The sequence below is a fragment of the Paraburkholderia sp. RL17-337-BIB-A genome, from assembly GCF_046025895.1.
Taxonomy (GTDB): Bacteria; Pseudomonadota; Gammaproteobacteria; order Burkholderiales; family Burkholderiaceae; genus Paraburkholderia; species Paraburkholderia fungorum_C.
Genome location: NZ_JARESY010000001.1, coordinates 2,528,919 through 2,586,589, shown reverse-complemented (window position 1 = coordinate 2,586,589; position 57,671 = coordinate 2,528,919). Strand labels below are relative to the sequence as shown.

The window sequence follows — 57,671 nt, the reverse complement described above, 5'->3', positions numbered from 1 at the left end:
AAAATCACGCCGAATACGCGTGCGCTCGTGGTTATCAACCCGAACAATCCTACTGGCGCGCTGTACTCGGACGAACTGCTGCTCGGCCTGATCGAGATCGCCCGCCAGCACGGCCTCGTGATCTTCGCCGACGAGGTCTACGACAAGATCGTCTACGACGGCAAGAAGCACACGTCGATGGCCGCGCTCTCCGAAGACGTGCTCACCGTCACGTTCAACAGCCTCTCGAAGAGCTACCGTTCGTGCGGCTACCGCGCCGGCTGGATGTTCATTTCGGGCCTGACCGGCGAGAACCGCCGCAATGCCAAAGACTACTTCGAAGGGCTCGGCATTCTGGCCTCGATGCGCCTGTGCCCGAACGTGCCCGGCCAGTACGCGATCCAGACCGCGCTCGGCGGCTATCAAAGCATCAACGACCTGATCGTGCCGAGCGGGCGCCTGTACAAACAGCGCGAACTCGCGTATGACATGCTGACGGCCATCCCCGGCGTGAGCTGCGTGAAGCCGGAGGCGGCGCTGTACATGTTCCCGCGCCTCGATCCGAAGGTTTATCCGATCCAGGACGACCAGCAGTTCATCCTCGACCTTCTGCTGGAAGAGCGCGTGCTGCTGGTTCAAGGCACCGGTTTCAACTGGAAGACGCCGGATCACTTCCGCGTCGTGTTCCTGCCGAACGTGGACGACCTCGCGGATTCGATCAACCGGATCGCGCGTTTCCTCGACGGCTACCGCAAACGCCACACGGCTTGAGTTGGACGGCGCGCCTCGCGCGCGCCGCTGCCAGCCCCCAGTTTCCTTTTAATCATTTACTCGAAAACACACGCTGCATGGAACCGATCAAAGTTGGACTGCTGGGCTTCGGCACGGTAGGCAGCGGCACCTTCACGGTACTGCGCCGCAACCAGGAAGAAATCAAACGTCGCGCGGGCCGCGGCATCGAGATTGCGCGTATTGCCGTGCGCAACCCCGCCAAGGCGACCGCGGCGCTCGGGAGTGCTGCCGGCACCGTGGCGCTGACCGATGACTTCAACGCGGTGGTGGACGATCCGTCGATCGATATCGTGGCCGAAATGATCGGCGGCACGGGCGTGGCGCGCGACCTCGTGCTGCGCGCGATCAAAAACCGCAAGCATGTGGTCACCGCCAACAAGGCGCTGCTCGCGGTGCACGGCACGGAGATTTTCGAAGCGGCGCGCGCCAACGGCGTGATGGTGTCGTTCGAAGCAGCGGTGGCGGGCGGCATTCCGATCATCAAGGCGCTGCGCGAAGGACTCACGGCCAATCGCATCCAGTACATCGCCGGCATCATCAACGGCACGACGAACTACATCCTGTCGGAGATGCGCGACCGTGGGCTCGACTTCGCGACCGCGTTGAAAGCCGCGCAGGAACTGGGTTACGCCGAAGCCGATCCGACCTTCGACATCGAAGGCGTGGACGCCGCGCACAAGGCGACGATCATGAGCGCGATCGCGTTCGGCGTGCCGGTGCAGTTCGACAAGGCGTATGTCGAAGGCATCAGCAAGCTCGCGGCGATCGACATCAAATACGCCGAGGAACTCGGCTACCGCATCAAGCTGCTCGGTATTGCGCGCCGCACGGATAAGGGCATCGAACTGCGCGTGCATCCCACGCTGATTCCTGAGAAGCGCCTGCTGGCGAACGTGGAAGGTGCGATGAACGCAGTCGTCGTGCATGGCGACGCCGTGGGCACCACGCTGTACTACGGCAAGGGCGCGGGCGCTGAGCCGACGGCGTCCGCGGTGGTGGCCGACCTGGTCGACGTGACGCGTCTGCATACCGCGGATCCGGAGCATCGCGTGCCGCATCTGGCGTTCCAGCCGGACAGCCTGTCGAGCACGCCGATCCTGCCGATCGACGAAGTGACGAGCGGCTACTACCTGCGTCTGCGCGTGGCGGACGTCACGGGCGTGCTGGCCGACATCACGCGCATTCTGGCGGATACGGGCATCTCGATCGACGCACTGCTGCAGAAGGAATCGGAGCAGGTCGACGCGAACGGCAAGGGCGAAACCGACATCATCCTGATTACGCACGAAACGGTTGAGAAGAACGTCAATGCCGCGATCAAAACGATCGAAGCGCTGAAGACCGTTGTCTCGCAAGTCACGAAGTTGCGCATGGAAGCGCTGAACTAGGCCGAACTATGAACTATCTCTCTACGCGCGGCGCCGGAGCCGGCGAGCGCCATACGTTTTCCGACATTCTGCTGGGCGGTCTTGCGAAAGATGGCGGCCTGTACTTGCCGGCGGAATATCCGCGCGTCACGGCTGACGAGTTGACGCGCTGGCGCACGCTGCCGTACGCGGACCTCGCGTTCGAAATCCTGTCGAAATTCAGCGACGACATTCCCGCCGAAGATCTGCGCGCGCTGACGCGCAAGACCTACACGGCCGAGACGTATTGCAATGTGCGTGACGACGAAGGCGCCGCGCAGATCACGCCGTTGAAGACGCTTGGCGTCGAGCACGGCACAACGTTGTCGCTGCTGGAGCTGTCGAACGGCCCGACGCTCGCATTCAAGGACATGGCGATGCAGTTGATCGGCAACCTGTTCGAATACGCGCTGGCGAGGCACGGCGAAACCCTGAACATTCTCGGCGCGACTTCCGGCGACACCGGCAGCGCGGCTGAATACGCGATGCGCGGCAAAAAGGGCATCAGCGTGTTCATGCTCTCGCCGCACAAGAAGATGAGCGCGTTCCAGACCGCGCAGATGTATAGCCTGCAGGACCCGAACATCTTCAACATCGCGATCGAGGGCGTGTTCGACGACGCTCAGGACATCGTCAAGGCGGTCTCGAACGATCACGCGTTCAAGGCGAAGTACAAGATCGGCACGGTCAACTCGATCAACTGGGCACGCGTCGTGGCGCAGGTCGTGTACTACTTCAAGGGCTACTTTGCCGCGACGAAGTCGAACGACGAGCGTGTGTCATTCACGGTGCCGTCGGGCAATTTCGGCAATGTGTGCGCGGGTCACATCGCGCGGATGATGGGTTTGCCGATTGAGAAGCTGGTGGTGGCGACGAACGAGAACGACGTGCTCGACGAGTTCTTCCGCACGGGCATTTACCGTGTGCGCAAGTCGGCAGAGACGTATCACACGACCAGCCCGAGCATGGACATTTCGAAGGCTTCGAACTTCGAGCGTTTCGTATTCGATCTGTTGGATCGCGACCCGGCGCGCGTATTGCAACTGTTCCGCGACGTTGAGGAGAAGGGCGGATTCGACCTTGCGGCGAGCGGCGATTTTGCGCGCGTGAAGGCGTTCGGTTTCGTCTCGGGGCGCAGCAGCCACGAGGACCGCGTGGACGCGATCCGCGACGTCTTTGAGCGTTACGACACGATGATCGACACGCACACGGCAGACGGCCTGAAGGTGGCACGCGAGCATTTGCAAGCGGGCATCCCGATGATCGTGCTGGAGACGGCGCAACCGATCAAGTTTGGCGAAACGATCCGCGAAGCGCTGCTACGCGAACCGGAGCGCCCAGCCGCGTTTTCGGGTCTGGAATCACTGCCGCAGCGATTCGAAGTATTGCCGGCAGACGTGCAGCGCGTGAAGGACTACATCGTCGCGAATACGGGCGAGTAAAACGGCGAGTATGGAGCGCGACAGAGTCGCACTCCATACAACCAGCGCGCCGGTTTCAGGAAATACCGCGACGGCGCGCGCAGCGCCGCTGGAAGAATGACTGCTGTGTCACTCACGCGGAGTGTGCGAGAACACAGATTCCAGATGCACCACTACCGCGACTGCGCGGGGGACCCGCTTAAAAGTTAGCGGTTTGAGCTGCTTTCTTTTGCCTACTTTTCTTTGCAGCAGGCAAAGAAAAGTAGGTGCCGCCCCGCACAGGGGCAACGCTAATAGACCAATAACAAAGCAAGGAAAGGCCAACACCGTAAGCAAACAGAAAAAGACCAACTACTACAGGCACGCAAAAAATTACCACCGCCGAAGGCAAAACCCCCGCCCCCCACCGCCCATCATCATCGCCCGCTACAATATTCCTTTAAAACCTGCGGCTCCGAGACTAAAGATGTCCACCCCAACGCCCCGCGCTCCGATGCTCACCACCGCTGAAGCCATGGCGACGTTACTGAGCGCAGCGCACCCGATCAACGGCACTGAATCGATCCCCACACTAGACGCGCTGAATCGCGTGCTATCGGCAGACGTCATTTCCCCGCTGGACGTCCCCCCAATGAACACCAGTTCAATGGACGGCTACGCGATCCGCACCGCGGACCTAACAGCGCAAGGCAACCGCAGTCTGCCAATTTCCCAACGCATCCCAGCCGGCCACGCGCCGGAGCCGTTAAAACCAGGCACGGCAGCCCGTATCTTCACAGGCGCCACAGTGCCGCCGGGCGCCGACGCGATCGTGATGCAGGAGCAAACCGAAACCGCCGGCAACGAAGTCACAATCCTGCACAGCCCGACCCCGGGCGAATGGATCACAGCCCAAGGCGCCGACATCCGCAGCGGCGCGACCATTCTTCCAGCGGGCACGCGCCTGACACCGCAAGCCTTGGGGCTCGCCGCCTCAGTCGGCTGCGCCGAGCTCGAAGTGCGCCACCGCGTAAAAGTCGCCGTGTTCTTCACCGGCGACGAACTGACCATGCCAGGCGAGCCGCTGAAACCCGGCGCGATCTACAACTCGAACCGTTTCACGCTGCGCGGGCTGCTGGAGAAACTGGGCTGCGAGGTCACCGATTACGGCATCGTCCCCGATAAACTCGACGCTACCCGCGCAACGCTGCGCGAAGCCGCGCAAGCACACGATCTGATCCTGACCTGCGGCGGCGTCTCGGTCGGCGAGGAAGATCACGTCAAGCCGGCAGTCGAGGCGGAAGGGCGCCTGTCGATGTGGCAGATCGCGATGAAACCCGGCAAGCCACTCGCGTTCGGCGCAGTGCGCCGTGCCGCGCAGCAAACCGACGCCGCCGGGGAAGCAGCGGGTGAAACCTTCTTCATCGGCCTGCCGGGCAACCCGGTCTCCAGCTTCGCGACCTTTTTGCTGTTCGTGCGCCCGTTTGTCCTGCTTCTGGCCGGCATGCAGACGGTCGCACCGCGCGCACTGTCGCTGCGAGCGGATTTCACGCAGAGCAAGGCCGACCGCCGCAACGAATTCCTGCGCGCACGGATCAATCCGGCCGGTGGCCTCGATCTGTTTCCGAATCAGAGTTCGGCCGTGCTGACTTCGACCGTATGGGGCGACGGCCTGATCGACAATCCGCCGAACCACGCGATCAGCGCCGGCGAGACCGTGCGCTTCATCCCCTTTTCCGAATTGCTGAACTGAGGCCGGCAACAGCCGGTGGCTTCCCGATGAAGATTCAACTCCGATACTTTGCAAGCGTTCGTGAAGCGCTCGAAACAGCCGACGAAACGGTCGACGTGCCCGACGGCATCGCCACCGTCGGCGACGTGCGCGCCTGGTTGCGCGTGCGCGGCGGCACCTGGGCCGACACCCTCGCCGACGGCCGCGCGCTGCGCATGGCCTGCAATCACGTCATGACCGACGCCGGTACCCGTATCACCGAAGGCTGCGAAGTCGCGTTCTTTCCGCCCGTCACCGGCGGCTGAGAGACGCCGGATAGTCGCTAAACACCACCTTGAGTCTCGCCAAACACGTCGAGTCTCGCCAAGCCGCACAGGAGCCAGAGATGCCCGTTCGCGTCCAGACGGAAGACTTCGACCTCACCGCCGAGGTCGCCGCGTTGCGCGCGCGCAATCCGAAGATCGGCGCAGTGGCCTGTTTTGTGGGCACTGTGCGCGATCTGAACGACGGCAGCGCCGTCGAAACCATGGAGCTCGAACACTACCCGGGCATGACGGAGAAATCGCTGGAGGCGATCGTCGTGAGCGCGCGTGAGCGTTGGTCGGGAATCGAGGTGCTGATCGTGCATCGGGTCGGCAAGCTTTATCCACTCGACCAGATCGTGCTCGTGGCGACCACCGCTGCTCATCGGGGCGACGCCTTTGCGTCGTGCGAGTTCGTGATGGACTATCTGAAGACCCAGGCGCCGTTCTGGAAGAAAGAGAAGACCGAAGAAGGCGAGCGCTGGGTCGATGCACGTGTCGCGGACGACGCGGCGCTGGCCCGTTGGGGTATCGAATCGGGGAATCGGGCAGAGGATTAGCGCGCGTGCTTTGACGCCTCTAAAGCAAGCCCGTCACTCGCCCCGCGCTTTCCCGACGATCCGTGTTGGAAACGGCTCGCCACGCGCTCGCGCGGCGTCGTGTGAACCATCATCCTCGCGCGGATACCGCTTCGGTGCGACGCGCGCCAGCAAGGCCTGCTGCTCCGCCGGAATCTTGTAATCCCAGCCAAAGCGGCTCAACTGCAAACTTTGCGCGATCCGCAGCGCCGGTTCCATGAAGCGGACCGCCGCGGCCGGCTCGTAGCGCGACTCCACCGTATCCAGAAACAGATAGAGCCAGCGGCTGAAATGCTGCGGCTCGACGCCCTCGAGGGGCTGATGCGCCTGCTGCACATTGCCGCGGTATTGCTTCGCGCCGAGCACGAGGCTGCCCCAGAACGTGCACATCTTGGGCAAGTGGTCGTCCCAACGGCCCGCCAGCGTCGCGTCGAACACGGGGCCCAGCAGCGGATCGGCCCGCACACGGTCGTAAAAGCCGTAGACGAGCTCGCGAATATTCGCCTCAGTAGGCTCGGCGGCGCGCTCGACAACTGGTGCGGCAGGGAAAGACGGATTCATGCAAGTTCCAGGTAGTGCGGTTAATTCATCAGGAATCGCGCCCACAGCGCGAGCGACAGTCAGAAACGACCTCAAACTGTGTCCAAACGAAAGGAAGTAGGCCGCGAATACCCTGCTTTTCGTAAGAATGGCCTAAGGGGGAAACGTTACCATTGCTGCCGAAAGACAAACAGCGACTGTCAGCGCAGAATAAGAAAACATGCGTAACGCCTGCATCTTAGGGCGAAGCGACAGCCCCCGGCAACCTTTGCATCGACGCGGTTATCCCCGGATCGCGGCTTGCGCTCATCGTGACACCTGCACTCATGAGACTGACCGACTATACGGATTACGCACTACGTGTTCTCTTGTACCTTGCCGTCCGTGGCGAGGGCTTATCGACCATCCAGGACATCTCGGACGCGTACGGCATATCCAAGAATCATTTGATGAAGGTGGTGCAGCAACTCGGCGAACTCGGCTGGGTCGAGACCGTACGCGGGCGCAACGGCGGCCTGCGGCTCGTCGAACAAACCAACGCATTGACCGTGGGCGAGATCGTGCGGGCTACGGAAAGCGACTTTGCGCTGGTCGGCTGCTTCCCGGATCAGCAGGGTGAGCGCCGGGCCTGTGTCATTACCTCGCACTGCCGTCTGCGCGGCGCACTCGAGGCGGCGCGCAATGCGTTCCTCGCAGAACTTGATCGCCATACGATCCGCGAGGTTGCGGGGCCGCATGGCCCGCTGGCTGCGTTGCTCGGTTTAAGCACCGTCATCCCGATCATGCCTGCCGACGACGGCGCTGCGCCGCTTACCTAAAAGCGGCCAGCAATTTTCGCGCGTCAAATGTTAAATAGTTGTTGTCAGCTGCAAAAAAGCGCTTGAAACCTGCGTAAAACGCCTCATTTTGGTGGTAATCGAAATTGGAGGTCTCTTGATGAGAATCGACAAACTTACCACTAAATTCCAGGAAGCACTGGCCGACGCGCAGAGTCTGGCTGTCGGTCATGACAATCAATACATCGAACCGGTTCATGTCCTGTCGGCGCTCGTCGCCCAGCAGGACGGCGCGGCGCGTTCGCTGCTCTCGCGCGCGGGCGTTCATGTCCAGGCGTTGCAAACGGCCCTGAACGATGCCATGACGCGCCTGCCGCAAGTGCAGGGCACCGACGGCAACGTGCAGATCGGCCGCGAACTGACCGGCTTGTTGAACCAGGCCGACAAGGAAGCCCAGAAACTCAACGACACGTTCATCGCGAGCGAGATGTTCCTGCTCGCGGTCGCCGACGATAAGGGCGAGGCCGGCCGTCTCGCGCGCCAGCACGGGCTGTCGCGCAAGTCGCTGGAAAGCGCGATCGTGGCGGTGCGAGGCGGTTCGCAAGTGCATAGCCAGGACGCCGAAAGCCAGCGCGAAGCGCTGAAGAAATACACCGTCGATCTGACCGAGCGCGCGCGGGCGGGCAAGCTCGACCCCGTGATCGGCCGTGATGACGAAATCCGCCGTTCCATTCAGATCCTGCAGCGCCGCACCAAGAACAATCCGGTGCTGATCGGCGAGCCGGGCGTGGGTAAGACGGCGATCGTCGAAGGCCTTGCGCAGCGTATCGTCAACGGTGAAGTGCCGGAAACGCTTAAGGGCAAACGCGTGTTGTCGCTGGACATGGCGGCGTTGCTGGCGGGCGCCAAGTATCGCGGCGAATTCGAAGAACGCCTGAAGGCCGTACTGAGCGACATCGCGAAAGACGAAGGCCAGACCATCGTCTTCATTGATGAAATTCATACCATGGTCGGCGCGGGCAAGGCAGAAGGCGCCATGGACGCGGGCAATATGCTCAAGCCGGCGCTTTCGCGTGGCGAACTGCATTGCGTCGGTGCCACCACGCTCGACGAATATCGCAAGTACATCGAAAAGGACGCCGCGCTCGAACGCCGCTTCCAGAAGGTGCTGGTCGACGAGCCGTCGGTGGAAGCCACCATCGCGATCCTGCGCGGTTTGCAGGAGAAGTACGAACTGCATCACGGCGTCGATATCACCGACCCGGCGATTGTCGCCGCGGCCGAACTGTCGCATCGCTACATCACGGATCGCTTCCTGCCGGACAAGGCGATCGATCTGATCGACGAAGCCGCTTCGAAGATCAAGATGGAAATCGACTCGAAGCCGGAAGAGATGGATCGGCTCGACCGTCGTTTGATCCAGTTGAAGATCGAGCGCGAAGCCGTCAAGAAGGAAAAAGATGAAGCATCGCAAAAGCGTCTGCAACTGATCGAAGAAGAAATCGAGCGGCTAAATCGTGAATATTCGGACCTCGAAGAAATCTGGACCGCGGAAAAAGCGGCGGTGCAGGGCAGCGCGCAGTTGAAGGAAGAGATCGAAAAAACGCGTGCGGAAATCACACGCTTGCAGCGTGAAGGCAAGCTCGAGAAAGTCGCCGAGTTGCAGTACGGCAAGCTGCCGGGTCTCGAGGCGCAGTTGAAGGAAGTGACCCAGGCCGAGGCGAAAGAGCAGAGCAGCCCGACCCGGCGGCGTCTATTGCGCACCCAGGTGGGCGCGGAGGAAATCGCGGAAGTCGTCTCGCGCTCCACTGGTATTCCGGTGTCGCGCATGATGCAGGGCGAGCGCGAAAAGCTGCTGCAGATCGAAGAAAAGCTGCACGCCCGCGTGGTCGGTCAGGACGAAGCGATCAGCGCGGTGGCCGATGCGATCCGCCGTTCGCGCGCGGGTCTGTCCGATCCGAATCGCCCATATGGCTCGTTCCTGTTCCTCGGGCCGACCGGTGTGGGCAAGACCGAGCTGTGCAAGGCGCTGGCTTCGTTCCTGTTCGACTCGGAAGATCATCTGATCCGCATCGACATGAGCGAATTCATGGAGAAGCATAGCGTCGCGCGTTTGATCGGCGCGCCGCCGGGCTATGTCGGTTATGAAGAAGGCGGCTACCTGACCGAAGCCGTGCGCCGCAAGCCGTACAGCGTGATCCTGCTCGACGAAATCGAGAAGGCGCATCCGGACGTGTTCAACGTGCTGCTGCAAGTGCTCGACGACGGCCGCATGACCGACGGCCAGGGTCGTACCGTGGACTTTAAAAACACGGTGATCGTGATGACGTCGAACCTCGGTTCGCAGGTGATCCAGGCGATGGTCGGCGAGCCGCAGGAAGCGGTGAAGGACGCGGTCTGGGAAGAAGTGAAGCTGCACTTCCGGCCCGAGTTCCTGAACCGGATCGACGACGTGGTGGTGTTCCATGCGCTCGACCGTTCGAACATCCAGTCGATCGCGCGGATTCAATTGCAGCGTCTGCATGAGCGGCTTGCCAAGCTCGACATGCAACTGCTGGTGTCGGACGAGGCGCTCGAGCACGTCGGCAAGGTCGGCTACGATCCGCTGTTCGGTGCGCGGCCGTTGAAGCGGGCCATCCAGCAGGAGATCGAGAACCCGGTCGCCAAGCTGATTCTGGCCGGCAAGTTCGGTCCGAAGGACGTGATTCCGGTCGAAGTGGAAGACGGCAAGCTGGTGTTCGACCGCGTCGTGCATTAAGTGCATTAAGCGGAAAGCGTTCGGCGCAGCAGGGAGCGGCGGATTTCACGCCGTTCCCGCCGATGTTAAAAAGCGGCAACGAAGGTGACTTCGTTGCCGCTTTTTTTCACCTGCTATTGCCTGCTATAAGGCGGTGCCGGGTGACGCGCCTGCTGAGACTTATGCGTTGCCCTTGCCGAACAGCGCCGACAGGCCGCCGAGCGCGCCCAGCACGGTCGTCGCATTCAGTTTGCCCTCGGCGGGGACTTCGCCTTCGGGCGTCGCCGCGTTGACGACATGGGGCAGGATCTGCGACAGCAGACCGGTGACCTGGTCCGGTTGCACGCCGGCCTTGGCGGCGAGGTTGGTGACGGTCTCCGAGCCGAGCACACTGTGCAGCGCATCGGCTGCGATGGGCTGGTTCTCGCCGTTGCTGACCCACGACGTCACGACGTCGCCGAGGCCCTTTTCCTTGAAGCGGTCGATCAGGCCGTTCAAACCGCCCGGCTGGCTGTTGACGAACTCCAGTGCGGCTGAAACGAGGGCTGCTTGCTGGCCGCCGCCTTCCGGCGATTTGCCAATCAGGGAACCGATAGTGTCGAGTAGGCTCATGACGGTCTCTCTTGAATGCCGACCCGTGTTCGACGAGTCGGCGGGGTGAAAACGCCGCGCGGTTGCGCGGCGCCGGTGGGAGGAAAGCGGGCGGTAGCGGGGCGCAGCTTAGGTGCTGATCACGCGTGCATCACACGTGACCGGCACTGCCACCATGCTACCGGCGCGCTACCTGATTTACGCGCCGCCAGAGGCCGCCGCAGCCGATGCAGCCTTGCTCTTCTTCGCCTTCTTCGATGCCTTGGTGCCGGATGCGTCAGCCGGCGCGCTGGCTGCGGCCGCCGTGGCCGGTGCCGAAGCCGCCGCGGCGTCGGCCTTGCTCTTCTTCTTCGACTTCGATGCCTTGGCGCCGGATGCTTCAGCAGGCGTCGCGGGTGCGGGTGTCGCGGCCGCGGTAGTCGCCGCAGGAGCGGCCGCCGGGGCCGCCTTGGTGCTAGTGGTGCTGCTGGACTTCGCGGCCGCTTTGGCGCCCGTAGGCGGCGTGGACGAGCCATTGATCGTCAGGCCGGCCGCTTCGAGATTGGTCACGGATTTGGTGCCAATGCCTTTGACGCGAGTAGCGAGATCATCGGCATTCTTGAACGGGCCGTTCTTGGTGCGTTCGTCGATGATCGCTTTTGCATGGACCGGGCCGATACCCTTGACCGACTCGAGCGCCGCCTGATCGGCGGAATTCACTTCGACGGCCGCCGCGAATCCGGCCGACAGCGACAAAGCCAAAGCAACGCAAAGCATTAAAAGCTTCTTCAGCATGGCAAGCACTCCATTGAGGGCAAAAAAAGTTAGCCGCTAAGGGACGACTCGGACGACTCGGGACGACGCATCCTGTCAGCATTCGCTGCGCTTAAGCATAGGACAAATTGCGCGCCCTTATTTGCGAACGCGGACGATTTATACCGATCGATTCATGACAAGTAAATCAGGGCTGACAATATTTGAAGCTTTTGCCTGGCGATTAAGCCGTTATGAGTTTATCCATCAACGCGACTCACCATAAATAATGACAACGCCGACAAATGACAGCATTGCCCGCTTGACTTAGAGTGCACTCGAAGTCCTAACCTGAGTTCCGTCATGTCGAAAATGTCAAAAGCACTCACCATCGGCGAGGTCGCCGGGACGATCGGCGTCTCGACCCATACGCTGCGTTATTACGAACAGGCCGGCCTGATTCGGGCGGTCGGGCGTACGCAGGCGGGGCATCGCCTGTATTCGCCGGCCGATCTCGACTGGCTGCAGTTCGTGATGCGTCTGAAGGCGACCGGTATGCCGATCGCCGGGATGCAGGCGTTCGCGGCGCTGCGGGCTGAAGGTGAACCGACGATGGGAGAGCGCCGCGACATGCTGGTGGCGCATCGGGATGCGGTTTTGTCGCGGATCGCCGAGTTGCAAAGCAATCTCGGCGCGATCATCGACAAGATCGCTTACTACGAAGCTGCCGGGCGGCGATCCGTTGGACGGCAACCCGCTGGACAACAACCTGCTGGGCAGCAACCTGCTGGGCAACAACCCGCTGAACTGCAACCCGCTGGACCCGCGGCCGCAGCGCGGAAGCGTGCCACCAGTGATCCGACACGACAGATCGACGAAACCCAATCGCTTTCGCATTCGGAAAAGGACTCACCATGGAACACGCACAAAACGATCGCTACGCCCAAGGCTGGAACAAACTGAAGGAAATCGACGGTTCGACCGGCGAACAGGTGATCGCCGCGCTGTCGCCGATCGCGCCGGATTTCGGACGCCTGCTGATCGAATTTGGTTTCGGTGATATTTACAGCCGGCCGCAACTCGATCTGCGCGCGCGAGAGATCGCGACGATTGCCTCACTGGCGACGCTTGGTTGCGCGCAACCGCAACTGAAGGTGCATATCGAGGCCGCGTTGAACGTCGGCTGCACGCGCGAGGAAATCGTCGAGGTGTTCATGCAGATGGCACTTTACGCGGGCTTCCCTGCGGCGCTGAACGCGCTGTTCGCCGCGCAGGAGATTTTCGAGCGGCGTGATCGGGCGTTGAAGGAGGCGCAGGCATCGGAGGAGCCGCAAGCGGCTTGAAATAACGGGGTAGGTGGCGGCCGCGTGCGCAGCCGTTTTATTCTTGACGGAAGTGCAACTAACGGTCTGCGACTACCGTCCACTTAACCAATGCGTCCGCGGCACGCCTGAAAACCGGTTTTTCACGAACGAGCCATGCTCCGGAGGGTTTGTGCGCCGATTCCTTCTGGCTCAACGAGTCCAGCGAGCCTGATAAGCCCGCAAGTCCAGACAGTCCAAGCAGCCCAGACAGCCCAAGTAGCCCGACTAGCCCAAGCCGCCGAACCAGCGGAAACAGCCCAAGCAGCCCAAGCAGCCCAAGCAGCCCAACGAAGTCCCACCTCGCCCGCAGTTCCCGCTCCATCAAACCGCCGAATCCGCCCCAACCACGGCCTCGGCGCGCAAATACCGCTTGCTCACACCGCGCCAGTACAACAGCAACCCGATGCCGGCAATTGCCAGGCTGGCCGTATTCGCGACCCAGAAGCCACGCGCGCCGGTCAGCCATTCCGGCGTGGTACCAGAGACATTGAAGCCGAGCAGATACCCGCCGCCGAGTCCCACGCCCCACAGCGCAACCGCATAGATAACAGTCGGCACGACCGCTACCTTGTACGCGCGCAGTACGAACGCGGTAGTGATCTGCAACGCATCGAACAGGTGATAGCACACGACGATCAGCACCAACGGCATAGCCGCCGCCGCGACTTGCGCATTCGGCGTATAGCCTTCAATCACGTACGGCCGCAGCACCAGCATGATCGCGCCATAACAGCAGGCGATCGCCACGGCCATCATGATGCCGTGCCGCGACAGCGTGCGCGCCGCTTCCGGGCGATGCGCGCCGAGCGCCTGGGCGACCAGCGTCGACGAAGCGATCCCGATCGACAGCGGCGTCATATAGAGCACCGCGCCGATGTTGCCGGCGATCTGGTGCCCGGCGAGCGTCGTCGTGCCGAAGCGCGCAATGAAGAGCGCCATGAACGTGTACGAGGTCACTTCGATCAGGTACGACAGACCCATCGGAATGCCTAGCCGCAACTGCGCCGCCTGCCGGCGCCAGACCGGCCAGCAGAAGTGCGCAAAGATCGCGAACGGCTTGAACACGTAGACGCGCGTCAACAGCAGCATCCCCACCACGGCCAGCGCCCAGTTGATCGCGGTGCTGGCGAGCGCGCAACCAGGCCCGCCGAGCGCCGGCACGCCGAATCCACCGAAGATGAACCACGTGTTGAGCGGAAACTTGAGCAGCAGCGCGCCGATCTGCAGGATCATCACGAGCCGCGGTTTGCCGACCGCATTGGTGATCGAACTGTAGACGCGAAAGGCGAGGCCGGCCGGCAAGCCGAACGCCAGAATCCGCAGGTAGGCGAGCGTGCGCTCATGCAGCGCTTCGGGCACCCGTGCCAACTGCAACACGGGCCCCGGAAAGTAGAGAATCAGAAAGCCGATCACGGTCAGCGCGAGCGCGAGCCATAACGCCTGGCGCACTTCTTCGCCGATCTCGGTGTAGCGGCGCGCGCCGTAGAGTTGCGCGGTGATGGGTTGCAGCGCGGTCAGGATACCGGTCAGACCAATGTAGACGGAAATATAGATCGACGAGCCGAGGCCGAGCGCGGCGAGATCGACGGCCGAATAGCGGCCGACCATCGCCGTGTCGATCACGCCGAACGCGATGATCGCCAGTTGGCCGATCAGCACGGGCCATGCGAGCCCGGCGATTTTCCGTACGTCGGCGAACATGGTCAGTCCGGCTTCTTGTGCCAGTTGCGGCGTTTGACGACCGGCGGCTTCGGACGGTCGATCCGCACGTACAGGCGGAAGCGTTCGTCGCGGTCGGCCACGCGGCGGCCTTCCCACACCAGCTTCCAGATGAAGTCCGACATCGCGCTCGGATCGCCGAAGTCCTGGGTGTCCTGACGCAGGATCACATCGCAATCCTGGTTGAACGAAAAATGCATGTCGCCGAAATAGGCGAAAGTCGCGATCTGCGCGTTACCGAGGCGAACCGGCGAGATGCAGGTGTAGTCGTCTGGCAGATGGCTGGCGATCTGTTCGGCGACGTCCTTATAGGTGCGGCTGTAGTTGACGACCGGCAGCCAAAGCGTCATCAGCAGGACCCACATCAGCGTCGTGCCGGCGCTCGAGAGCACCACGCTGCGCCACAGGACTTTCGGATGACGGGCCAGGCGCCATCGCACCAGCACGAACCAGCAGATCGTCACGGCGACCGCGCACACGAACGACAGGACCTTGAACTGCGGCGCAAATCCGGGGGCGAGACGCGCGAGATTGCGGGCGAGCGGATACGGGAAACCGGTCAGTCCGGCGATGTACACCAGCCAGACGAAGCTGCCGAGAATCGTGAAGCTCAGCAGCGCGAACCAGTCGATCGCATTGATCGCACCGCGTTTGAGCGTGGGCAGCGCGAAGGCGGCCAGCACCGCGAGCGGCGGCAGCAACAGCATGTAAAGCCGGTTCGACTGATGGCTCTGCAACACCACCAGCACCAGCAGCGGACCGATCACCGAGAGCGGGATCGCCACGTGCGGCGCGCGCCGCAGGCCAGACCAGCTGAACCATGCCCAGAGCGCCAGCGGCCAGGCCGGCCACGTGAAGAGCGGCAGATTCTTGAGCGCGTAGGCGGCCACCGAGCCGGGCGGCCCAGCGAACGCCGACAGGCTGACGTGCACCCATTGGTTCAGATACCAGACGGCGTCATCGGGAAAGGCAGCGAGCGCGGCGATCGGCCACGCGATCGACAGCACGAGCGCCACCGGCAAACCGGCCAGCAGCAGCCAGCGCGAACGCGCCTCCCGCACGATCAGCGCCATCGCCAGGGTACCGAGCAACAGCGCGCCGACCAGCACCGGGCTGCTGGCGAGCGCGACGAGGCCGAGCGCCAGGCCCCAGATCAGCGCGCCTTGAATCGGCTTGTCGATCATCCGCACGAGCCCATAGACGAGCATGGCGATGCCGAAGAATTGCGCCAGCTGCGGCGTGGTTTCGTGGCCGCGTTCGGCAAGGCCGAAGCAGGCGAGCAGGATCAGCAGGGCGCCGTCGGCGAGGGTACGGCCGTAGTCGCGCGGCTCCGGCTCTCCGCCGAACGCGTATTTGAACGGCTGCACTTCGGCGCGCCGGCCGAGCAGGTAGGCCGCATACCAGACGAACGCACAGGCCGCGCAAAACAGCAGGCCGGTAAACACGCGTGACGCGTTGCTCGCGTCGACCCACGGCGCAAGCGCGCGGATCGCGCTGGCGCCGAGCCAATAGCCGAGCGGGCCGTCTTCCGTCATGTACTTGCCGACCAGATTCGGCAGCAGCCAGTCGTGCGCGGTGCCGTTGGCCATCGTCCACATGACGCCGAAGCCGGCTGCGTCCTCGTTCTTCCACGGATCACGGCCGAACAGGCCGAAGAAGGCGTAGACGATACAGATGGTCAGCAGCAGCCAGCGCGGCAGCGCACTGGTCGCGGAGGCAGTGAGGCGAACGACAGGTCTCATGCGGTGTGTGGATATTGGATAAGCGGTGCAGCCGGGACCGGACGGAAGGTCCGGCGGGAATGGCCAATTTGGAGCATCCGGCATTGTAGTCGTGCCGTGCTATGCGCGTCACGGCCAGTAGCGGCTCGCAACGTGATTGGGATGCCTGTAGCACGGCGCCACAACGGACCACAGTGTGCGTGGAAGCGTCCCGCGTGAGGAAACGAAGAAGCGGCGACAAAAAGGCTGAGACAAAAGGCGGCGACAAAAAAGGGCAGCTCGCGCTGCCCTTTTTTGCTGCTTCGTTGCTGGCCAGAGCCGGCGACGAGGCGGGTATTACTTCGCTGCTGCCTTGCCGGTAGCGCGCGTGCCGAACTTCTTGTTGAACTTCTCGACGCGGCCTGCCGTGTCCATGATCTTTTGTTGGCCGGTGTAGAACGGATGCGATTCCGACGACACTTCGATCTTGGCGAGCGGGTAGGTCTTGCCGTTGAATTCGGCGGTTTCACGCGTCTGGATGGTCGAGCGCGTCACAAACTTGAAGTCGATCGACATGTCGACGAACAGGACTTCGCGGTAATCCGGGTGAATGCCTTCTTTCATGGTCTTTCCTTTAATCTGGCGGTAGCCAACCCGCGTGCAGCCGCTATGAATGCGGACAGCATCTAGGCGCGAGCCACTTGCCTATGGTCGAAAAATGGCGATTATGCCAGAAAATCAGTCGCTTGACGACCTTTCTGCCGTCTATTTGACGGCACCTTGCATCGTTTCTGCCGTCTGGGGTGCCGGCACTTTATGCGTTTTCGCCGGCGTTGCGACGGCAGCTCCACCGGGCTGCGGTCCTGTTGTGCATCCAGCACGGCAGACGTCAGGCCCCAGCGAACGTCAACCCCCAGCGAACGTCAACCCCAGCGAACGTCAACCCCCAGCGAACGTCAACCCCACCCGCGCCGGATCCTGGCGGTAATAGCGCGCCAGCAATCGGTATAGCTCGGGATACTCCGCCTCGAACGCCTGTGGCTGGACGAACAATGCTTCGCTGCAAACGGCAAAAAATTCCGACGGATGGTCCGCCGCGTACGGGTCGATCAGCGAATCGCGCTCGAAGCGGGCCCAGCGCCTGTCCGGCACCGCATCCACTTTGGCGCAGAAGTGGTCGTAGGCATGATCGAAGACGTCGGCCCATGCCTGTGAGTCGAGCGGTGCATGCCAGCGGCGCATGAGCGGCGGATGTCCGTCCGCCTCGCCGTTCAGCATGTCGATCTTGTGCGCGAATTCATGAATGACGACGTTATAGGCGTCCGTGCCGCCGGTCATCTGCGCGTCTTCCCACGACAACACGACCGGGCCGCCTTCCCACGCTTCGCCGCTTGCGTCCTGCTCGACCTCGTGCACCACGCCGTCTTCGTCCTCGACCGTCTTGCGGATCACGAATTCGCCCGGATAGACGATCACGCCGACCCAGCCGCGATACAGGTCGAGGCTCAGGTTCAGCACCGGCAAACACGCTTGCGCGGTGATCGCCACGGTCATCGCGTCGGTCAGCTCGAGGTCGTGCGCGGTTGAAAATTCCTTTTGCGCGATGAAGAGGCTGGTCAGCTCGCGCAGGCGCACGAGATCCGGCGCCTCGAGGTAGGCGAGGAACGGCAGGCCGTCGAGTGCGGCTTGCCAAAGGGCGTCGTCGATCGCGTAGTCGCGCAGCGCGCGGTCGCGGCGGCGCGTGCCGAACCATTGAGTGAGTTTCGAGAGCATGGCCTGATGAAACCCTTAGTCGATCTGTTTTTGCCACGCGGCGAAGATGCCGCCGCATATTGCAATGCCGAGCAGGAAGGCGAAACCATCCAGCGAGGTCAGGAAGCTTGCCTGCTGCGCGACCGTGTGGCTGATTTCCACTATCGCAAGCGAATGCGCCTCGGAAGGCGAGCGGCCGGTGGTGCTGAAGCCGCTCGTCAGCGCCGCGAGCGAATTCTGGAACATCGGATTGTACGGATTCACAAACTCCGCGAGGCGCGCTTGATGCAGCGCCTGCCGATGCTGTTCCACGATGATCACCGAAGCCGTCGCGAACGAGATCGTCAGTTGCCGGACGATGTTTTTCAGCCGGTAGCCGTGCGTGAATTCCTCGATGGCGAAGATTCTAAACGTCAGATTGGCGACCGGCAGCACGATGAACAGCAACAGCAAGCCGCGCAGCAGCATCGGCACGATCAGCGCGGCTTCGCCCACGCCCGGCGACATGCGCGACATCCACGCCGCGGCGAACGCGGCCACTGCGAAGCCTGGCACGATGATCCACTTCTTGCGCGGCAGAAGCTTTGCGTAACGCAGGTAGACGAACAGCGCGCTCGCCGAAATCAGTGACGTCACACCGACCAGTTGCCCGGTATTCTCGACCGGATAGCCGAGGCCGCTCTCGAGAAAGCGCGACGTCAGATAGCTGAATACGGTCGAGATGTAGTAGTAGAACATGTACAGCACGAGCCCGACCTGAAAGACTTTTTCGCGCAGCGCATGCAGGCGCACCAGCGGCGCCGGATGATGCCATTGCTGGTACGCGAACCAGCCGAGCGCGACGATGCCGGTGACCGTCAGCAGAATCAGCCCTGGCGATGCGCTGAACAGCTGAAACCGGACTTGTTGCATCACGATCTGCAGCGCGCCTTGCGCGAACGCGAAGATCAGATAAGGCCAGAAGTGCGCCGCGCCGCGTTCTTCCGGCAGGCGGTTGCCTGTCTCGGGCAGCGCAAGCAGCGCAAGGATCGCAAACAGCACACCGGCGGGCGCGGTGCAGGCGAACAGCGCACGCCAGTCGAAGTGCGCGACCAGTTGACCGCCGATCAGCGGCGCAAGCGCACTGCTTAGAACGATCAGCACCAGGAAAGCGCGGGTTGCCGCGGGCCGTTGCTGCGGCGTGAATCTCATCTGGATCAGGATGCGGCAGGTGCCCATCATGGGGCCGATGAAGTAGCCCTGAAAGCCGCGCGCGAATGCGAGTTCGATCGACGACTCGCACAATGTGGCGGCGATCGCCCCTGCTGAATAGAGCAGCATGCAGCCGGCCACGTAGCGCCGGTAACCGAAGCGCTCGACCCACCATTGCTGCTGCAGGATGCCGAGCACGGCCGCGACCGCATAGGCGCTCGATGCCCACACCAGTTCGTCGGGCGACGCGTTGATGCCGCCCGCGATATGGCTGGTGAAAAACGAGAAGATCGAGTTGTCGAAATAGTCGAGGCCGGTGACGACGGCCAGCACCCAGGGGAAAAAATCGCCGCGCAATTTCTCGACGCCGAACAACGGTACGCGCGATGAGGTTGCGCTCATGTGGGCTCGCCCGGCTTTTTCGCGCGTTTCGCGAACGGTGTGCTCTCAGCTTTGGCGAGTGCGTTGCGGCGCTGCTCGAGCAGTGCGTCCGCATTCTCGCCGGCGAGGCGCCGTTCGAGATAGTCGAGATCGGGACTGAGTTCGGCTCGGAGTTTCTGTGCTTCCTTGAGTTCGCGACGCATCGTTTCGATGCGGGCATCGAGTGCTTCGACCTGGGCTGCGATAGCGTCGCGAATCTGTTGCAGCGATTCGGTGGAGTAGCGATGCCCGCCTTCGGCCGGTTCGAGCGGACGCTTGAGCATTTCGGTGATGCCTTGCAGCGAGAAGCCGAGCGAACGCAGGCGCAGAATGCGGCCGAAGCGCTTCAGGTCTTCCTCGTCGTAAAGGCGGTAGCGGCCTTCGCTGCGGGTAGGCGAGACGAGGCCGCGCTCCTCGTAGTACTTCAGTGTGCGCGGCGTGACGCCGAGACGTTCGGCGGCGTCGCGTACGGTGAGCAGGGCGGGCGAGTCCTTCGACATAAGGTGTGTGTAGACATGACGGACTGAGCCCATTGTACTGCAACGTGTACGTTCACGTACATGTTATCGGGATAGGACGCTCCCTTCGACGCAAAACCTCACGGACGAAAAAAAGCCGCTCGTTTCTGGCGAGCGGCTTTCGTATTTGATGCGGACGGTGCAGATAGGGTGCTGCTGTTTCGGCGCGAGGTCTTAACTGCCGCCGCCACGACGCATCATGTCGAAGAACTCGGAGTTGCTCTTCGTCTGGCGAATCTTGTCGAGCAGGAATTCCATCGACTCGACTTCGTCCATGTCGTGAATGAACTTGCGCAGCACCCAGATCTTTTGCAGGACTTCGGGCTTGATCAGCAGTTCTTCACGGCGCGTGCCCGACTTGTTCAGGTTGATCGACGGATAGACGCGCTTTTCAGCAAGGCGGCGTTCCAGGTGCACTTCCATGTTGCCGGTGCCCTTGAACTCTTCGTAGATCACGTCGTCCATGCGGCTGCCGGTTTCGATCAGCGCCGTGCCGATGATGGTCAGCGAGCCGCCTTCCTCGATATTGCGCGCAGCCCCGAAGAAGCGCTTCGGACGTTGCAGCGCGTTCGCGTCGACACCACCCGTCAGCACCTTGCCCGAGGCCGGCACGACGGTGTTGTACGCACGCGCGAGACGCGTGATCGAGTCGAGCAGAATCACCACGTCGTTCTTCATTTCGACGAGGCGCTTGGCTTTTTCGATCACCATTTCGGCGACTTGCACGTGACGCGCGGCCGGTTCGTCGAACGTGGAGGCGATCACTTCGCCGGCCACTGAGCGCTGCATTTCGGTCACTTCTTCCGGGCGCTCGTCGATCAGCAACACGAACAGCACCACATCCGGGTGGTTTTGCTTGATCGCGTGCGCGATGTGCTGCAGCATCACGGTCTTACCGGATTTCGGAGACGCCACCAGCAGGCCACGCTGGCCCTTACCGATCGGCGCGATCATGTCGATGATGCGGCCCGTGACGTTTTCCTCGCCACGCATTTCACGTTCGAGCAGCAACACCTTGTTCGGGTGTAGCGGCGTCAGGTTTTCGAACATGATCTTGTGCTTCGAGGCTTCCGGCGGCTGGCCGTTGACCTTGTCCACCTTCACCAGCGCGAAATAGCGCTCGCCGTCTTTCGGCGTACGCACTTCGCCTTCGATCGTGTCGCCCGTGTGCAGATTGAAGCGGCGGATTTGCGACGGGCTGATGTAAATATCATCCGTGCTGGCGAGATACGAGGTTTCCGGCGAACGCAGGAAGCCGAAGCCGTCCGGCAGCACTTCGAGCGTGCCGTCGCCGAAGATCGTGTCGCCCGTTTTGGCTCGTTTTTTTAGAATGGCAAACATCAATTCCTGCTTGCGCAGGCGGTTTGCACTTTCGATCTCGAGGCCATTGGCCATCTCGATCAATTCGGACACGTGCAGAGTCTTAAGCTCGGATAAATGCATACGGAGAACCCGCAGGAGAAGGTGCGACGAAATGAAATCTGGGAGGAGAGTGAGCGGAACCGCTCAAGGACTTACACGTCTTTTCGACGTTTTGCGGATTCTAGCATAGCACACGCCAATTTCCGCCAGTGCGACGGCATGGCATCTTTCTTATTGAGCGTGTTGCCGGCTGACAACACGCTCAAGACAACGCGCCTGAAGGTCTCGAGGGCCCGCAGCGCGCCCATGCGACCGTTTTACAGATTGCCGTCGAGGAATGCGGTGAGTTGCGACTTCGACAATGCGCCGACCTTCTGCGCGGCGACAGCGCCGTTCTTGAAGAGGATCAGCGTGGGGATGCCGCGCACGCCGAACTTGACCGGCGTCGATTGATGTTCGTCGACGTTGATCTTGGCGATTTGCAGGCGATCGGCATAATCCTTGGCGACTTCGTCGAGGATCGGCGCGATCATCTTGCACGGACCACACCATTCAGCCCAGAAATCGAGCAGCACGGGTTTATCGGATTTCACGACGTCCTGTTCGAACGATGCGTCGCTGATATGCTTGATTGATTCGCTCATTGTATGAATACCTCTATCGGTTCGAGGCCCGCCTGAATTGCTCGCCACGATACGTCAAAATCTAGGGAAACTTCCGTTCGCTTTGCCGCAATCGAGGCCTTCCCGGCGCACGCCTGAAAAAGCCGAAAGGCTATTTCCGGAATGTGCGGAACGCTCGCGGTTGCGGGTCATCCGTACGGCAGTTTAGCTTAATTCGCTATGCGTTGCCGGTGGTGATAGTACTCATCAAGGGCAGTGGGGCCAACGGCTGCCGGTGAAGCGCCACTTCATTTTGCTAATCGCGACGGAGCCTATCTGGTGGCTGGCAGCGCAAAACACAAGAGCGCCGAACGCATGGCGTCTGAGTACCGACTATATAGTGTGAAGCTCCTGATTCGGCGCGTCCATGTCATTTTGGTCGTATAAGAGTCGCGCGGCGGCCCAAGCGGTGATAGAATGTTTCGTGACGGGCCTCCTCGCATGGAGGGATGGTCAACCTGGTCAGGTCGGGAACGAAGCAGCCACAGCCGTTTTCCACCAGTGCCGAGGGTCGGGCTCGTCACCTTCCTTTTTGTTTGTCTCTGCCGTATCTCCCCATCTTCTGTTTACCCCTAGGCGCTGACGCTGCAGGGGCCTCGCAGTAGCATTTTCCGCGCGCTTCATCTATTTTTTTCTATCGGTTCGGTAGCCTCTTTCAATGAAGCGGCAACACGCGTTCGCGTGCCGTTTCGATTCGGTTTTGCGCGCCATCGTTACTGATACAATTTCCGGATGACCTATCAAGTTCTCGCACGCAAATGGCGGCCGAAGGATTTCGCTTCGCTCGTCGGACAGGAGCACGTGGTGCGCGCGCTCACGCACGCGCTCGACGGTGGCCGTCTGCATCATGCCTATCTGTTTACCGGCACCCGCGGCGTCGGCAAAACCACGCTGTCGCGCATCTTCGCCAAGGCGCTGAACTGCGAAACCGGCGTGACTTCCACGCCGTGCGGCGTGTGCCGCGCGTGCCGGGAGATCGACGAAGGCCGCTTCGTCGATTATGTGGAGATGGACGCGGCGAGTAATCGCGGTGTCGATGAAATGGCGGCGCTGCTGGAGCGCGCGGTTTACGCGCCGGTTGATGCGCGCTTCAAGGTCTACATGATCGACGAAGTGCACATGCTGACCAACCACGCTTTCAACGCGATGTTGAAGACGCTGGAAGAGCCGCCTTCGCACGTCAAATTCATTCTTGCTACCACCGATCCGCAGAAGATTCCGGTCACGGTGCTGTCGCGCTGTCTGCAGTTCAATCTGAAGCAGATGCCGGCCGGGCATATCGTCTCGCATCTCGAGCACATTCTCGGCGAAGAGCAGGTGCCGTACGACGCCCAGGCATTGCGCCTGCTCGCGCGCGCGGCCGACGGCTCGATGCGCGACGCGCTCTCGCTGACCGATCAGGCAATTGCCTATTCCGCCAATCAGGTGAATGAAGAAGCGGTGCGCGGCATGTTGGGCGCGCTCGATCAAAGCTATCTGATTCGCCTGCTCGACGCGCTGGCCGACGGTGACGGCGCCGCCGTGCTGGCGGTCGCGGACGAGATGGCATTGCGCAGCCTGTCGTTTTCGACCGCGTTGCAGGATCTGGCGAGCTTGCTACACCGAGTTGCGTGGGCGCAGTTCGCGCCGTCGTCGGTGCTGGACGAGTGGCCGGAAGCGGGCGATCTGCGTCGGTTTGCTGACGCGTTGAGTGCCGAGCAGGTGCAGTTGTTCTATCAGATTGCGACCATCGGCCGAAGCGAACTGGGTCTTGCGCCGGATGAATACGCCGGTTTCACGATGACGCTGTTGCGCATGCTGGCGTTCGAGCCGGCGCCCGCGGGCGGTGGTGGGGGCGCGGCTGCGGCGCGTCCGGCAGGACCGGCTGGCGCCAGGCGCGCCGGCTCGCAGGCGGTAGTGGCGCAGCAGGCGGTAGTGGCGCAGCAGGCCGTAGCGGCGCAGCAGGCGATAGCAGTGCAGCCGACGGTAGCGGCGCAGCAGGCGGTAGCAGTGCCGCCGGCGGTGGCGTCGTCGCATACGGCTGAAGCAATCGCCGCCGTGCCGGTGCGCTCCGCAAATCCGCTGGCAGAAGCGAAGCCCGCGACTCCGGCTCCGCAGCACCTGGCGTCTGCGGGATCTGCTGAAAATGCCGACACGCCGAAGCCAACTATGGGTGAAGCGGCGATCGTTTCCAAGTCCGCGTCTGCATCGGGCTCTGACGAAGCGAGCGCGGCGCCTGCGCCCACGGCGGCCGAGGTCGTTGCCGCACCGGCTTTAGCGCCGTGGCAGGAAGAGACGTCCGGCCAACCGATTCTGAGCGATCCGGTGCCTGCCCCGACGGACACGAGCGCGCTCCGAGCAGCGTCGATGCCCGAAGCGACGCCCCCGGCGCCGGCAGCCGAAGCAAACGAAGCAAACGAAGCAAACGAAGCAAACGAAGCAAACGAAGCAAACGAAGCAACGAAAGTTGCGCGAGGCGTGGCGCCGTGGGACGACGCGCCTACCGAGCCAGCGCTGAACGAAACACCCGCTGCGGCCCCTTCCGGGCAATCGGCGCCAGCGTCTTCGCTCACGGCTCCGGCCGTAGCCGCGCTCGCACGTGCGCAAGAGGCCGCACCCGCACCGGCATCGCAAGCACCGCCCGCAGCCGACATCCCGGCGCGCCGCGCAGGCGGTGCGAGCGACGCGCTGAATGTCTTGCGCAGCGCCGGCCTGAAAGTGTCGTCTGATCGCGGCCGCACCGCGGCGGCAGCCTCTGCCAAGCCCACTGCAGCCCCTGCCACGCCGAAGCCGGCCGCACCCCGCGTGGTCGTCAATGTGCCGACGCCGGGCGCCGCGCGCCGCGCGCCGCAACAAGACGCGGCAGCGCGTGCGCCGTCGCCGCAGACCCAGCGCGACGGTGCGGAGCAAAACGGAAACGGCTCGTCGGGCGCGCCGTGGGACGACATGCCGCTCGACGAATACATGCCGCTCACGGCGGCGGACGAAGGCTACTACGGCCTGCCGGACGACAACTACATGCCGGTGTTCGACAGCGGACCCGACGATGTCCGCGTGAACGCCGCGCCCGCGTCGCCCCCCCCGCCAGTGGTCGACAAGCGCCCGCTGCCCCCCGCCGTCCCGCTCGATCCTTTGGGCTTCAAGGGCGACTGGCCCGCGCTCGCCGTCGATCTGCCGCTCAAGGGTATTTCGTATCAACTCGCGTTCAACAGCGAGCTGATGGCGCTCGCAGGCAGCACGCTCAAACTGAACGTGCCGGTGCCCCAGTACGCGGAAGCCTCGCAGGTCGTTAAACTGAAAGCCGCGCTCGTTGAAAAGCTCGGCCAGAACATCGACGTGCTGGTCGAAGTCGGCCCGGCGCGCCGCACTGCAGCCGCACACGACGCCGCCATGCGGGCCCAGCGTCAGCAGGAAGCGGAGCGCGAAATCGGCGCCGATCCGTTCGTGCAATCGCTGATCCGCGAGTTCGGCGCGAGCATCGTGCCAGGTTCGATCCGCCCACTTACGCAGAACGCCGTCCCGAACGGCGCGCCGTCCGTCCACTGATTCGCCGCGCCTTGCGGCGCACCCGATTTCCGGATTTCACGCTATCAAGAAGGAGCATGTCCATGATGAAAGGTCAACTCGCCGGGCTGATGAAGCAGGCCCAGCAGATGCAGGAAAACATGAAGAAGATGCAGGAACAGCTTGCATTGATCGAAGTCGAGGGGCAGTCGGGCGCCGGTCTCGTCAAGGTGACGATGACCTGCAAGAACGATGTGCGCCGCGTATCGATCGATCCGAGCCTGCTCGCCGACGACAAGGACATGCTGGAAGACCTGGTCGCCGCTGCGTTCAACGACGCCGTGCGCAAGGCCGAAGCCACCGCCCAGGAAAAGATGGGCGGGATGACCTCGGGTCTGCCGCTGCCGCCGGGCTTCAAGCTGCCGTTCTAAGCGACGTCGCTGTAAGAAGGGACCCACGCCGCTGCTTTGAGCTCGGCGTGGGTTGAATACGCGAGTTGCGCTCGTTTCGCTGCTAGCTCCTGGTTCATAGTTCGTGCAAGGTTGCATCCGTGCAGTTCGGTTCTTGCGTCCAGCGTGCCTGCCCGATTCGTTGCCGAGCTAATGAAGCAACCGCAGGAAGCAACCGCAGGAAGCAACCGCAGGGAGCAACCGCAGGAAGCAACCACAAGAAGCAACCCCATCCCCACCCGCATACTGGGCCATACCGGGCAACCCCCACTTCGACACAGCCGATTCGCATGAAACAACCTTCCGCCTTGTCGGCGCTCGTCGAAGCGCTGCGCGTGCTGCCCGGGGTCGGGCCTAAATCCGCGCAACGCATGGCGTATCACCTGATGCAGCATGATCGTGACGGCGCCGAAAAACTCGGCCGCTCGTTGCTGTTCGCGACTGAACATCTGCAGCACTGCGAGAAGTGCAACACTTTTACCGAAGCGCGGATCTGCGAGGTCTGCCTCGATGAGGAGCGCGATCCGGCGTTGTTGTGCGTCGTCGAGACGCCCGCCGACCAGATCATGCTCGAACAGACGATGACCTATCGCGGCCTTTATTTCGTGCTGATGGGGCGGCTCAGTCCGCTCGACGGCATCGGCCCGAAGGAGATCCATTTCGACCGGCTGGTCAAGCGCGCGTCGGATGGCATCGTCAAGGAAGTCGTGCTCGCAACCAATTTCACCAACGAAGGCGAGGCCACCGCGCATTACCTCGGGCAGACGCTCAAGGCGCGCGGTCTTGCCGTGACGCGCCTCGCACGCGGCGTGCCGGTGGGCGGCGAACTCGAGTACGTCGACGCCGGTACGATTGCACGTGCGATGCTCGACCGGCGCTCGATGTAGTGCGATGTAGCATGACGTAATTCAATCGGCGGCGTCGCGGCGTCAGCAAGGCTCGAGCAACGCTTGAGCCAGGCCCGTGAGGCCTCGCTACAACGCCTCGCACTTCACGCCCTGCGCGTGGCCAAACAGAAACACAGAGGAGACACATGAGCGTCACCCCAGACTCTGGCGTCACCGGCACACCTAAAGGCCCGCTTGCCGGCGTCAAGGTGCTCGAACTCGGCACGTTGATCGCCGGCCCGTTCGCCGCGCGCTTTCTCGGCGAGTTCGGCGCCGACGTCATCAAGATCGAAGATCCCAAGGGTGGCGACCCGTTGCGCAAATGGCGCAAGCTTTATCCGGAAGCCGGCGGCACGTCGCTATGGTGGGCCGTTCAGGCGCGCAACAAAAAGTCCGTCACGATCAATCTGAAAGCCGAAGAGGGCAAGGAGATCGTGCGGCGTCTGGCGAAAGAAGCGGATATCGTCGTCGAAAATTTCCGGCCCGGTTTGTTGGAGAAGCTCGGCCTCGGTTATGACGTCTTGTCGGCGGAGAACCCCGGGCTCGTGATGGTGCGTCTGTCCGGGTATGGCCAGACCGGGCCGTATCGCGACCGGCCTGGATTCGGCGCGATCGCCGAGTCGATGGGCGGTCTGCGCCACATCACCGGCTATCCAGACTTGCCGCCGCCGCGCATCGGCATTTCGATCGGCGATTCGATTGCCGCGCTGCACGGCGTGATCGGCGCGTTGATGGCGTTGCATCACAAGCAGGTGAACGGTGGCAAAGGTCAGGTCGTCGACGTCGCGTTGTACGAGGCCGTCTTCAACATGATGGAGAGCGTGGTGCCGGAATACGGCGTGTACGGCATGGTGCGCGAGCGCACCGGCGCGTCGCTGCCGGGCATCGTGCCGTCGAACACGTATCCTTGCCGCGATGGCAGCATCGTCATTGGCGGCAATAGCGACCCGATCTTCAAGCGCCTGATGATCGCGATCGAACGCGAAGACCTGGCGAACGATCCTGCCTTGGCGCACAACGACGGCCGCGTGCCGCGTACCCAGGAAATCGACGGCGCGATCGCCGCGTGGCTCGCCACGCGCACCATCGACGAAGCGCTCACCGTGCTGAACGCCGCCGACGTGCCGGTTGGCCGCATTTACAGCGTCGCGGACATGTTCACCGATCCGCAATTCATGGCGCGCCAGATGATCCAGCGCTTCAAGTGGCAGGACGGTAAGGAAATCACACTCCCCTCCGTGACACCCAAACTCTCGGAAACTCCCGGCGAAACGCGCTGGTTAGGCCCCGAACTGGGTGAACATACCGATGAAGTCCTGCAATCGCTAGGTTATGATTCAGACCACATTGCAAGGTTGCACGCACAACAGATCGTGTGAGTGAGCGCGCGGTTGGATCTGCTGCCGCGCGTGAGTGACAGCTGTTGCACAGCAGGCCATGCGCGCGCCGCAAGTGTTAAAGCGAACCCCGATGCATCCACGGCGCCCACGAGCGTCGCGGCAAAAAGACAACAAAAGTTTGGAGACAATAGACCATGCAACGCAGAACCTTCCTCGCCGGTACCGCAGCGCTCGCGGGCGCCACGTTCGCAGCCACGCCGCTCGCTTTCGCGCAGGGCAAACCTGAAACCACCAAGGTGGCGATCGCCGTCGGCGGCAAGAACCTGTTCTATTACTTGCCGCTCACGATTGCCGAGCGCCGCAATTACTTCAAGGACGAAGGACTCGAGGTCGAAATCTCGGATTTTGCCGGCGGCTCGCAAGCACTGAAGGCAGCCGTGGGTGGCAGTGCGGATGTGGTGTCCGGCGCATTCGAGCATACCTTGCTGTTGCAGGCGCAGAAACAGGCATTCCGTGAATTCGTGCTGCAAGGGCGCGCGCCGCAGATCGTGCTCGCGGTGTCGAAGAAGGCGATGCCGAACTACAAGTCGATCGCCGATCTGAAGGGCAAGAAAATCGGCGTAACCGCGCCCGGTTCGTCGACCTCGATCATGGCGAGTTTCGTGCTGGCGAAGGCCGGGTTGACCGCGAAAGACGTCGCGTTCATCGGCGTGGGCGCAGGGGCGGGGGCGATTGCCGCGCTCCAGTCAGGCCAGATCGATGCGATCGCCAATCTCGACCCGGTGATGACCAAGCTCGAACGCACCGGCGAGATTCGCGTCGTGTCGGATACGCGCACGCTTGCCGATACGCGCAGCGTGTTCGGCGGCGATATGCCGGCGGGTTGCCTGTATGCGTCGCAGAGTTTCATCACGAAGAATCCGAACACCACCCAGGCGCTGACCAATGCGATGGTGCGCGCGCTCAAGTGGTTGCAAACGGCGACCGGCAGCGAACTGATCAGCACAGTGCCGGAAGGCTATCTGCTCGGCGACCGCGCGGTGTATCTGGACGCGTGGCAGCACGTGAAGGAGGCGATGTCGCCGGATGGCCTGATGCCCGCCGATGGCCCGGCCACCTCGCTGAAGACCTTGCAGGCGTTCGATCCGAACGTGCAGGGCAAGCCAATCGATTTGTCGAAGACGTGGACCAACGACTTCGTGAAGAAAGCACTGACGACGGTCAAGGCCTGAGCACCGTCAGTGCGGGTCGGGAGCGGCACGTGCCGCGTTCGCCTCGACCATCGCCGTCATGACGACATGACAAACCGAAACCGATCCTGGAAGCGAGTCGAACCATGACCGTTGCCGCCCTGGCGCTCGACAACATCACCTGCACATTCGCTGCGCGGGACAACCGCGCGCAGCGCTATACGGCGGTCAAGGACACGACCTTGCGCATCGCGCCGGGCGAATTCGTTTCGGTGGTCGGCCCGACCGGTTGCGGCAAATCCACGTTGCTGAACGTTGGCGCGGGTTTGCTGGAGCCGTCTTCGGGAACGGTCAGCGTGTTCGGCGACCCGCTCAAGGGGATCAACCGCCGCGCCGGCTACATGTTTCAGGCCGACGCCCTGATGCCGTGGCGCTCGGCCATCGACAACGTGATGGCCGGTCTGGCATTTCATGGCGTGCCGCCGGCCGAAGCGCGCAGCAAGGCCGACGAGTGGTTGAAGCGCGTCGGTCTCGGCGGCTTCGGCGACCGCTATCCGCATCAACTGTCGGGCGGCATGCGTAAGCGCGTCGCGATGGCGCAGACGCTGATCCTCGATCCCGACATCATCCTGATGGACGAGCCGTTTTCCGCGCTCGATATCCAGACGCGTCAGCTGATGGAAAACGAGCTGCTCGACCTGTGGGCGGCGAAACGCAAGGCGGTGCTGTTCATCACCCACGACCTCGACGAAGCGATCTCGATGTCCGATCGCGTGGTGGTGTTGTCAGCGGGACCGGGTACACATCCGATCGGCGAATTCACGATCGATCTGCCGCGTCCGCGCGACGTCGCCGAGATTCGCGCGCATCCGCGTTTCGTCGAGTTGCATGCGCAGATCTGGAGCGTGCTGCGCGATGAGGTGCTTAAGGGTTACCAGCAGCAACTCACGGCGGTTTAAGCGCGGGCTCGCAGTTGGAGCCCTAAGCGCGGCTCATGGTCGGGTCGCGCCGTAGCCGGGTGACGCATTTGCGTCTCGTTGCTGCGTTCGCTAGCTGTGTTCAGTCGACGCGTTCCGTAGCCAGTTGTGTTCAGTCGTTGCGTTCAGCAGTTGGGTTCGCGAGTTGCGTCGATCAATCGTCTAAGGCAAACCGAGTCATGTGGAAGACGTTGCGCCCGAACCGGGCGAATCTGGTGATCTGGCAGTGGCTGCTGCTCGTGCTGTGCTTCGTGCTCTGGTACGTGTTGACCAGTCCGACGCTGCTGCCGCCGTTCTATTTCGACGACCCGAACAAGGCCGCGTTCTTCTTCGGCGAGCCGCAGAAGGTGCTTCAACGCATCTGGGAGTGGTTCACGGGCGGCGAAATCTATCTGCACCTGTGGATCACGCTGGTCGAAACGGTGCTCGCGTTCGTGCTCGGCACCGCGTTCGGGCTTGGCGTCGGTCTGTGGCTCGCCCTGTCGCCTTTAGCGAGCGCGCTGTTCGATCCGTATATCAAGGCCGCCAACTCGATGCCGCGCGTGATTCTCGCGCCGATCTTCGGCGTGTGGTTCGGCCTCGGCATCTGGTCGAAGGTGGCGCTAGGCGTCACGCTGGTGTTCTTTATCGTGTTCTTCAACGTCTATCAGGGCGTGAAGGAAGTGAGCCCGGTCGTGCTCGCCAACGCGCGCATGCTCGGCGCGAACCGCAAGCAGTTGCTGCGTTTTGTCTATCTGCCAAGCGCGATGAGTTGGGTGTTTTCGAGCCTGCATACATCGGTGGGCCTCGCGTTCGTCGGCTCGGTGGTGGGGGAGTATCTTGGTTCGGCCCGCGGCGTCGGCTACCTGATTCTGCAAGCCGAAGGCACCTTCGATATCAATACCGTGTTCGCCGGGATTCTGGTGCTGACCGCGTTCGCGTTGATTCTCGATGCCATCGTTGGGATTGGCGAGCGGCGGCTGATGAAATGGCAGCCGAAGTCGGGCGACACGGAAAAGCTGTAGTCATGGAGTGGGCAAGGCAGGCAAGCGCAGAGCACCGCAAGCAGAAGGTCCAGCGAGGGCGCGGCTCAATGAACGGCGAGGCCTAACGAGCGCCAGGTTCAGCGAGCGAATAGCGCACCGAACGCATGACCAATAAATGCATGGCCGAAACGAACGCAGCTCCACATTCCCAAAGGCTCAACAAAAACGGCGCGTGGTTTTGAAAACCGCGCGCCGTTTTCTTTCGGCTTTTCCCGCTCACGGAAGCGTTCGCGCCAGCGCCAGCGCACTGCGCTTAAGGCGCAATCACCACCTTGCCGATCACGCGCCGCTCCGCCATATCGCGCAACGCGCGGCCGGTGTCTTCGAGCGAATAGCGTTGTGACACATAGGGCTTAAGCTTGCCCTCACCGATCCAGCCGGTCATCTGCTCGAACGCGGCGTGATTATGCTGCGGCTCACGTTTCGCAAAATCGCCCCAGAACACGCCGACCAGACTCGCGCCTTTGAGCAGCGTCAGGTTGAGCGGCAACTTCGGGATCTCGCCGTTTGCAAAGCCGACCACCAGATAACGTCCGCGCCAGCCGATGCTGCGAAACGCCGGTTCCGCATACACGCCGCCGACCGGATCGTAGATCACGTCCGGACCCTGGCCGGCGGTCAGCGCCTTGATGCGCTCGCGTAGATCTTCGCTGCTGTAGTTGATGGTGGCGTCCGCGCCGTGCTTCACGCAGGTGGCGAGCTTCTCGTCGCTCGACGCCGCCGCGATCACGCGCGCGCCGAGTGCCTTGCCGATCTCGACCGCGGCGAGCCCGACGCCGCCTGCCGCGCCCAACACCAGCATCGTTTCCCCCTCCTTCAATTGAGCACGATCAACCACTGCATGATGCGACGTGCCATAGGCGAGCGTGAACGCGGCGGCCAGTTCGAAGTCGACGCCGTCCGCCAGCGGCACGCACGCCGCGACCGGCGCGAGCGCCTGCTCGGCAAACCCGCCCGTGCCGGTATACGCGACCACCCGCGAGCCCGGCTTGAACTGCGTCACATCGGCGCCGACCGCGCGCACGATGCCCGCGACTTCCGAACCCGGCGTAAAGGGCAGGGGTGGTTTGAACTGGTATTTGTTCTCGATGATCAGCACATCGGGAAAATTGACGGCCGCGGCTTTGACGTCGATCACGACGTGGCCGGGCGGCGGCTCGATATCCGGCAGATTTTCGACGACCAGGCTTTCCGGCGGTCCGTATTGATTACAGCGAATCGCGCGCATCGTGTCTCCATATCGATCAGGGTTCCCCAAGGGACGTCCTTCGGGGCATCGCAACCATTTTGAGTGTAAAGCAATCCGCACGATCGTCCGATTTTATTGCCCGGAGCGGGATGCTTGCGCTGTCGGCACCCGCCGGCGCGGCGCCCCGTGCGTGCGCTTGCATGTGATGCGCGCAGCGTCTGCCGTGTCGTTCGCGTGCCTTGTTTCCTCGGTTACAATCGCCGCATGCGAATCCTACTCAGCAATGACGACGGCTATCTGGCGCCCGGCCTTGCCGCGCTTTACGAAGCGCTCAAGCCGATCGCGGACGTCACCGTGATGGCCCCCGAGCAGAACTGCAGCGGCGCGTCGAACTCCTTGACGTTGTCGCGGCCGCTCTCGGTGCTGCGCTCGGCGAACGGTTTCTACTACGTCAACGGCACGCCAACCGACTCGGTGCACATTGCGTTGACCGGTATGCTGGACCACACGCCGGACCTCGTCGTCTCGGGCATCAACAACGGCCAGAACATGGGCGAGGACACGCTGTATTCGGGCACCGTCGCCGCCGCCACCGAGGGCATCATGTTCGGCGTGCCGGCCATCGCCTTCTCGCTGGTCGACAAAGACTGGGTGCATCTCGAAGACGCCGCGCGCGTCGCCGCCGAGATCGTCGCGTACTACCTCGAGCAGCCGTTGCCGGGGCATCCGCTTCTGAACGTCAATATTCCGAACCTGCCGTACGAGCAACTCAATGGCTGGTATATCACGCGTCTCGGCAAGCGGCATCCGTCGCAGCCGGTGATCCGCCAGACCAACCCGCGCGGCGAACCGATCTACTGGATCGGGCCGTCGGGCAGCGCGCGCGATGCGAGCGAAGGCACCGATTTCCATGCTGTTGCGAACGGACAGGTGTCGATTACGCCGTTGCAGCTCGACCTGACCCACACGCAAATGCTGCCCGCAGCGCGCGACTGGGCGCGCGCCGGCAGCGGCGCTTCATGACCAGCGAGCGCGCAAAGCGCTTTCCGCTCGGCCTCGAGGATCTGGTGCGCGAACCGCGCCGGCCGGAAGGGCGTCCGGGCGAAGTGCGCGCGGCGGCACTCGCCGCGGCTGCCGCGTTGAACGCGCGCCCGCAGCCGGCGAAGAACTCGCCGCCCGGTGTCGCGGGAAAGGTCCAGGCGAAGCCGCCGGCGAGGGCGCAGAGTCAACCGCAAGCCACGTCGCAAGCAAGGCCGCAAGCGAAGGTGCCAATGAAGGCACCGGCGAGTTTGTCACCGAACTCATCCGTTAGCCCCCAGCCCAAGCCGCAAACCCAGCATCACGCCAAACCACCCGCACCATCCGTCGCGCAAGGTTCGGCTGTGCGCGCCGCGCCAAAACCGGCACCGGTGCACAAGCCCGCCGCCAAACTCAACGAGCGCGCCGCCGTGCCGAACGTCGCGTTGAACGGCGCTTTGGCGCTGACTTCGGAACGGGTTCGCGAACGGATGGTCGAACGCCTGCGTGCGAACGGTGTGACCGATCAACGGGTGTTGAACGCGATGTCGGTGGTGCCGCGCCACATGTTCGTCGACCCGGGTCTCGCGGCCCAGGCCTATGAAGATGCCGCGTTGCCGATCGGCCATCACCAGACGATCTCCAAGCCCTCCGTGGTCGCCCGGATGATCGAACTGGCGGCCGCCGGCCGCGCGTTGAACACCGTGCTCGAAATCGGTACCGGTTGCGGCTATCAGGCGGCAGTGCTGAGCCAGGTCGCGCGTGACGTTTATTCGATCGAACGCATCAAGCCACTGTCCGAACGCGCGAAGACGAACTTGCGTCCGCTGCGCATTCCGAACATCCGGCTGCACTACGGCGACGGCCGCCTTGGGCTGCCGTCGGCGGCGCCGTTCGATGCGATCGTGATCGCCGCGGCTGGCCTCGATGTACCGCAAGCATTACTTGAACAACTCGCGATCGGCGGCCGTCTGGTCGCCCCGGTCGGCTCGCAGGAAGGCCAGAACCAGGTGCTGACTCTGGTCGAGCGGCTCGGACCCGCGCAGTGGCGCGAGTCGCGGCTTGATCGCGTTTTCTTTGTACCCTTAAAATCCGGAGTGATTTGACACCGATGAGTATGTTGCGCGCGATGCAAAGAACCAGACTGACTATCCCCATGACCGTAACCCAGCGTAGCGTGTGCGTGCTCGCCTTGTCCCTGTTGATGTCGGCTTGTGCGACCCGCCTCGATCAGGCGCCGGTCGTCGACCGCTCCGGCAGCGGTGCGCTCGGCACGCAAGCCGCGCAGCAGCCGGCCGTGCCGCTCGGACCGCCGCCGCCGGGCTACTATCGCGTGAAGCCGGGCGATACGCTGTACCGGATCGCGTTGGAGAACGGCCAGAACTATCGCGATATTTCGACGTGGAACAATCTCACCAACCCGAATCAGATCGAAGTCGATCAGTTGCTGCGCGTCGTGCCGCCGGGCGCGAACACCGCCGCACTGACGCCGGGCGTGTCGACGGCGCCGATCGGCAACGGCGGCGCGGTGCAGAGCGCGCCGCTGGGTAGCACGCCGCCGGCAGTGGGCGGCGCGGCTGGCGTCGCGGCGCCGCCGATCTACGGCTCCACGGCGAACAACGCCGCCTTGACGCCGCCGCCTGCGGGCGCCGCCAGCGATTCGACCGCCGGCGCCTCAGGCAACGTCGCCTTCGCATGGCCGGTGCGCGGGCCGATGCTGGGCACGTTCAACGATTCGACCAACAAGGGCATCAATATCGGCGGCGCGGCCGGCGATACCGTCAAGGCTTCGGCGGATGGGCGCGTGGTTTATGCCGGAAATGGGCTGCGCGGTTACGGCAATCTAATTATCATCAAACATGATGCAACTTATCTCACCGCGTATGCACACAACCGCGCTTTGATGGTAAAAGAGGGGGACGCGGTGACCAAAGGGCAGAAGATCGCTGAGATGGGCAATAGTGATTCCGACCGCGTAATGTTGCATTTCGAAGTTCGCCGGCAGGGTAAACCTGTCGACCCACTGAAGTATTTGCCGCCGCAATAAGCGATACGACCATGCCGAAATCGAAGCGCCGCCTGCCGCAAGCCGAGTCTGAGACGAATAGCCGCGTGACGTCCGCTTCGGTGGAGGAAAGCGGCGCTTCCGAAGTAGAAGAAGAGATCGCAGAGGAGCGCGATCTCGACGAACGCCAGGGCAGCGCGGAAGAGGCCGGCGAGGCCCGCGAAGGCGCGAGCGAAGCCCCGCCCGACGCGGACGATTTCCGCGCGCTGCTGCAAGCCGAGCTGACGGCCGACACGATCCAGCATTACCTGAACCGCATCAGCGTCAAACCGCTTCTGACCGTCGAAGAAGAGCAGAAGTATTCGCGTCTGGCGAAGGCGGGCGAGTTCGACGCGCGGCAAGTGATGATCGAGCGCAATTTACGGCTCGTCGTGAGCATCGCAAAGGGTTACCTGAATCGCGGCGTGCCGCTGCTCGATCTGATCGAAGAGGGCAACCTCGGACTGATGCACGCCATCGAGAAATTCGATCCCACACGCGGCTTCCGTTTCTCCACCTATGCCACCTGGTGGATTCGCCAAAGCATCGAGCGCGCAATCATGAACCAGGCGCGCACGGTGCGTTTGCCGGTGCACGTGATCCGTGAGCTCAATCAGGTGCTGCGCGCCAAGCGCCACCTGGAAAAGAATTCGATGAATTCCGGCGAGGCAGCCGAGCGCCGCGACGCCAGCATTGACGACATCGCCTATCTGACCGGCAAGACCACCGACGAAGTCACTGACATTCTGGCGCTGAACGAGCACACCGCGTCGCTCGACGCGCCGCTCGATCTCGACCCGGCGAGCAGCCTGCTCGATCTGCTCTCCGACGACCAAAGCCAGTCGCCGGATGCCGAGGTGCAGCACCGCGAACTCGAAACGCTCACGCGAGCGTGGCTCGCACGCCTGTCGGACAAGCATCGTCATGTGATCGAACGCCGCTTCGGGCTGAACCACATCGAGCCCGCCACGCTTGAAGAACTGGCCGACGAAATGGGCCTCACTCGCGAGCGTGTGCGCCAGATCCAACAGGAAGCGCTGGTGCGGCTCAAGCGCTTCTTTGCCTCCAACGGTGTGCGCAAGGACGCCGTTCTATAACCTGATGACACCGATTCTTGTTTTCGACATCGAGACGATTCCCGATGTCGCCGGCATTCGCCGCCTCGAAGATTTGCCTGCCACGCTGAGCGACGCCGAAGTCGCCGAGCATGCCTTTGCGGCGCGCCGTGAAAAGACCGGCGGCGATTTCCTGCCGCATCACCTGCAGCGGATCGCCGCGATTTCCTGCGTGTTCCGTGACAACAACGGTTTCCGGGTGCGCTCGCTCGGCACGCTGGAAGACGGCGAGGCGGCGCTCGTGCAGTCGTTTTATCGCGTGATCGAGAAGTACACCCCGCAGCTGGTGTCGTGGAACGGCGGTGGATTCGACCTGCCGGTGCTGAACTATCGCGCGCTCGTCAATGGCATCCCGGCTTATCGTTTCTGGGACTTGGGCGAGGACGACCGCGAGTTCAAGTGGAACAACTACATCAGCCGCTATCACGCGCGTCACACCGATCTGATGGACGTGCTGGCGATGTATCAGGCGCGCGCCAATGCGCCGCTCGATGCGCTCGCAAAGATGTGCGGCTTCCCCGGCAAGATGGGCATGGACGGCAGCCAGGTGTGGCACGCGTACCAGCAAGGGCGCATCGAGGAAATTCGCAATTATTGCGAGACTGATGTCGTCAATACGTACCTGCTGTATTGCCGCTTCCAGCTGATTCGCGGCGCGTTTTCGCCCGAAGAGTATGCGGACGAGATCAATCTGGTCAAAAATGCGCTGGCGCTGGAAACGGCGCCGCAATGGGCGGAGTATCTGGCTGCGTTTGACCAGTAGCCTGCTTACCCGTCTTGTAACTTGTAACGAAACGGTTCATTGCGCGCTGATGGCGTAGACGCCGCGATGGCAACCGCCGTAGCGCGAAATCGTGCGCAAGTGCCGCGGTTCGCGTTACGCTCATCATGATCGACGTGCTCCGCGAGGCGCGGCGGCCACTAGCGCCGCGCCGAATCCTTGGCAAGGGCGGCGCTTCGTCTACAATCTCGCCTTTCCCCCAAGTTTGTCAGGAAGTCGCAGGTGTCCCGAACTGCCCCCCAACGCCGCTCGCCGAAGCGCAAGAAGGCGCCCGCTCCGGCGAAAGCGCACGTCATCACCGGCGCTGAGCCGATCATCGAAATCGTTTCGCTCGACATGGAAGCGCGCGGCGTGGGCCGCATCGAGAGCGAAGACGGCACGCCCGGCAAGGTGATTTTTGTCGAAGGCGCGTTGCCAGGCGAGCGTGTGAGCTACTCGACGCATCGCAGCAAGCCGAAATTCGAGCAGGCGGAGGTCGTCCAGGTGTTCCGCGAAAGCGTGCTTCGCACCAGGCCGAAATGCATTTACTTCGATATCTGCGGCGGTTGTTCGATGCAGCATCTCGATATCCGCGCCCAGATTGCCGTCAAGCAGCGCGTGCTCGAAGACAATTTCCAGCATCTGGCGAAGCTGCGTCCGGAGACGGTGTACCGGCCGATCCACGGCCCGGCGTGGGGATACCGCTACCGCGCGCGTCTGGCGGTGCGCTATCTGCCGGAAAAGGGCGGCATGCGGATCGGCTTCTACGAGAAGAACAGCAGCTACATCTCGGACATGAAGACCTGCGAGGTGCTGCCGCCGCACATTTCGGCGATGCTGATGCCGCTGCGGTTCATGGTCCGCAAGCTGTCGATTTACGATCGTATGCCGCAGATCGAGCTTGCGGTCGGTTCATCGGTCACCGCGCTGGTGCTGCGCAATCTCGCGCCGATCACCGCCGCCGACGAACAGGTGCTGCGCGATTTCGCCGACGAACACAAGATCCAGTGGTGGTTGCAGCCGGGCGGTCCCGACACGGTCACGCCGTTCTATCCGCTCGACGTTGAGCTCGACTACACGCTGCCGGAATTCAACATCCGGATGCCGTTCAAGCCGACCGATTTCACCCAGGTGAATCATGCGATCAATCGCGTGCTGGTGAGCCGCGCGCTGCGTCTGTTGGCCCCAGCCCGTACGGACCGCGTGCTCGATCTGTTTTGCGGCATCGGCAACTTCACGCTGCCGCTCGCCCGGATTTCGAAGGAAGTGGTGGGTATCGAAGGCAGCGAGGTGCTGACTTCGCGCGCGCTGGACAATGCCGAACTGAACGGCGTGGCGGGTCATACGTCGTTCGCCTGCCGCAACCTGTTCGAAGTCACCGCCGACGACATGCGCGCGCTCGGTCATTTCGACAAGTTCCTCATCGACCCGCCGCGCGAAGGCGCGCTGGCTGTCGCCAGGGCACTCGCGGAGATCGCGCAGAGCGGCAATGGGCCGCTGCCCGGGCGGATCGTCTACGTGTCGTGCAATCCGGCGACGCTCGCACGCGATTCAGGCCTGCTGGTGCACGAGGCCGGCTACCGGCTAGTGGGCGCGGGTGTGGTGAACATGTTCCCGCACACCTCGCACGTGGAGTCGATTGCGTTGTTCGAGCGGGACTGAGGGCGTTGGTTGCCAGCTTGTGCTGCATAGGTCGGTGGCGCGCAGCACAAACAAAAACGCCACGACCGAGGTCGTGGCGTTTTTGTTTCAAAGCTTTATGGTGCTAACGTCCGGCCGAGGCTTAGAACTGCCACCATGACTTTTCCTTACCCGGCCTTGCATGGCCCGTGATGTACGGGCTGTCGGGGAAGGTACCGGTCAGAATGCGCTTCGTGTCGTCGGCCAGTTGCGGCTGATTCAGCCTCTCGTACGACAGCATCATGATGTGCAGTGCGTCTTCGATAGCCGGCGCGTTCTTGTATTCCTTCAACGCCAGCTGCGCGCGGTTGATCGCGGCGACGTAGGCGCCACGGCGGTAGTAATAATCCGCCGCATGGACTTCGTGCGACGCCAGCGCGTTCACGATATAGCGCATGCGTTGCGCGGCGTCCGGCGCATACTTGCTGTTCGGGTACTTGTCGACCACGATCTTGAACGCGTCATACGACTGGCGCAGCGACACCGGATCGCGCTCGCTCATGTCCTGACCGGAGAAGCGGCCGAACAGACCGAGGTCGTCATTGAAGTGGATCATGCCTTTCAGGTAGTACGCGTAGGCGATGTCCGGGTGATCCGGGTGCAACTGGATGAAGCGGTCGATCGCCTGGTCGGCGGCGGCGTTTTCGTTATCTTTCCAGTTGCAATACGCGACGTTGATCTGCGCTTGCTGGGCAAAGTGGCCGAACGGGTCGCGGCCTTCGAGCATCTCGAAATACTTGGCGCACTTGCCGAAATCACCGCCGGTCAGAGCGTCGTTCGCCTCCGTATATAATTTGTTGTTGTTCCACGTAGCCGTCTCGTCGGTCTTTTCCGGCAGACCGTGACAAGCCGCAACAACGGCGACGGCTGCGGCGCACGCAATGTATCCGGCCACTTTCCGGGCCGCCTTCTTGATGGCCGCCAAATTGATCGCCGCTTTAGTGATGGTGTTCAAGGCTCGCATTTTCCAGTCTAGCTTTACGTCCAGGTGACCCAGACTCAATGACCCGCTCAAATACTCCAGGCGCCGCAACCGGTGCCGGGAATAGCAACAAAGATTATAGCGTAAGCGCTGACCCCTCCGACGCGTTGGGCGTCGATTCCCTTGACGACGATCTCGGCGGCGACGCGCTCGCCGCCGCCGGCCCGCAAAGCCTGGTGCCGACCGTAGCGAGCCGCGTGGCGGACGAGACGCCGCGCAGCGTTGTCGTGCCCGACGAACTGGCTGGCGAACGCCTCGACAAGGTGCTCGCGCGAATCTTTCCGGAGTTTTCACGTAACCGGCTGCAAAGCTGGATCGAGTCGGAGCGGGTGCGCATCGACGGTAAGCCGGCAAAGATCCGGCAGCCGGTGCCGCTTGGCGCGACCATCGAGCTGGTGCCCGATCTGCTGCCGGAGCAACTGGCCTTCACGCCCGAGCCGGTCCCGCTCGAGATCGTCTACGAGGACGATACGCTGGTGGTCATCAACAAGCCGGCCGGCATGGTCGTGCATCCGGCGGCCGGCAACTGGAGCGGCACGGTGCTGAACGGCCTGCTGTATCGCTACGGCGATGCTGCGGCGGGCTTGCCGCGTGCCGGTATCGTGCATCGGCTGGATAAGGAAACCTCCGGCCTGATGGTGGTGGCGCGCACCCTCGAGGCGCAGACCGACCTGGTGCGCCAGCTTCAGGCGCGCACGGTCAAGCGCCGTTATCTCGCGCTGGTGTGGGGCAACATGCCCGAGGAAGGCACGATCGACGCGCCGATCGGCCGCGATCCGCGCGAACGTACGCGCATGGCCGTGGTGACGAGCGCATCGGGCAAAGCCGCGCGCACGCATTTCCGGCGCGTGGATACGGCGATCTGGCAGCGTCAGCCGGTCACCGCGATTCATTGCGATCTGGAAACCGGACGCACCCATCAGATCCGTGTGCATTGCGCGCATATCGGCCATCCGCTGCTCGGCGATCCGGTTTATGGGCGCGCACGCGGCAAGCGCTCGGTCACGCCGCTGCCGGACGGTTTCGCGCGTCAGGCGTTGCACGCATGGCGTCTCGGCCTGATCCATCCGCAAACCGGCCGGACCATGCAATGGCGCGCCGATGCACCGGAAGACATGCAGGTGCTGTCGGCGGCGCTTGGCCTCGGGCGCGACGATGCGGGCGAGTTCGACGAGACGTACTACGAGGAAGACGACTACGACGCTTCGCCGGACGACGATGCCGATGAAGGTGACGCACACGACGAAGACGACGAACGCGACGAAGACGACGCACACCACGAAAGCGGCGAAGACGACGAAAGCGGCGAAAGCGGCGCACACGAAGGCGAAGACGCACACGACAAACACGACAAGGACGGTCGCCCATGAGCTTGCCCGAGCTGAGCTTTGCCGATGTCGTGCAACCGGCATGGAACGTACCGCCGCGAGTGCGCGCGCTCGTCACCACGCGCAACGGCGGCGTGAGCGAGCCGCCGTTCGGCTGCTGGCAGGATGGCGTGGACCGGGCCGGCGGTCTGAATCTGGGGATGAAAGCCGGTGACGATCCCGCCGCGGTCGCAACCAATCGCGCACGGCTGCTGAGTCTGGCAGGCGTCGGCGAGGCCGCGTGGCTCGAACAGATTCACGGCGCAGGCATCGTGCGTGCCGAAGATGCGCTTCAGCAGATTCACGCAAGCGGCACGCCGATACGCGCCGACGCCAGCGTCACCGATCGGCCCGGCACGGTATGCGTCGTGATGGTGGCCGATTGCATGCCGGTGCTGTTGTGCGACGAAGCGGGGCGCGCGGTCGGTGCGGCTCATGCCGGCTGGCGTGGGCTGGCCGCGGGCATCGTCGAACAGACGGCAGAGCGCGTCGCCGAGCTCGCCTGCGTGGCGCCCGCATCGTTGCACGCCTATCTCGGCCCGGCGATCGGACCCAGCGCATTTGAGGTGGGCGCAGACGTGCGTGACGCCTTCATGAACGGCGTGGATGGCGCACAACGCGAGGCCACGGCGCATGCCTTCGTTACGCATCCGCAAAATGCCGGTAAATATCTGGCCGATCTTGCGGCACTGGCGCGCTTGCGCTTGCAGCGGCTCGGCGTGACGCGCGTGGTCGGCGGGGATCTCTGTACGGTCACGCAACGTGAGCGTTTCTATTCCTATCGCCGCGACCGTGAAACTGGCCGCATGGCCGCGCTGATCTGGCTGGACGACCAGGCGCAGACGATTGCGGATTGAGTTGGCGCCCGGCGCGACGTCTTTGTACGAGCCCTCGTACGAGGGTTTATTCGGAGGTGCGGCACGCTTTTTTGCTGCACTGCCGGAATTCGCCGCGCATGCGTAGATCTGCCGCCAAAAGTGTCTGCGAACGAACGGATACACGCACATAAACCCACGCATTATGGGAGCTTTTTTCGCTTGCGGCGGCACTCATCAACCCCTGTTCGAAAAGCGCGATCTGCTACACAGGGAAAACGATAATTAAAAAACTATCGCACTGCGGCAAAATCGGGAACAAGCATTGACATGCCTTGCGATGGGGAGCAAGAATGTTCCTCACAGCTCCTCGTACATGGGACAGGGCGTGACGGGGTCGCGAGCAATCGCCCACGTGCGCATGAACCTGCCTCTCAACCCGTCCGCAAGGACTTACCGGTCAAAAGCAGGTATGGCAGCTCCACATTCCTCAGCTTCCCCCAGCACGGACTCCTCAACGGAGCAGACGCAGCAGGCCGGTGCGAGCGGCGCAGCGCCGGCCGCAGGCATGCAGCAGTTGTTCGACACCTGGATGAACGCATGGCGTTCGCTCGGCACGTCGCCCGGCGGCAATGGCATGCCTTTCCCGATGCCTCAGATGCCGCAAATGGGCATCCCTCAAATGCCGCAAATGGCTCTGCCGCAGATGCCGTCATTCCCAGGCATGCCTGACTTCAGCAAACTGGCTGCAGGGTCGCTGCCGTCACTATCTTCGTTCGCCGGACTGAATGTTCCGAGCGCCGCGATTCCATCGGAGCGCCTGCAAAAGCTGCAAGCCGATTATTCGCGCGAGGCGATGGAGCTGATCCAGCAGGCCACCCGTTCCGCGACCACGGCGCCCGAACTCAAGGACCGACGCTTCAGTTCCGACGCGTGGAGCTCAGCGCCGGCCTACGCATTCACCGCCGCCTGGTATCTGTTGAACGCGCGCTATCTGCAGGAAATGGTCGACGCGCTCGAAACGGAACCGAAGGTGCGCGAGCGTATCCGTTTCGCCGTTCAGCAATGGACCGCGGCCGCCTCGCCGAGCAACTTCTTCGCATTGAATCCGGAAGCACAAAAGACCTTGCTGGATAGCAAGGGTGAGAGCTTGCGGCAGGGCGTGATGAATCTGCTGGGCGACTTGCAGCGCGGCAAGATTTCGCAGACCGACGAATCGGGTTTCGTGGTCGGCGAAAATCTTGCGAACACCGAAGGTTCAGTGGTGTTCGAGAACGAGCTGATGCAACTGATCCAGTACAAGCCGCGCACGGCTACCGTGCGTGAACGGCCGCTGCTGATCGTGCCGCCTTGCATCAACAAGTTCTACATTCTCGATCTGCAACCGGAGAACTCGCTGGTCGCGCACGGGCTTGATTCGGGTCATCAGGTGTTTCTGATTTCGTGGCGCAACGCGGACGCGTCGATCGCAAGCAAGACGTGGGACGACTACATCGGCGAGGGCGTGCTCAAGGCGATCGAGACGGTCAGCAAGATCAGCGGCCGCGAGCAGATCAACACGCTCGGTTTCTGCGTCGGCGGCACCATGCTCGCCACGGCGCTGGCAGTGGCGGCCGCGCGTGGCGAACATCCGGCTGCCTCGATGACCTTGCTCACCGCGATGCTCGATTTCTCGGACACGGGCGTGCTCGATGTGTTCGTCGACGAGGCGCACGTGCAGATGCGCGAGCAGACCATTGGCGGCAAGAACGGCGGCACTCCGGGATTGATGCGCGGCATCGAATTCGCCAACACCTTCTCGTTCCTGCGGCCGAACGATCTGGTGTGGAACTACGTCGTCGACAATTACCTCAAGGGCCGCACGCCGGTGCCGTTCGACCTGCTGTACTGGAACAGCGATTCGACCAGTCTGCCGGGACCGATGTATGTCTGGTATCTGCGCAACACGTATCTCGAGAATCGTCTGCGCGAGCCGGGTGCGTTGACCACCTGCGGCGAGCCGGTCGACCTCTCCAAGATCGACGTGCCCACCTTCATCTACGGTTCGCGCGAAGACCATATCGTGCCGTGGCAAACCGCCTATGCGTCGGTGCCGCTGCTCACCGGACCGCTGAAGTTCGTGCTCGGCGCGTCGGGGCATATCGCGGGTGTGATCAATCCGCCGGCGAAGAAAAAGCGCAATTACTGGACGCTGGAAGGCGACGTCAAGGCGTTGCCGGAAAGCTCCGACGAATGGCTCGAGCAGGCGGCCGAAGTGCCGGGCAGCTGGTGGCCCGAATGGACCACATGGCTCGACCAGTATGGCGGCAAGAAAGTGAAGCCGCGCGCCGCGGCCGGCTCCGCCGAATTCCCTGTGATCGAGCCGGCGCCGGGACGGTATGTGCGGCAGCGGGAGTAGGTGTGAGCGCACCTGAAGGTGTGGTTTATCTGGCGGTATGAATGCGCGTTCGCGTGAACAAGGACGCAGGAGCAACAAGATTTTTAACTTGACGGGCTGCGGCGTATTCAGCCGATGTGCCCGGAGGATATGGAAATGACTGATGTTGTGATCGTATCGGCCGCCCGTACGGCAGTAGGTAAATTTGGTGGGTCGCTGGCGAAGATCGCCGCGCCCGAACTCGGCGCGACGGTGATTCGCGCCGTACTCGAACGGGCTGGTCTGAAGCCTGAGCAGGTCAGCGAAGTCATTCTGGGGCAAGTGCTGACGGCAGGCTCGGGCCAGAACCCGGCGCGCCAGTCGCTGATCAAGGCAGGGCTGCCCACGGCCGTGCCGGGCATGACGATCAACGTGGTGTGCGGCTCGGGCCTGAAGGCGGTGATGTTGGCGGCCAATGCGATCATCGCGGGCGATGCCGACATCGTGATTGCCGGCGGTCAGGAAAACATGAGCGCCGCACCGCACGTGCTGCCGGGCTCGCGCGACGGTTTCCGCATGGGCGACGCGAAGCTGGTCGACTCGATGATCGTCGACGGCCTGTGGGACGTCTACAACCAGTACCACATGGGCGTGACGGCCGAGAACGTCGCCAAGGAATACGGCATCACGCGCGAGCAGCAGGACGCGTTTGCGGCGCTGTCGCAGAACAAGGCGGAAGCCGCGCAGAAGTCGGGCCGTTTCAACGACGAAATCGTGCCGGTCGAAATCCCGCAACGCAAGGGCGAGCCGCTGCGTTTCGCAACGGACGAGTTCGTGCGTCACGGTGTGACGGCTGACTCGCTGGCGGGTCTGAAGCCGGCTTTCTCGAAGGAAGGCTCGGTGACGGCGGCCAATGCGTCGGGTCTGAACGACGGCGCGGCGGCGGTGCTGGTGATGTCGGCGAAGAAGGCCGAGGCGCTCGGCCTCACGCCGCTCGCGCGCATCAAGGCGTACGCCACCTCGGGTCTGGATCCGAAGGTGATGGGCATGGGCCCGGTGCCGGCCTCGCGCCGCTGTCTCGAACGCGCGGGCTGGACGCCGGCCGATCTGGACCTGATGGAAATCAACGAAGCGTTTGCCGCACAGGCGTGCGCCGTGAATCAGCAAATGGGCTGGGACACGTCGAAGATCAATGTGAACGGCGGCGCGATCGCGATCGGCCATCCGATCGGCGCGTCCGGCGCCCGGATCCTCGTCACGCTGCTGCACGAAATGCAGAAGCGCGACGCGAAGAAGGGTCTGGCGTCGCTGTGTATCGGCGGCGGCATGGGCGTCGCGCTGGCACTCGAACGCGCTTGACGGATCTTCAGCGAACTCAAGCCGGCTTTGATGGGCTTAGGTGCGCTTAGGTGCGTTTGGGCAGGCGGTAAGCAGGGTCGCCGCGCGTCACAGTAACAGGGCAGCACGTGGCGCGCGGTGAGCGGTGGCCTCGTCGGCCGGTCGCCCGGCGGCAGTGGAGATGAAGCACCAGGCGAGGGAAGAGGCAGCCGGTCGGCGCCTCGAAAACGAAAAACGGAGTGTAGTTTATGACACAGCGAATTGCGTACGTAACGGGCGGGATGGGCGGCATCGGCACGAGCATTTGCCAACGGCTGCACAAAGAGGGCTTCAAGGTCGTTGCAGGTTGCGGCCCGAACTCGCCGCGCCGCGTGAAATGGCTCGAAGAGCAGAAGGCGCTCGGCTTCGATTTCATCGCGTCCGAAGGCAACGTCGGCGATTGGGAATCGACCAAGGCGGCGTTCGACAAAATCAAGGCCGAAGTCGGCGAGATCGATGTGCTGGTGAACAACGCCGGTATTACGCGCGACGTCGTGTTCCGCAAGATGACGCACGAAGACTGGACGGCGGTGATCGACACCAATCTGACCAGCCTGTTCAACGTCACCAAGCAGGTGATCGACGGCATGGTCGAGCGCGGCTTCGGACGAGTCATCAACATCTCGTCGGTGAACGGCCAGAAGGGGCAATTCGGCCAGACCAACTACTCGACCGCGAAGGCCGGCATTCACGGCTTCACGATGTCGCTGGCGCAGGAAGTGGCCACCAAGGGCGTGACGGTCAACACCGTGTCACCAGGCTACATCGGCACGGATATGGTCAAGTCGATCCGCCCGGACGTGCTGGAAAAGATCGTCGCGACGATTCCGGTGCGCCGTCTCGGTCAGCCGCAAGAAATTGGCTCGATCGTGGCATGGCTCGCTTCGGACGAATCGGGTTTCTCCACGGGCGCGGATTTTTCGCTGAATGGCGGTTTGCATATGGGCTGAGTCATCGGCGCGCCGCTCACAAGGTGGCGTGCTTCTGCTCAGATGGTTCCGGCGGCGTCTCGACTGTGCAATTGCCCGATTGTGCAGGCGGCATGACGCCGTTTCCGCGCTTAACTCGCGCTCAAAGGCGTTACATGACCACTACTACAAAGAAAACAGCCGAACGATTGATCAAGAAGTACCCGAATCGTCGACTCTACGACACCGAGACAAGCACGTATATCACGCTGACGGATGTTAAGCAGCTCGTGTTGGATCAGGAGGATTTCAAGGTCATCGATGCGAAGAGCAACGAGGACCTGACGCGTGCCATCCTGTTGCAGATCATTCTTGAAGAGGAGAGCGGCGGCTTGCCGATGTTCTCGTCGTCGATGTTGTCGCAGATCATCCGTTTTTATGGCCACGCGATGCAGGGCATGATGGGCACGTATCTGGAGAAGAATATCCAGGCTTTCATCGACATTCAGGCGAAGCTCGCCGACCAGTCGAAGAACCTGTATGAAGGCAAGGCGATGAACCCCGAAGTCTGGTCGCAATTCATGAACATGCAGGCACCGATGATGCAAGGCATGATGACCAGCTATATCGAGCAGTCGAAGAACATGTTCGTGCAGATGCAGGAGCAGATGCAGAACCAGGCCAAATCGATGTTCGCCACTTTCCCGTTCACCCCGGGTGGCCCGGTGAATGCGGCTGGAGTACCGGTCACGCCGGCTAATCCGCAAACCAATCCGGAGCCGGAGAAGAAGTAACGGCGCAGAGGGATGCTGACGCCGGCGCGCTGAGCGCGTCTCTGCGTGGCCGTCCCGTGGCCGCGGCCGGCGGTGGGCACGTCGCGCCGAGGGTGCCGGATGTGATCGTGGTGGCTCGCGAGCGGATAGCCAAGGGCGCGGTACAATCGCGGGTTGCGTGCGGCGTCGCTGTGGCGGGGTATCGGCCCCATGGTCTTCAAGATCCTCGTGATCCTGCCACCTCTCGCCTCGTCGCGCCGTTCCCGTTTGTTGCCACCGCTATCCACCCGCCCGACCTATGTCGCAGACCCGTTTTCCTGGCGTGTCCATGCCTTCGATTCCGAGGGTCAGCCTTGGCTGACCGGAAGATTCGCAAAGACAGCGCTTGCGCCGTATCCACATGAGCCAACTGTTTCTCGCGCCCATGGAAGGGCTTGCGGACTACGTGCTGCGCGACGTGCTGACCAGTACCGGTGGATTCGACGGGTGCGTGTCCGAGTTTGTCCGGGTGACGGGCTCGGTGCTGCCCGAGCGTGTCTACGAAAGAGATACGCCCGAGGTCCTCCACGGAGGCCGTACCCCGGGCGGCACGCCGATGGTGATTCAACTGCTCGGCAGCGATCCGGAATGGATGGCGCTGAATGCGGCCCAGGCGGCCAGTTTGTCGCCGCATGGACTCGATCTGAACTTCGGTTGTCCCGCCAAAGTCGTCAACCGGCACGGTGGCGGCGCGATGTTGCTGGCGCACCCTGAGCAGCTGAACCGGATCGTTTCGTCCGTTCGCGCGGCAGTGCCTGGCGGCATCGCCGTGACCGCAAAAATGCGGCTCGGCGTGTCCGACACTTCGCTCGCGATCGAATGCGCGACAGCGCTGGCGGAAGGTGGGGCGGCCTCCCTCGTCGTCCATGCCAGAACGCGTGACCATGGCTACCGGCCGCCGGCGCACTGGGAGTGGATCGCGCGTATCGACGCCGCCGTGGACGTGCCGGTCATCGCCAACGGAGAGGTCTGGACCGTGGCCGACTGGGAGCGGTGCCGGGCGGTCAGCGGCTGCGCGGACGTGATGATCGGGCGCGGCGCCGTGTCGGATCCTTTCCTCGCCTTGCGGATACGCGGACTGATGGACCGGACGCCTTCAGGCGCGGAATGGCCGGCCGTGCTGAGTCATCTCGCCGACTACCTGAAAAAACTGCAAGCCCGTGTCGCGGCCCGCCATGAGCACGGACGCGTCAAAATGTGGCTGAGCTATCTGAAGCGGACCTGGCCGCAGGCCGCCGAACTGCATGCAGCCATCCGGCGCCTGCATGATTCGCGTGAGATTCTTGAGGTGATCGAGCACGCCCTGGCGTTCAACGGCGTAACGCCGGTTCACCGAAGTGCGATTCCCGGCCTGCCCGATCCGGCAACGCCTCACCACCTCGCCGGTTGCATGATCGCCGGCGCGGTACAATGAAGGGTTACGCGCGCGGGACGTTGTCCGGGCTGTGGTGTCTGTTGCCATCGGACCCTGCGTTGCCGCACCGTCCCATTTGTCGCCATTGTCACCGCTATACGCCGGACCCCACCTATGTCGCAGACCATTTCCCCCGCCGCGCCGATCCCTTCTACGCCGAAGGTCGGTTTCGTCAGCCTCGGCTGTCCTAAAGCACTCGTCGATTCCGAACAGATCATCACGCAGCTGCGCGCCGAGGGCTATGAAATCTCCGGCACCTACGACGGTGCGGACCTCGTGGTCGTCAACACGTGCGGCTTCATCGACGAAGCAGTGCAGGAAAGCCTCGACGCGATCGGCGAAGCGTTGAGCGAAAACGGCAAGGTGATCGTCACCGGCTGCCTCGGTGCCAAGCAGAGTGCGAGTGGCTCTAACCTGATCGAAGAAGTGCATCCGAAGGTGCTGGCCGTGACCGGCCCGCATGCGCTCGGCGAAGTGATGCAGGCGGTGCACAATCATCTGCCGAAGCCGCACGATCCGTTCATCGATCTGGTGCCGGCCGCGGGCGTGAAGCTCACGCCGCGCCACTACGCGTACCTGAAAATTTCCGAAGGCTGCAATCACCGCTGCACGTTCTGCATCATCCCGTCGATGCGCGGCGACCTCGTGTCGCGCCCGGTCGCCGAGGTGATGCTCGAAGCGGAGAACCTGTTCAAGTCCGGCGTGAAGGAACTGCTGGTGATTTCGCAGGACACGAGCGCATACGGCGTCGACGTCAAATACCGCACGGGGTTCTGGAACGGCAAGCCGATCAAGACGCGCATGACCGATCTGGTCGGCGCGCTCGGCGAGCTCGCGGCGCAATACGGCGCATGGGTGCGTTTGCATTACGTGTACCCTTATCCGAGCGTCGACGAAGTCATCCCGATGATGGCCGAAGGTCCGTTCAAGGGCCATGTGCTGCCGTACCTCGACGTGCCGTTCCAGCATGCGCATCCGGAGGTGTTGAAGCGCATGAAGCGTCCGGCCAACGCCGAGAAGGTGATGGAGCGCGTGAAGGCATGGCGTGAAATATGCCCCGATCTGACGATCCGCAGCACCTTCATCGCCGGCTTTCCGGGCGAGACCGAAGAGCAATTCCAGACCCTGCTCGATTTCATCCGCGAGGCGGAACTGGATCGGGTCGGCTGCTTTGCTTACTCGCCGGTCGAAGGCGCGAGCGCCAACGAACTTGATGGCGCATTGCCCGACGAAGTGCGTGAAGAACGCCGCGCGCGTTTCATGGAAGTGGCCGAAGAAGTATCGGCCAAACGGATCGCGAAGAAGGTCGGCAAGACGCTGAAAGTACTGGTCGACGAGATCAATGCCGACGGCGGGATCGGCCGCACGGCGGCGGATGCGCCCGAGATCGACGGTGTCGTGTATATCGCGCCGGCCACCAAGGCGTCAAAACGCTACAAGGTCGGCGATTTCGTCTCGGTGAAGATCACTGGCGCCGACGGTCACGATCTGTGGGGCGAGGTTTAAGCGATGACGGTGAGTATGACTGGCACGCCTGAAGGCCTGACCCCGGAAACCCCGCGCCCGGATGCCCGAGAGCCGGATGGCCGAACCCCGGATGGCCGGCGCGCAGATGGCCCGCCCCCGGGTGCCCGGCGCCCTGAAATCCTCGCGCTCGGCGAGGCAATGATCGAGTTCAACCAGGCGGCTAAAGACCAGCCGAACTATCTGCAAGGTTTCGGCGGCGATACGTCGAACTTCTGCATCGCGGCAGCACGGCAGGGCGCGAGGACCGGTTTCGTGTCGGCTGTCGGCAGCGACCATTTCGGGCGTCTGTTGATCGATCTGTGGGAGCGCGAGCAGGTCGAGACGTCGCTCGTGCGGATCGATCCGCATGCGTCCACCGGCGTCTACTTCGTTTCGCACGGTCCAGCAGGCCATGCGTTCGACTATCTGCGCGCAGGTTCGGCCGCGAGCCGCTACGCGCCGCACGATTTGCCGCTCGATGCGATCGCCGCGGCCAAGGTCATCCACCTGTCCGGCATCAGCCTCGCGATCAGTTTGAGCGCCTGCGACGCAGCGTTGGCGGCGATCGCGCATGCGCGCGCGAACGGCGTGCGCGTAAGTTTCGACACCAATCTGCGCCTGAAGCTGTGGCCGCTCGCGCGGGCGCGCGCGGTGATGCTCGAGGCCATTCGCCAAACCGACATTTGCCTGCCGAGCTGGGACGATGTCACCGAACTCACCGGCTTGACCGGCCGTGACGAGATCGTCGATTTTCTGTTGTCGCACGGCCCGCGTGTCGTCGCGCTCAAGCTTGGCAAGGAAGGCTCGTACATCGCCACGCCTGACGAGCGGCGCGTCGTGCCGGGCCACGTCGTCAATGCGGTCGACGCGACCGGCGCGGGCGACTGTTTCGGCGGCGCGTTCATCGCGCGTATCGTCGCGGGTGACGATCCTTTTCAAGCGGCGCGTTATGCGAACGTCGCTGCGGCACTGTCCACGCAAGGTTACGGCGCGGTCGCGCCGATCCCTTCGCACGCGACAGTCGAACACCTTCTGGCGAGCTGATCACGAGGCGCTGGGACACGTGGGGCGCGCGGGCCGCCATGGCAAGATCATCTTGAGAAACTAAAGAGAGGAGCGAGCGATGCAACGGGACGTGGTGGTGGTAAGCGGTGTACGTACGGCGATCGGTGGTTTTGGCGGCAGTCTCAAGGATTTTCCGCCCACGGATCTGGGTGCGCGCGTCGTGCGTGAGGCACTGGCGCGCGCGAACGTGTCGGGCGACGAAGTCGGCCATGTGGTATTCGGCAACGTCGTGCATACCGAACCGAAAGACATGTATCTGGCGCGCGTGGCCGCGATCAACGGCGGCGTCGCGCAACACGCGCCCGCGTTGACCGTCAACCGCCTGTGCGGTTCGGGCTTGCAGGCCATCGTTTCGGCCGCGCAAAGCGTGTTGCTCGGCGACGCTGACATCGCGATCGGTGGCGGCGCGGAAAACATGAGCCGCGCGCCGTATTCCATGCCGGCCGCGCGCTTCGGTCAGCGCATGGGCGACGCGCGCCTCGTCGACATGATGGTCGGCGCGCTGAACGACCCGTTCCAATCGATCCATATGGGCGTGACCGCCGAGAACGTCGCGCGCAAATACGAGATCTCGCGCGAAACGCAGGATGCGCTCGCGCTCGAATCGCATCGCCGCGCGGCCAACGCGATTTCCGCTGGCTACTTCAAGGACCAGATCCTGCCGATCACGATTCCGTCGAAGAAGGGCGACGTCGTGTTCGATACGGATGAACACGCGCGCATGAACGCGACGGCTGAAGACTTCTCGAAGTTGAAGCCGGTGTTCGCGAAGGAAAACGGCACGGTGACCGCGGGTAACGCGTCGGGCATCAACGACGCCGCGGCGGCGGTCGTGCTGATGGAGCGCAGCGTCGCCGAAAAGCGCGGTATCAAGCCGCTGGCACGGCTGGTTTCGTACGCGCACGCAGGCGTCGATCCGGCGTACATGGGCATCGGCCCGGTGCCCGCTACGCGCAAGGCGCTCGAACGCGCCGGCCTGACGGTCGCCGATCTGGACGTGATCGAAGCGAACGAGGCGTTTGCGGCGCAGGCGTGCGCGGTCAGCAAGGAACTCGGTTTCGATCCGGCCAAGGTCAATCCGAACGGCTCGGGCATTTCGCTCGGCCACCCGATCGGCGCGACCGGCGCACTGATCACCGTCAAGGCGTTGTATGAATTGCAGCGGGTCGGCGGCCGCTATGCGCTGGTGACGATGTGTATCGGCGGCGGGCAAGGCATCGCAGCGATCTTCGAACGGATCTGAGGCTGGGTGGCGGCTGAGGCTAAAGCTAAAGCTGAGGCTAAGGCTAAGGCTTGATGCTAAGGCGCAGCACTGCGGCACAGCATCAAGCCTCGATTCTCCCCGCCGAACGAAGTCCGACACCATGCGGATAGCAAACCAGTATCGAGCGGCACCAGGTAACAAGGAAAGAACGGATGCAGGAATCGAAAGCGATCAAGGTTGCGATGCGTCGGCGTGCTTGGGCATTCTCCCAGGGGAGCTTCCTTCGGGGCGTAGTGAGCGTGGCCGCATTGCTGTGCGCCGGGGGCGGGGCTGTATTGCCCGCGCAGGCCTGGGCGGAAAGCGACGCGGTGAAGGAGTTGGCGGCCCCCCCGCCGATTCAGTTGCCGCTCAAGCCGAGCCCCGAATTCGCGAAGTTTCCGCGCTATGCCGGCATGCTCGGCTCGCGTCAGATCGTGCTGCGGCTCGGCGCGAAAACCGACGACCCCGCCGGTGTGCACGGCGAGTATCAGTACACCGATACCGGCGAGGTCATCCTGATCGCGGGAGACCGCGATGGCGACACGCTCGAAGTCGAGGAATCGAACGACGGCACGCATATCACCGGCAACTGGGTCGGCAAGTTTGCAGCCGACGGTTCGGTGGCGGGCGACCGGATGAACGTCGACGATTCCGACCCGCAGCCGTTCGATCTGAAGCCGCTGGCAGCGGGGCAGGCGGTGCCGGCTGCCGTGAACAAGGCGGCAACGGCTCCGCAGGCGTCGGCAGCCGCAGGTGCGGCTGTGCCGGCTTCGTCGCCCGCCGCGAGCGGCCACGCCGTCGGCGGGGTCAGCAACCTGCAAATCGGCGAGTGAAGCGCTGCCGCGCGCCTGACGGCTTGCACGCTCTGCCAGGCGCAATTCTGCCGGCTCGTCTACTCTTGCGTGTGCGGCGCCGTTCGGAACAGCGCCCTCGGTTTTCTGTCTCCTGCCCAGTCTCTCACCGAATTTCACCATGACCCAATCCAAACTTAAACGCGGCCTGCAAACCCAGATCGTGCGTGCCGAGGATCAGCTCACGCCAGGCTTCGAATCATTCTCGATGCCGGTGACGCGCGCTTCGACGGTCGTGTTTCCGGATCTCGCGACCATGCGCGCGCTCGACTGGAAAAACGACGCGCAATGGCGCTATGGCCTGCACGCCACGCCGACTTCGCTCGCGCTGGCGCAGCGGCTTGCCACTATCGAAGGCGGCCATCATGCGTTGTTGCAGCCTTCGGGGTTGTCGTCTATTTCGAATGTGTACTTCGGCCTTGTGAAGGCCGGCGACGACGTGCTGATCCCCGATAACGTCTACTCGCCGAACCGCGATCATGGCGACTGGCTGGCGCGCGATTTCGGTATCACCGCGCGCTACTACGATCCGATGATCGGCGCGGGGATCGCGGATCTGATCCAGCCGAACACACGGTTGATCTGGCTCGAAGCACCTGGCTCGGTCACGATGGAAGTGCCCGACGTGCCTGCTATCACCGCGGTGGCGCGCGCCCGGAATGTCGTCACGGCGATCGACAATACCTGGTCCGCAGGGCTCGGTTTCCGGCCGTTTGACCACGGCGTGGATATCTCGGTGCAGGCCTTGACCAAGTACCAGTCGGGCGGCGGCGACGTGTTGATGGGCGCGACGATCACCGTCGATCGCGAATTGCATCTGAAGCTGAAGGCGGCGCGCATGCGCATGGGGATCGGCGTGTCGTCGGATGACTGTTCGCTGATTCTGCGCAGCCTGCCGAGCATGCAACTGCGCTTCGACGCACATGACCGTGCGGCGCTTGGCCTCGCCACGTGGTTGAAGACGCGTTCGGAAATTGCCGCGGTCTTGCACCCGGCGTTGTCCGATTGTCCGGGGCATGAGTTTTACAAGCGCGACTTTACAGGCGCGGGCGGACTTTTCTCGGTCGTGTTCGACGAGCGTTATAGTGCGGCGCAAATCGACACGTTCTGCGAGTCGCTCGAGCTGTTCTCGCTCGGCTGGAGCTGGGGCGGCGCGCACAGTCTTGCGATGCCCTACGACGTCGCCTCGATGCGCACCGCAGGGCAATGGCCGTATCGCGGTACGCTGGTGCGGTTCTACATCGGCCTGGAAGACGAGGCCGATCTGCGCGCGGATATCGAACAGCGGCTGGCGGCGCTGGGTTAAGCGCCTGAACGCAGGTGGTTGTTGGTGGAAAAAGCCCATCGAGACGCGTTCCCGATGGGCTTTTTATTTTGTCAAGATAGCCAGTAAACCTAACCATTCGGCCGAATGGTCGGCGCCGGATCTCGACGCTACGATGGTGCGCACCACAACTAACCACTACCGCACGATGGTGAGTTTCGATGAATCTATTTTTCTGGATGTTGCTGAATCTTGGCGTGCCGATTGTCGGCCCGATCTTTACGCTCGCGCTCGTCGCACCCACGCACGGCTGGCGCGTCGCGAAGGCGTTGATCGCCGCATCGGTGAAAGACGGCCAACTGTTCTGGTGTGCGATTGGATTGTGCGCGGCCGCGGTTTATGAGGCGGTGACTGCGCTGGAGGTGGGGCGCGACGGAATGCCTATCTTGGAGGGCGCCATTGCTGGATTTTGCATGCTGGCATTCGCCTGTTCGAGCATTGTGATGTTGTGTTTGGTCAATGCACACCATGTCGAAGCAGCCCCATGCATTAGTGACGGGCAGAAACGGTTTGTTACCGGGGCGTTGTCGCGCGCGGCGATCGTGATTTCGATTTTGGCAACATCTCTTGCTGCTGTTCTGTTTGCAATCCTACATGTGCACCTGAATTAGATTTCTTAGATAACGCAGCTTTTATACTAATCTACTTTCTGGGAGGCACTCATGCACAAATTGTTTACGTATCTGCAATCTGACGAAAACTACGCCCGTGTTCTGAAGTGGCACGGCGCTGTGATCATCATCACTGGGATCAGCATGCTGGCCATGTTCATGTTCGCGGATTTCAAAAGATAGTGTTCCTGCCCGCGCTGGCCGCCACTGCATCGGCCAGCGCAACTTGAACTTCAGAACAGACGCAGCAAGCCATCCAACCCAACGTAGTTGAATGCCACGCTGGCCGCTTCGCGCACCACCGGCTTCGCGCGGAATGCAACGGAAAGTCCCGCGGCGGCCATCATTTTCAGATCGTTCGAACCATCGCCCATCGCAATCGCGCGCGTCGGTTCGATGCCCAGTTGAGCGCATGTCTCGCGCAACGTCCGTGCTTTCACATCGGCGTTGACGATCTCGCCGATCACGTTGCCAGTCAACTTTCCATCAACGATTTCGAGTGTGTTCGCGCGCGTGAAATCGAGGCCGAGCCGGGCCTTCAGTTTTTCGGTGAAGAACGTGAAGCCGCCCGACACCAGCAGCGTTTTCAGGCCCGCCGCTTTCGCGCCGGCCAGCATCTGTTCGGCCCCCGGCGAGAGTTTCAGCCGTTCTTCGTAAACGCGTTCGAGCGCGCCGGCGTCGAGTCCCTTGAGGAGCGCCACGCGGCGCGTCAGGCTCTCGTTGAAGTCCTTGATTTCGCCGCGCATCGACGCTTCTGTGATCGCGGCCACTTCTGTTTTCAAACCGCAAAAGTCGGCAATTTCATCGATGCATTCGATTGTGATCAGCGTCGAGTCCATGTCCATCGCAACAAGGCCGAAATCACGCAACTGGCGGCCGGGTTCGACAAACGCGTAGTCCAGTTGATGCGTGCCGCAATAGACTTCGAGGTCGGCACGCTGCGCAACCTTCGCATCGGCGATGCGAATCGCGTTCGCATCGATGACGGCGGCGTGCGAGCCGCGCGCGAGGGCGACGAGCGTTTTGTGGTGGTCGACGGAAAGGGGCGCGGTGCTTTGGATGACGAGGTTCATGGACGACGCATTGACGCAGGAAAGGGCGGCCGCGCGACGCGCGCGGAAAATCCCGTCATTGTAACGGGTCGGCGACGTGCGGCCCGCCGGGGGAAACTGACAAGGGAGCAGGCGACAACCGCCTCGCGAGGCAATTCTCTAGGCAGCCGGCCACGTAACCGGATGGCAACCGTCGGCACGGAGATCGGCCACGTAACCGGATGGCAACGGTCGACACGGATCGGCCGCGTTGCGGTCACAGGCGGCCGGCCTGTCACACTGTGCATCGGCGCGGCCAATCGCGACCCCGAGCAGTTCGCGCAATCGGACCGCTTCGACATCCGCCGCGAGCCGAACCGGCATCTGGCGTTCGGCTTCGGCATTCACCAATACGCGCCTCAAGTCGCTCGCGCGACTTGAGGCGCGTATTGCCATCGGCCGCTTCGTGCAGCGCTTTCCGGCGTACCGTCTCGACGGCGAGCCGACGTGTGGCGGCCGCGTGCGGTTTCGCGGCTTCGCCGGAGTGCCGGTCGAGCTCGAACCAACGAGCGGCGCCTGATGCCGACGTTCGCCATGAGC

51 protein-coding genes, 1 other RNA gene and 1 pseudogene (1 of these 53 only partly in view) are annotated in these 57,671 nt (G+C 62.8%); 39 read left to right on the top strand and 14 right to left on the bottom strand.

Annotation, left to right across the window (positions count from 1 at the left end; all coding sequences use genetic code 11):
• The 6 genes from P0D84_RS11610 to moaE form a co-directional block, all read left to right on the top strand.
• Positions 1-750, top strand: the 3' portion of a protein-coding gene (locus tag P0D84_RS11610; RefSeq protein WP_408336353.1) for a pyridoxal phosphate-dependent aminotransferase. 498 nt of this gene lie to the left of the window's left edge; the window shows 750 of its 1,248 coding nt (coding positions 499-1,248); its start codon lies off the left edge, out of view; the stop codon is at positions 748-750.
• Between the two features lie 77 nt (positions 751-827).
• Positions 828-2,159 carry a homoserine dehydrogenase gene (locus P0D84_RS11605; protein WP_408336350.1) on the top strand — a complete coding sequence of 444 codons (1,332 nt, stop codon included), beginning with the start codon at positions 828-830 and terminating at the stop codon, positions 2,157-2,159.
• Between the two features lie 8 nt (positions 2,160-2,167).
• Entirely contained in the window at positions 2,168-3,619 is a 1,452-nt protein-coding gene (gene thrC, locus P0D84_RS11600) for a threonine synthase (protein ID WP_408336347.1), read from the top strand.
• A gap of 472 nt (positions 3,620-4,091) precedes the next feature.
• Positions 4,092-5,330, top strand: a complete 1,239-nt coding sequence (locus P0D84_RS11595; protein WP_408339794.1) for a molybdopterin molybdotransferase MoeA — start codon at positions 4,092-4,094, stop codon at positions 5,328-5,330.
• A 26-nt stretch (positions 5,331-5,356) separates the two neighbouring features.
• The gene (moaD, locus tag P0D84_RS11590) at positions 5,357-5,614 is read left to right on the top strand and encodes a molybdopterin converting factor subunit 1 (RefSeq protein WP_408336344.1); all 258 of its coding nucleotides are present in this window, start codon (positions 5,357-5,359) and stop codon (positions 5,612-5,614) included.
• An 80-nt stretch (positions 5,615-5,694) separates the two neighbouring features.
• Positions 5,695-6,171, top strand: a complete 477-nt coding sequence (moaE, locus tag P0D84_RS11585) for a molybdopterin synthase catalytic subunit MoaE (protein WP_408336341.1) — start codon at positions 5,695-5,697, stop codon at positions 6,169-6,171.
• A gap of 33 nt (positions 6,172-6,204) precedes the next feature.
• Here moaE and P0D84_RS11580 read toward each other — a convergent pair whose 3' ends face one another.
• The gene (locus tag P0D84_RS11580) at positions 6,205-6,750 is read right to left on the bottom strand and encodes a group III truncated hemoglobin (RefSeq protein ID WP_408336338.1); all 546 of its coding nucleotides are present in this window, start codon (positions 6,748-6,750) and stop codon (positions 6,205-6,207) included.
• A 305-nt stretch (positions 6,751-7,055) separates the two neighbouring features.
• Between P0D84_RS11580 and P0D84_RS11575 the strand changes: the two genes are divergently transcribed.
• Positions 7,056-7,547, top strand: coding sequence for an Rrf2 family transcriptional regulator (locus tag P0D84_RS11575; RefSeq protein ID WP_408336335.1), 492 nt, complete (start codon positions 7,056-7,058; stop codon positions 7,545-7,547).
• Between the two features lie 118 nt (positions 7,548-7,665).
• Positions 7,666-10,263, top strand: a complete 2,598-nt coding sequence (clpB, locus tag P0D84_RS11570; protein ID WP_408336332.1) for an ATP-dependent chaperone ClpB — start codon at positions 7,666-7,668, stop codon at positions 10,261-10,263.
• A gap of 159 nt (positions 10,264-10,422) precedes the next feature.
• Here clpB and P0D84_RS11565 read toward each other — a convergent pair whose 3' ends face one another.
• Together P0D84_RS11565 and P0D84_RS11560 are read right to left on the bottom strand one after the other, a co-directional pair.
• Complete coding sequence (locus tag P0D84_RS11565; RefSeq protein ID WP_408336329.1) at positions 10,423-10,854, bottom strand: YidB family protein; 432 nt, start codon at positions 10,852-10,854, stop codon at positions 10,423-10,425.
• 177 nt (positions 10,855-11,031) lie between these two features.
• On the bottom strand, positions 11,032-11,607 hold the full coding sequence (locus P0D84_RS11560) for a ComEA family DNA-binding protein (protein WP_408336326.1): 576 nt from the start codon (positions 11,605-11,607) through the stop codon (positions 11,032-11,034).
• Between the two features lie 321 nt (positions 11,608-11,928).
• Here P0D84_RS11560 and P0D84_RS11555 point away from each other — a divergent pair, with 321 nt between their 5' ends.
• Together P0D84_RS11555 and P0D84_RS11550 are read left to right on the top strand one after the other, a co-directional pair.
• Positions 11,929-12,528 (top strand): MerR family transcriptional regulator, encoded by a 600-nt coding sequence (locus P0D84_RS11555; RefSeq protein ID WP_408336323.1) that lies wholly within the window; start codon positions 11,929-11,931, stop codon positions 12,526-12,528.
• A complete protein-coding gene (locus P0D84_RS11550) occupies positions 12,480-12,908 on the top strand; it encodes a carboxymuconolactone decarboxylase family protein (RefSeq protein WP_408336320.1) in 429 nt (142 codons plus the stop codon). The genes P0D84_RS11555 and P0D84_RS11550 overlap by 49 nt, the downstream gene beginning before the upstream one ends.
• Before the next feature lie 342 nt (positions 12,909-13,250).
• Here P0D84_RS11550 and P0D84_RS11545 read toward each other — a convergent pair whose 3' ends face one another.
• From P0D84_RS11545 to trxA, 8 genes are all read right to left on the bottom strand, one after another.
• Positions 13,251-14,630: an MATE family efflux transporter gene (locus tag P0D84_RS11545; protein ID WP_408336317.1), complete on the bottom strand. Its 1,380-nt coding sequence runs from the start codon at positions 14,628-14,630 to the stop codon at positions 13,251-13,253.
• A 2-nt stretch (positions 14,631-14,632) separates the two neighbouring features.
• A complete protein-coding gene (locus P0D84_RS11540; protein ID WP_408336314.1) occupies positions 14,633-16,390 on the bottom strand; it encodes an ArnT family glycosyltransferase in 1,758 nt (585 codons plus the stop codon).
• A gap of 315 nt (positions 16,391-16,705) precedes the next feature.
• Entirely contained in the window at positions 16,706-16,972 is a 267-nt protein-coding gene (locus P0D84_RS11535; protein WP_028196650.1) for a type B 50S ribosomal protein L31, read from the bottom strand.
• 315 nt (positions 16,973-17,287) lie between these two features.
• Positions 17,288-18,121: a M90 family metallopeptidase gene (locus tag P0D84_RS11530; RefSeq protein ID WP_408336310.1), complete on the bottom strand. Its 834-nt coding sequence runs from the start codon at positions 18,119-18,121 to the stop codon at positions 17,288-17,290.
• A gap of 15 nt (positions 18,122-18,136) precedes the next feature.
• Entirely contained in the window at positions 18,137-19,693 is a 1,557-nt protein-coding gene (locus tag P0D84_RS11525; protein ID WP_408336307.1) for an MFS transporter, read from the bottom strand.
• Entirely contained in the window at positions 19,690-20,211 is a 522-nt protein-coding gene (locus P0D84_RS11520; protein WP_408336304.1) for a MerR family transcriptional regulator, read from the bottom strand. Before P0D84_RS11520 ends, P0D84_RS11525 begins: the two co-directional genes overlap by 4 nt.
• Before the next feature lie 192 nt (positions 20,212-20,403).
• Positions 20,404-21,672, bottom strand: a complete 1,269-nt coding sequence (rho, locus tag P0D84_RS11515; protein ID WP_006048863.1) for a transcription termination factor Rho — start codon at positions 21,670-21,672, stop codon at positions 20,404-20,406.
• A gap of 236 nt (positions 21,673-21,908) precedes the next feature.
• Entirely contained in the window at positions 21,909-22,235 is a 327-nt protein-coding gene (gene trxA, locus P0D84_RS11510; RefSeq protein WP_054039468.1) for a thioredoxin TrxA, read from the bottom strand.
• Positions 22,236-22,679: 444 nt separating this feature from the next.
• Between trxA and ffs the strand changes: the two genes are divergently transcribed.
• The 8 genes from ffs (at position 22,680) to P0D84_RS11470 (ending at position 31,583) form a co-directional block, all read left to right on the top strand.
• Positions 22,680-22,778: signal recognition particle sRNA small type (ffs, locus tag P0D84_RS11505), an RNA gene on the top strand.
• Positions 22,779-22,985: 207 nt separating this feature from the next.
• The gene (gene dnaX, locus P0D84_RS11500) at positions 22,986-25,778 is read left to right on the top strand and encodes a DNA polymerase III subunit gamma/tau (protein WP_408336301.1); all 2,793 of its coding nucleotides are present in this window, start codon (positions 22,986-22,988) and stop codon (positions 25,776-25,778) included.
• A 62-nt stretch (positions 25,779-25,840) separates the two neighbouring features.
• Positions 25,841-26,167 (top strand): YbaB/EbfC family nucleoid-associated protein, encoded by a 327-nt coding sequence (locus P0D84_RS11495; protein WP_007182071.1) that lies wholly within the window; start codon positions 25,841-25,843, stop codon positions 26,165-26,167.
• A 308-nt stretch (positions 26,168-26,475) separates the two neighbouring features.
• Complete coding sequence (gene recR, locus P0D84_RS11490; protein ID WP_408336298.1) at positions 26,476-27,072, top strand: recombination mediator RecR; 597 nt, start codon at positions 26,476-26,478, stop codon at positions 27,070-27,072.
• Positions 27,073-27,218: 146 nt separating this feature from the next.
• Positions 27,219-28,451 (top strand): CaiB/BaiF CoA transferase family protein, encoded by a 1,233-nt coding sequence (locus tag P0D84_RS11485; RefSeq protein ID WP_408336295.1) that lies wholly within the window; start codon positions 27,219-27,221, stop codon positions 28,449-28,451.
• Between the two features lie 155 nt (positions 28,452-28,606).
• On the top strand, positions 28,607-29,644 hold the full coding sequence (locus P0D84_RS11480) for an ABC transporter substrate-binding protein (protein ID WP_408336292.1): 1,038 nt from the start codon (positions 28,607-28,609) through the stop codon (positions 29,642-29,644).
• A gap of 104 nt (positions 29,645-29,748) precedes the next feature.
• Positions 29,749-30,561 (top strand): ABC transporter ATP-binding protein, encoded by an 813-nt coding sequence (locus P0D84_RS11475; protein WP_408336289.1) that lies wholly within the window; start codon positions 29,749-29,751, stop codon positions 30,559-30,561.
• Between the two features lie 197 nt (positions 30,562-30,758).
• A complete protein-coding gene (locus P0D84_RS11470) occupies positions 30,759-31,583 on the top strand; it encodes an ABC transporter permease (protein WP_408336286.1) in 825 nt (274 codons plus the stop codon).
• A 274-nt stretch (positions 31,584-31,857) separates the two neighbouring features.
• Here the strand turns inward: P0D84_RS11470 and P0D84_RS11465 are convergent, their stop codons facing one another.
• Positions 31,858-32,832 carry an NADPH:quinone oxidoreductase family protein gene (locus P0D84_RS11465; RefSeq protein ID WP_408336283.1) on the bottom strand — a complete coding sequence of 325 codons (975 nt, stop codon included), beginning with the start codon at positions 32,830-32,832 and terminating at the stop codon, positions 31,858-31,860.
• Positions 32,833-33,057: 225 nt separating this feature from the next.
• On the opposite strand from P0D84_RS11465, the gene surE reads away from it, so the two are divergent.
• The 6 genes from surE (at position 33,058) to rlmD (ending at position 39,391) form a co-directional block, all read left to right on the top strand.
• Positions 33,058-33,816, top strand: a complete 759-nt coding sequence (surE, locus tag P0D84_RS11460) for a 5'/3'-nucleotidase SurE (protein WP_408336280.1) — start codon at positions 33,058-33,060, stop codon at positions 33,814-33,816.
• The gene (locus P0D84_RS11455) at positions 33,813-34,916 is read left to right on the top strand and encodes a protein-L-isoaspartate(D-aspartate) O-methyltransferase (protein WP_408336277.1); all 1,104 of its coding nucleotides are present in this window, start codon (positions 33,813-33,815) and stop codon (positions 34,914-34,916) included. The genes surE and P0D84_RS11455 overlap by 4 nt, the downstream gene beginning before the upstream one ends.
• 5 nt (positions 34,917-34,921) lie before the next feature.
• Positions 34,922-35,857 carry a peptidoglycan DD-metalloendopeptidase family protein gene (locus tag P0D84_RS11450; RefSeq protein WP_408336274.1) on the top strand — a complete coding sequence of 312 codons (936 nt, stop codon included), beginning with the start codon at positions 34,922-34,924 and terminating at the stop codon, positions 35,855-35,857.
• 11 nt (positions 35,858-35,868) lie between these two features.
• Positions 35,869-36,951, top strand: coding sequence for an RNA polymerase sigma factor RpoS (gene rpoS, locus P0D84_RS11445; protein WP_408336271.1), 1,083 nt, complete (start codon positions 35,869-35,871; stop codon positions 36,949-36,951).
• 4 nt (positions 36,952-36,955) lie between these two features.
• The gene (locus tag P0D84_RS11440) at positions 36,956-37,732 is read left to right on the top strand and encodes a 3'-5' exonuclease (RefSeq protein ID WP_408336268.1); all 777 of its coding nucleotides are present in this window, start codon (positions 36,956-36,958) and stop codon (positions 37,730-37,732) included.
• Between the two features lie 240 nt (positions 37,733-37,972).
• Positions 37,973-39,391: a 23S rRNA (uracil(1939)-C(5))-methyltransferase RlmD gene (gene rlmD / locus P0D84_RS11435; protein WP_408336265.1), complete on the top strand. Its 1,419-nt coding sequence runs from the start codon at positions 37,973-37,975 to the stop codon at positions 39,389-39,391.
• A 121-nt stretch (positions 39,392-39,512) separates the two neighbouring features.
• Here rlmD and P0D84_RS11430 read toward each other — a convergent pair whose 3' ends face one another.
• Positions 39,513-40,373, bottom strand: a complete 861-nt coding sequence (locus P0D84_RS11430) for an outer membrane protein assembly factor BamD (protein ID WP_408336262.1) — start codon at positions 40,371-40,373, stop codon at positions 39,513-39,515.
• Positions 40,374-40,411: 38 nt separating this feature from the next.
• Here P0D84_RS11430 and P0D84_RS11425 point away from each other — a divergent pair, with 38 nt between their 5' ends.
• From P0D84_RS11425 to P0D84_RS11360, 14 genes are all read left to right on the top strand, one after another.
• Complete coding sequence (locus P0D84_RS11425; protein WP_408336259.1) at positions 40,412-41,761, top strand: RluA family pseudouridine synthase; 1,350 nt, start codon at positions 40,412-40,414, stop codon at positions 41,759-41,761.
• Positions 41,758-42,615 carry a peptidoglycan editing factor PgeF gene (pgeF, locus tag P0D84_RS11420; RefSeq protein WP_408336256.1) on the top strand — a complete coding sequence of 286 codons (858 nt, stop codon included), beginning with the start codon at positions 41,758-41,760 and terminating at the stop codon, positions 42,613-42,615. The genes P0D84_RS11425 and pgeF overlap by 4 nt, the downstream gene beginning before the upstream one ends.
• A 526-nt stretch (positions 42,616-43,141) precedes the next feature.
• Positions 43,142-44,971 (top strand): class I poly(R)-hydroxyalkanoic acid synthase, encoded by a 1,830-nt coding sequence (phaC, locus tag P0D84_RS11415; RefSeq protein WP_408339792.1) that lies wholly within the window; start codon positions 43,142-43,144, stop codon positions 44,969-44,971.
• A gap of 135 nt (positions 44,972-45,106) precedes the next feature.
• Positions 45,107-46,288, top strand: a complete 1,182-nt coding sequence (locus P0D84_RS11410) for an acetyl-CoA C-acetyltransferase (RefSeq protein ID WP_408336253.1) — start codon at positions 45,107-45,109, stop codon at positions 46,286-46,288.
• Positions 46,289-46,515: 227 nt separating this feature from the next.
• A complete protein-coding gene (locus P0D84_RS11405) occupies positions 46,516-47,256 on the top strand; it encodes a 3-ketoacyl-ACP reductase (protein ID WP_408336250.1) in 741 nt (246 codons plus the stop codon).
• Positions 47,257-47,390: 134 nt separating this feature from the next.
• Positions 47,391-48,008: a polyhydroxyalkanoate synthesis repressor PhaR gene (phaR, locus tag P0D84_RS11400; RefSeq protein WP_408336247.1), complete on the top strand. Its 618-nt coding sequence runs from the start codon at positions 47,391-47,393 to the stop codon at positions 48,006-48,008.
• Between the two features lie 379 nt (positions 48,009-48,387).
• Positions 48,388-49,440 (top strand): tRNA dihydrouridine synthase, encoded by a 1,053-nt coding sequence (locus P0D84_RS11395; RefSeq protein ID WP_408336244.1) that lies wholly within the window; start codon positions 48,388-48,390, stop codon positions 49,438-49,440.
• A gap of 144 nt (positions 49,441-49,584) precedes the next feature.
• Positions 49,585-50,946 (top strand): 30S ribosomal protein S12 methylthiotransferase RimO, encoded by a 1,362-nt coding sequence (gene rimO, locus P0D84_RS11390; RefSeq protein ID WP_408339790.1) that lies wholly within the window; start codon positions 49,585-49,587, stop codon positions 50,944-50,946.
• Between the two features lie 138 nt (positions 50,947-51,084).
• The gene (locus P0D84_RS11385; protein ID WP_408339788.1) at positions 51,085-51,990 is read left to right on the top strand and encodes a sugar kinase; all 906 of its coding nucleotides are present in this window, start codon (positions 51,085-51,087) and stop codon (positions 51,988-51,990) included.
• A gap of 79 nt (positions 51,991-52,069) precedes the next feature.
• On the top strand, positions 52,070-53,254 hold the full coding sequence (gene bktB, locus P0D84_RS11380; protein ID WP_211615378.1) for a beta-ketothiolase BktB: 1,185 nt from the start codon (positions 52,070-52,072) through the stop codon (positions 53,252-53,254).
• 173 nt (positions 53,255-53,427) lie between these two features.
• A complete protein-coding gene (locus tag P0D84_RS11375) occupies positions 53,428-54,087 on the top strand; it encodes a hypothetical protein (protein ID WP_408336241.1) in 660 nt (219 codons plus the stop codon).
• Between the two features lie 139 nt (positions 54,088-54,226).
• Positions 54,227-55,411, top strand: a complete 1,185-nt coding sequence (locus tag P0D84_RS11370; RefSeq protein WP_408336238.1) for a cystathionine beta-lyase — start codon at positions 54,227-54,229, stop codon at positions 55,409-55,411.
• A 215-nt stretch (positions 55,412-55,626) separates the two neighbouring features.
• Positions 55,627-56,040, top strand: coding sequence for a hypothetical protein (locus P0D84_RS11365; RefSeq protein ID WP_408336235.1), 414 nt, complete (start codon positions 55,627-55,629; stop codon positions 56,038-56,040).
• Between the two features lie 51 nt (positions 56,041-56,091).
• A complete protein-coding gene (locus P0D84_RS11360; RefSeq protein ID WP_408336233.1) occupies positions 56,092-56,223 on the top strand; it encodes a hypothetical protein in 132 nt (43 codons plus the stop codon).
• Positions 56,224-56,273: 50 nt separating this feature from the next.
• Here P0D84_RS11360 and serB read toward each other — a convergent pair whose 3' ends face one another.
• Entirely contained in the window at positions 56,274-57,113 is an 840-nt protein-coding gene (serB, locus tag P0D84_RS11355) for a phosphoserine phosphatase SerB (RefSeq protein ID WP_408336230.1), read from the bottom strand.
• 105 nt (positions 57,114-57,218) lie between these two features.
• Between serB and P0D84_RS11350 the strand changes: the two are divergent.
• A pseudogene (locus P0D84_RS11350) lies at positions 57,219-57,651 on the top strand (cytochrome P450); the annotation flags it as partial.
• Between the last annotated feature and the right edge of the window lie 20 nt (positions 57,652-57,671).

Excerpts from the sequence above, each read along its gene's own strand:
- P0D84_RS11370 (WP_408336238.1), top strand. The coding sequence starts at position 54,227 with ATGACCCAATCCAAACTTAAACGCGGCCTGCAAACCCAGATCGTGCGT.
- P0D84_RS11530 (WP_408336310.1), bottom strand. The coding sequence starts at position 18,121 with ATGCTCTCGAAACTCACTCAATGGTTCGGCACGCGCCGCCGCGACCGC.
- P0D84_RS11450 (WP_408336274.1), top strand. The coding sequence starts at position 34,922 with ATGAGTATGTTGCGCGCGATGCAAAGAACCAGACTGACTATCCCCATG.
- P0D84_RS11545 (WP_408336317.1), bottom strand. The coding sequence starts at position 14,630 with ATGTTCGCCGACGTACGGAAAATCGCCGGGCTCGCATGGCCCGTGCTG.
- P0D84_RS11405 (WP_408336250.1), top strand. The coding sequence starts at position 46,516 with ATGACACAGCGAATTGCGTACGTAACGGGCGGGATGGGCGGCATCGGC.
- P0D84_RS11565 (WP_408336329.1), bottom strand. The coding sequence starts at position 10,854 with ATGAGCCTACTCGACACTATCGGTTCCCTGATTGGCAAATCGCCGGAA.
- P0D84_RS11360 (WP_408336233.1), top strand. The coding sequence starts at position 56,092 with ATGCACAAATTGTTTACGTATCTGCAATCTGACGAAAACTACGCCCGT.
- rpoS (WP_408336271.1), top strand. The coding sequence starts at position 35,869 with ATGCCGAAATCGAAGCGCCGCCTGCCGCAAGCCGAGTCTGAGACGAAT.
- P0D84_RS11520 (WP_408336304.1), bottom strand. The coding sequence starts at position 20,211 with ATGTCGAAGGACTCGCCCGCCCTGCTCACCGTACGCGACGCCGCCGAA.
- P0D84_RS11485 (WP_408336295.1), top strand. The coding sequence starts at position 27,219 with ATGAGCGTCACCCCAGACTCTGGCGTCACCGGCACACCTAAAGGCCCG.
- serB (WP_408336230.1), bottom strand. The coding sequence starts at position 57,113 with ATGAACCTCGTCATCCAAAGCACCGCGCCCCTTTCCGTCGACCACCAC.
- P0D84_RS11440 (WP_408336268.1), top strand. The coding sequence starts at position 36,956 with ATGACACCGATTCTTGTTTTCGACATCGAGACGATTCCCGATGTCGCC.
- P0D84_RS11495 (WP_007182071.1), top strand. The coding sequence starts at position 25,841 with ATGATGAAAGGTCAACTCGCCGGGCTGATGAAGCAGGCCCAGCAGATG.
- recR (WP_408336298.1), top strand. The coding sequence starts at position 26,476 with ATGAAACAACCTTCCGCCTTGTCGGCGCTCGTCGAAGCGCTGCGCGTG.
- bktB (WP_211615378.1), top strand. The coding sequence starts at position 52,070 with ATGCAACGGGACGTGGTGGTGGTAAGCGGTGTACGTACGGCGATCGGT.
- moaE (WP_408336341.1), top strand. The coding sequence starts at position 5,695 with ATGCCCGTTCGCGTCCAGACGGAAGACTTCGACCTCACCGCCGAGGTC.
- dnaX (WP_408336301.1), top strand. The coding sequence starts at position 22,986 with ATGACCTATCAAGTTCTCGCACGCAAATGGCGGCCGAAGGATTTCGCT.
- P0D84_RS11535 (WP_028196650.1), bottom strand. The coding sequence starts at position 16,972 with ATGAAAGAAGGCATTCACCCGGATTACCGCGAAGTCCTGTTCGTCGAC.
- P0D84_RS11580 (WP_408336338.1), bottom strand. The coding sequence starts at position 6,750 with ATGAATCCGTCTTTCCCTGCCGCACCAGTTGTCGAGCGCGCCGCCGAG.
- P0D84_RS11555 (WP_408336323.1), top strand. The coding sequence starts at position 11,929 with ATGTCGAAAATGTCAAAAGCACTCACCATCGGCGAGGTCGCCGGGACG.
- P0D84_RS11375 (WP_408336241.1), top strand. The coding sequence starts at position 53,428 with ATGCAGGAATCGAAAGCGATCAAGGTTGCGATGCGTCGGCGTGCTTGG.
- clpB (WP_408336332.1), top strand. The coding sequence starts at position 7,666 with ATGAGAATCGACAAACTTACCACTAAATTCCAGGAAGCACTGGCCGAC.
- P0D84_RS11465 (WP_408336283.1), bottom strand. The coding sequence starts at position 32,832 with ATGCGCGCGATTCGCTGTAATCAATACGGACCGCCGGAAAGCCTGGTC.
- P0D84_RS11525 (WP_408336307.1), bottom strand. The coding sequence starts at position 19,693 with ATGAGCGCAACCTCATCGCGCGTACCGTTGTTCGGCGTCGAGAAATTG.
- P0D84_RS11575 (WP_408336335.1), top strand. The coding sequence starts at position 7,056 with ATGAGACTGACCGACTATACGGATTACGCACTACGTGTTCTCTTGTAC.
- P0D84_RS11395 (WP_408336244.1), top strand. The coding sequence starts at position 48,388 with ATGAGCCAACTGTTTCTCGCGCCCATGGAAGGGCTTGCGGACTACGTG.
- P0D84_RS11550 (WP_408336320.1), top strand. The coding sequence starts at position 12,480 with ATGGAACACGCACAAAACGATCGCTACGCCCAAGGCTGGAACAAACTG.
- P0D84_RS11430 (WP_408336262.1), bottom strand. The coding sequence starts at position 40,373 with ATGCGAGCCTTGAACACCATCACTAAAGCGGCGATCAATTTGGCGGCC.
- P0D84_RS11475 (WP_408336289.1), top strand. The coding sequence starts at position 29,749 with ATGACCGTTGCCGCCCTGGCGCTCGACAACATCACCTGCACATTCGCT.
- thrC (WP_408336347.1), top strand. The coding sequence starts at position 2,168 with ATGAACTATCTCTCTACGCGCGGCGCCGGAGCCGGCGAGCGCCATACG.
- P0D84_RS11470 (WP_408336286.1), top strand. The coding sequence starts at position 30,759 with ATGTGGAAGACGTTGCGCCCGAACCGGGCGAATCTGGTGATCTGGCAG.
- trxA (WP_054039468.1), bottom strand. The coding sequence starts at position 22,235 with ATGAGCGAATCAATCAAGCATATCAGCGACGCATCGTTCGAACAGGAC.
- rho (WP_006048863.1), bottom strand. The coding sequence starts at position 21,672 with ATGCATTTATCCGAGCTTAAGACTCTGCACGTGTCCGAATTGATCGAG.
- P0D84_RS11605 (WP_408336350.1), top strand. The coding sequence starts at position 828 with ATGGAACCGATCAAAGTTGGACTGCTGGGCTTCGGCACGGTAGGCAGC.
- P0D84_RS11540 (WP_408336314.1), bottom strand. The coding sequence starts at position 16,390 with ATGAGACCTGTCGTTCGCCTCACTGCCTCCGCGACCAGTGCGCTGCCG.
- P0D84_RS11560 (WP_408336326.1), bottom strand. The coding sequence starts at position 11,607 with ATGCTGAAGAAGCTTTTAATGCTTTGCGTTGCTTTGGCTTTGTCGCTG.
- P0D84_RS11595 (WP_408339794.1), top strand. The coding sequence starts at position 4,092 with ATGCTCACCACCGCTGAAGCCATGGCGACGTTACTGAGCGCAGCGCAC.
- phaR (WP_408336247.1), top strand. The coding sequence starts at position 47,391 with ATGACCACTACTACAAAGAAAACAGCCGAACGATTGATCAAGAAGTAC.
- pgeF (WP_408336256.1), top strand. The coding sequence starts at position 41,758 with ATGAGCTTGCCCGAGCTGAGCTTTGCCGATGTCGTGCAACCGGCATGG.
- P0D84_RS11455 (WP_408336277.1), top strand. The coding sequence starts at position 33,813 with ATGACCAGCGAGCGCGCAAAGCGCTTTCCGCTCGGCCTCGAGGATCTG.
- moaD (WP_408336344.1), top strand. The coding sequence starts at position 5,357 with ATGAAGATTCAACTCCGATACTTTGCAAGCGTTCGTGAAGCGCTCGAA.
- phaC (WP_408339792.1), top strand. The coding sequence starts at position 43,142 with ATGCAGCAGTTGTTCGACACCTGGATGAACGCATGGCGTTCGCTCGGC.
- P0D84_RS11425 (WP_408336259.1), top strand. The coding sequence starts at position 40,412 with ATGACCCGCTCAAATACTCCAGGCGCCGCAACCGGTGCCGGGAATAGC.
- P0D84_RS11410 (WP_408336253.1), top strand. The coding sequence starts at position 45,107 with ATGACTGATGTTGTGATCGTATCGGCCGCCCGTACGGCAGTAGGTAAA.
- surE (WP_408336280.1), top strand. The coding sequence starts at position 33,058 with ATGCGAATCCTACTCAGCAATGACGACGGCTATCTGGCGCCCGGCCTT.
- P0D84_RS11480 (WP_408336292.1), top strand. The coding sequence starts at position 28,607 with ATGCAACGCAGAACCTTCCTCGCCGGTACCGCAGCGCTCGCGGGCGCC.